This window comes from Achromobacter sp. NPDC058515 (assembly GCF_042721735.1).
Taxonomy (GTDB): domain Bacteria; phylum Pseudomonadota; class Gammaproteobacteria; order Burkholderiales; family Burkholderiaceae_B; genus Achromobacter.
The window spans coordinates 56,389-111,513 of sequence record NZ_JBHXNI010000014.1 but is presented as its reverse complement, the minus strand read 5'-3'; the positions used below and the strand labels follow the sequence as shown (position 1 = coordinate 111,513).

Sequence of the window (55,125 nt, the reverse complement as noted above, 5' to 3'; positions counted from 1 at the left end):
CCCAGGCTGCGCAGCGTCACGCCTATCCTGCCGTCGATCTCGACCAGTTCGCCCGTGCCCAGCAGCGCCCCGTTGGCGCGCACGATGACCGGGCCGTCCGCCAGCGGGCGTTCCAGGTCGAAGGTCTCGCCGGGCTGCAGCCGACGCAGCTCGCCCAGGGTGAGGTGGCGCTCGCCCAGCTCGAACGTCAGGCGCACGGGAATGGCGTCGATGTCGAACGGCGTCTGGGCGCCGGCTTCGGCGTCGGCCGGCGGTTGAGGCGTCTCGGTCATAAGGGAAGTCCAGCCTTGGGTAACGAGGTATGAGGATTGTTCAAGCCGCACGCGCAGGCCCTGCGCGCCGGCGGCCAGCCAGAGCTCGCCGTCCGGCGAGACCAGGTAGTGGTCCAGGAAGACCGTGTCGCGGACTTGCAGGCTGCGCAGCTCGGCGGCCGGCATGTCCGTCCAGCCCAGGCGCGCGCCGACGCGCACCGGCACCGCGTCCAGGGCCATGCCGTTGTCGGCGGGCTCGGCGCCGCCGACCAGCCCGGCCAGCAGCATCAGGCCCAGGCCGTCCGCTTCCAGGCTGGCATAGACCGTATCGCCGCTGGCGGGATTGCGGGCGGCCAGCGTCCAGGCGTGCGGCAGCGGCGCGGCCGCGCCGCCCAGTTCGACGACGCGCGCCGGGCCGCCGGGCGAGGACGCGCTCAAGGCCGCCATGGCTTCAGCCAGCAGGGTCTCGACGGCGGTCGCGAGCAGCGCCGCGGGCACCGCCCCGGCGTCCAGCCCCGGCAGCCGGGCGCCAAGCCAGGCGTGGGCGGCCGATGGCGGCAGCCCCACGCGCAGCCGGGCGCCGGCCCATTCCAGGTCGGCGGACAAGGTGGCGGACTGGCGTATCGCATCCGGCACGCCGGGCGTGAAGCCCAGGCGCCAGGCGGCGGGTTCGGCGTCCAGGCCGTCCAGCGGCGCCAGCACGACGCGCAGGTCGGCGCCGTGATGCGCGATCAGCGAGCGCGCGCGCGCTTCGTTGCCGCTCAGGCGCGGCAACGGATAAGAAGGCAAGGGGATATGCGTACTGGCGGTCATGGGGATTCAAAGGGAGTCAGCGGGACGGCGCCGGGGCGTCGGTCTCCGCCAGACAGGGATCTTCCGGGTCGTCGGTGCTGACGCGCACGCGCGTCGGCTTGTCCAGGCTCTGGGCAAGCTGCGCCGCCAGCTCGGGCGCCATGGCGCAAAGGCGCTCTCGCGAGCGCTCGCTGGCGCAGGTGAAATCGGCCACCGTGCGGCCTTCGTCTTCGTAGACCGACACGCTGACGCCGGGCAGCACATCGTCCTTCAATTCCACGCGCACCTGGCGGCGCCCCTGGCTGCCGTCGGCGACCAGCAACTGCTCGGCGCTCTCGCTCAAGGCCTGGGCCAGGGCCTCGGCCTGCCCGTCGCCGCCCGGGGCGGCCGCGCGGGCGCCGGCGCCGAACAGCGAGAACGGCGTGGATGCCGCGGGCGGCGCGGGCGCGGCGTCGGCATCGCCTTGCGACATGGCCTGCTCGAACGCCTGGCGGTCGGCGTCGCTGGCCTGCCGCCCGGCGGTTTGCCCGTCCGAGTTCGCCAGCGTCCTCGCGCCTTGGGAGATGGCCGTTTCCAGGCCGATGCGTCGGTCGATGCTCATGCCGGCTCGAACTCCTCGTGCTGCTCCCAGTCCTCGCGGTCGCGCGAGATGGACGCGGCCTCTTCCATTTCCAGGTCTTCCTTTTGTTCCAGCGACTTCAGGTGCTCGTCCAGATGGATGCGCGCCAGCTCCACGAACTTGCCCGTCAGCCGCACCGCGTGCTGATGCTGCTGGCGGCTGGCGGCCAGCGCCTGGCTTTCCTGCTCCAACTGCTCGACAGCGGCGTCCAGCGCCTGCTCGCGCTGGCGTTCGCCTTCGCGCAGCCCGGCCACGCCCTGCAGGACGCTTTCGATCTCGCGCACGCGCACCACGCGGCTGCACAGGTCGCTGTACATGGCCTGTTCGCGCCGCTCGGCCTCGTCGCGATACGACGCCAGCGCGGCTTCGGTGCCGCGCCTGGCGGCGTCCGCTTCCGCGTGGCGCAGGCGCTGCCGCGACACGGCGATTTCCGCCTGTCCCTCGCGGAACCGCTTGATGGCCAGCAGCTCGTCGAAAACGCTCATCCCGCCCCCACGATTCCGGTCATGCGGGACAAGGCCTCGGCCAGGGTCGCGCGCTCGTCGGTGCGCTGCTTTAGGAAGGTGTTGATCGCGCCGATCTTGTCGATGGCCTCGTCCGTGACGGCATCGCCGCCGCGCTTGTATTCGCCGATCTTCACCAGCAGCTCCACTTCCTGGTACTTCGCCATCAGCTCGCGCAGCCGCCCCGCCGCCCGCTTGTGCTCGGGCGTGATGACGGCGTTCATCACGCGGCTGGCGGAGGCCAGCACGTCGATGGCCGGATAGTGGTTGGACGCGCCCAGCTTGCGCGACAGCACGATGTGGCCGTCCAGGATGGAGCGGGTCTCGTCGGCGATGGGCTCGGTCATGTCGTCGCCTTCGACCAGCACCGTGTAGAGCGCCGTGATGGAGCCGTGCTCGTTCATGCCGGCGCGCTCCATCAGCTTGGGCAGCGTGGCGAACACCGAGGGCGGATAGCCGCGGCGCGTCGGCGGCTCGCCCGCCGCCAGGCCGATCTCGCGCTGGGCGCGCGCAAATCGGGTCACGGAATCCATCAGGAACAGCACGCGCTTGCCCTGGTCGCGGAAGTATTCGGCGATGGCGGTGGCGACGTAGGCCGCCTTGGCCCGCTCCATCGACGACTTGTCGCTGGTGGCGCAGACGATCACGCTCTTGCGGCGGCCTTCGCGGCCCAGCTCGTGCTCCAGGAACTCGCGCACCTCGCGGCCGCGTTCGCCGATCAGCGCCACCACGGTCACGTCCACGTCGGCGCCCTTGACCAGCATGCCCATCAGGGTGGACTTGCCGCCGCCGGCCGCCGCGAAGATCCCCATGCGCTGGCCTTCGCCGCAGGTCAGCACGCCGTCCAGCGCGCGCACGCCCAGCTCCAGGGGTTCGGAGATGATGCGGCGCTTCAAGGGATCGGGCGCCTCGGCGAACACGGGATAGAACTTGCTGGCCTCCAGCGGCCCGAGCTCGGCTTCGTCCAGCGGACGGCCCAGGCCGTCCAGCACCCGGCCCAAGAGGCCCGGTCCCACCGGCACCATGTGGGCGCGGCCCGTGGGGATGACCTCCGTCGCGGTGGAGATGCCGTACATGTCGCCGATGGGCGTGAGCAGGGCCGCGTCGCGCGCAAAGCCCACTACTTCGCCTTTCATCTCGAAATTCTCGCCGGGGTTGCGCAGAATGCAGACTTCTCCCACCTTCACGGTCGGAACCACGGCCTTGATGATGGTGCCGATCACCTGCGTGACCCGGCCCTTGATGCGCAGGGTCGGCGTGTCTTGCAGGGCAAGCGCCATCATCTCGGCGATGTAATCGAACTGGCGCATGGCTAGACCCGGCTGCCCAGCGTGCGCTGGAAGGCCTGGCGCAAGGCCTGGATCTGGCCTTCCAGGCTGGCCTCGACCATGCCGATCTCGCTTTCCAGGATGCAGGCGCCGCGGGCCAGACGGCCATCGGCCAGGATGTCCAGGTAGCCCACGCCGGGATAGGCGGCCAGCAGGTCGTTGATCTGTTCGCGCACGATGTCGACTTCGGCGGGATTCAGCCGCAGCGTCATCTGCTTCTGGTTGCGCACGACGGCCAGCGCGTTGCGCACCACCACCATGACCTTCTCGCGGTCGTCGAAGCCGTCCACGACCTTGCGGACCGCGGCCATCACCAGTTCCACCATTTCGTTCTCGACGCCGGCGAAGTACTCCACCGTGCGGCCGACCGTCTCGATCATCTTCTCGGCCTGGTCCAGCAGCGCCGACTCGCGGCCTTCGTCGTAGCCGCGCCGGCTCTCGGCCTCGAACGCCGCCTGCGCGCCGCCCACGATCGCGTCCGCCTGCTCGCGCGCCTGCGCCAGCAGCGCGCCGGCGTCGGCCCAGGCGGCCTGGTCCGCGGCGCGCAGCACGCGCGCGCCGGGGTCGATCCGTCCGGCCAGGACCCGGGGCGTCAGCGGATCGCGGGAAATGAGGAATGCCATAAGGGATCCGTGTTCTTCAGTATCGACAGCCCAAGCGACAGCGCTTGGGCGGCAGGCAGGGGGAACGCCTGGGCGGGCCGCTCAGGCAGCTTCAGTTCGGCGCGCAGCAGCAGCTCGGGGCCCGCGCCGCTCAGCGCGGCCCGCAGGGCGCCATGGCCCAGCGTATCGACGGCGGCGGCGGCCTGCTCCGCCGACCAGGCGGCGCTTTCCGGAATGCCGGCGTGCAGCGTCGCGGCGGTGCGGCGCGTGAAGTCCATCAGCTCGGCGCCCAGGCTGCCGATCAAAAGGCGCACCTCATCGCCCGCGATGGCGCGGCGCAGGCGCGGGCCGCACAGCGCCGCGCCCAGGCGCCGCGCGCACTGCGCCAGCGCGTCGGGCGCCAGCAGCGCCAAGGCCAGTTCCGGCCTGCCGGCGTCCGTCACCGGACGTCCCTGCAGCCCCAGCGCGCGCAGGATGTCCTGCGACCAATGACGGTGCCAGGCGGAGGCCAGCGCGGGCGCCGCGGCCAGCGCGTCCAGGACCGCAGGCGCCGCGTACGCCGCGTGGCGGCTGGGATGCAGGGTGCGGCTGGGCAGCTGGTTGAATGCCACCAGCCGGCGGTCCAGCGCGCTTGCCGCCAGCGTCATGATCCACGCGCCTCGCTTGCCGGTTCGCGCCGCACGGGCGTGCCGCGGACGGGCCTGCCGTAGCGCCACAGCAGCAGCCCGATCGCCCCGGCCAGCGCCAGCACCAGCAACACCAGCGCCACGAGCCACACGGTCAGCGCGCTGGCCGAGCTTTCCGATACTTCCAGGCCCATCACCTGGCGCGTGGCGTTGCCGGCCGCGGCGGACGCCGCCGGCTGCGCCGACACCAGCGCGATGGACACGCGGTCTTCGGTCAGGCCGGGAATCGCATGGGTGACCAGCTTGCGGATCTGCGGCTGCAGGGCGTCCAGGTTGTAGCCCGTCTGGTGCTTGATGAAGACCGCCGCGGTCGAGGGCGTGGTGTTCTCGCCCACGCCGCCGCGCTCGGGCAGCACCACATGCACCCGGGCGGCCAGCACGCCGTCCATCTGCGACAGCGTGTTGGTCAGCTCCTGCGACAGCGCATAGATGTAGCGGGCGCGTTCTTCCAGCGGCGAGGACACCAGGCCTTCCTTGCGGAAGATCTGCCCCATGCCGTCAAACCGCTCGCGCGGCAGCCCGCGAGCGCGCAGGATGTCGAGCGCGCGCGCCACCTGCTGGCCCTCCACCGACACCGCCACCCCCGTCTTGGTGGTGGCCTTCTGCGCCGAAATGCCTGCGTCCAGCAGCACCGACAGCACTTCGTTGGCCTCGCTTTCATTGGCGGCCGAGAACAGCTCCACCCGCGAGCCGCAGGCGGCCAGCACGAGCAACAGTCCCAGCAGCAGATAGCGCAAGCGGCCAAACAGCGCGGAACCCGGCGCGCGCGGCGCCGCGCCGGCGGACAAGCATGAAACGTATGGCATTACGACATCCTGACTAGCGAATCGATGTTCTGCGTCGTGCGCGACACAGCCTTGCTGACCATTTCGTAGTTCACCGACACGTGCAGCAGATCCGCCTGCAGCCGCATCATGTCGGCCACCGAGGGCTGCGCCGCCATGGCATCCAGCCGGCCCGAGATGCCCTGCCATTTCTCGGAGTATTCAGTGGTGGTGCTGCGCAGGCTGGCCAGTATCTGGTTGCCCAGCGTCTGCGGCGCCGCGTCCACGGGCGGGGCGAAGGCCGTTTGCAGCGCCGATTGCAGCCCGGTCAGCGTGGGCGCGCCGGCTTCCGGCGCGTTCATGACGGCGTTGAAACGTTCGGTGGCCAGCTGCGCCGGGGGGGTGGCCTGCGTGGTCAGCGCGGGCATGAGGGCAGCCGAAAGGGCGGCAATTTCCATGGTCAATAACTCCGTTCAGATTCGTTGCCGGCGCCGCCGGCCGCCGGATGCGCCGGCGCGTCCTGGCCCAGCAGGCCGCGCGCCAGCCGGGCGCCCGCCCCCTCGCCGTGCGCGGCCGCGTTCAGCACGCTGCGGCTCTGCCCCGCCCGGCCGTCCAGCTGCAGGGCCAGCCCCTGCCAGGCGCGCAGCAGGCCCTGGTCCTCGGCGTTGTCGCAGCGCGCCTGCTCCAGCAGCAGGGCGGCCTCGCCGGCGCGGCCGGCATTCATGCGGACCACGGCCAGGCCAATCAGCGGAAACCCCTTGCCGGGGCGCAGGCGCTTGAGCGCGCCGAAGATGATGTCGGCCCGCGCCACATCGCCGGCCGCGGCGGCCAGAAAGCCCACCTCGGTCAGCAGATGCGCGTCGTCCGCCTCAAGCACAAAAGCCGCCTCTGTCGAGACGGCTGCGGAATCGGCATCCCGGCGGGTTTCGGGCCGGTCGCTATTCATGCTGTGTCATGCCGTGCTTTCCTGTGAAACCAGGTCGCGCAGCGCGCGCGCCCTGCCTCCCACGTCGCCGGCTCCGCCCGCCTCGGCGTAGCGCACCAGCATGTCCAGGGTGGCCTTCGCCTCGTCGCCCCGGCCCGCGGCGAGCTGGCACTCGGCGATGCGCAGCGTGGACTGGACCGAATCGGGGAACAGCGTGGCGCACAGCGCGTTGATGTTGATGGCCTCGTCATGGCGCCCGGTCATCTGCAGGCACAGCGCCAGGCCGGAAAGATAGTGCCGGCGCGTGGGTCCGTATTGCGAGAGAAAGGCGAATACCGGCAGGGCCTGCGCATACTGGCCCTGCGCCACATGCGCATAGGCCAGCGCGTAGATCACTTCCAATTGCTCGGCGGTGAAGCGCCTGGAGGAAGGCAGCGCGTCCAGCCCATCGCAAAGGCGCTGGCCCAGTTCGGTACGAGCGGGTGTGGTCATTTTTGAGTTTCCTTGTGGCCGCGCGGTCAAACCGAGACGCGCTTGCCGAGGTTGGAGGTAATCTGCGCCATGCTGTCGGCGGCGCCGTTGATCATCTGGCTGACCGCCTGCACGCCGTCCTCCATCTGTTGCAGGACCTTCTTGATTTCCTCGCGGCCGTCTTCCATCTGCTGCTGCAGCTTTGCCAGCATGGCATCCAGCTCTTTCTTGGACGCCAGGATGTCTTCGGCCGCCTTCTGGTCCTTGGCCACGGCGATCTTCACCGCGCCCGAGCCCACGGCGGTCAGGCCCTGCACCACCTGCGCGGTGCCGGTGACCACGCCATTGGCGATCTTCACCGCCGACGACACGGCCGTGCCGCCGCCGGAGGCCACCGCGGTGACGATGCCGACGGTGACTGCCGCGGCCATGCCCACCACCATGCCGACAATGGCCGTGGCCTTGGGGTCGGCGCCGGCCAGCTCGCAGATGCCTGTCGCCATCGTGCCTAGCATCTGGGGTTCGATGAGCAGCGTCACCGGCATCGCCAGCGCGGCCACGCCGGCCATCACTTTGCCGATCTTCTCCGCCGTTTCCTTGTCCACGCCGCAAGCCTCCAGGAACTTCGAGGCGATCGTGCCCAGCAGGTTGCCGATACTGATCTGCGGACCGCCGCATTCCTGCGAGATCTGGTCCGCCAGCGAGATCGTCGAGCCCACCAGCGCCAGCGTCGCCAGCGCCAGCATCGGCGCGGCCGCGCCCGCCGACGCCACCGTGGCCGCGGCGGCCACCGCCACGGCGATCGCCGACGCGATCACCGCGAAGATCTTGCCGATCCAGCCGAAGATCTTGCCCAGGATGCCCTTGCTATCGGCCTCCTTGCATTTGTCGACCCATTCCTTGATCTTTTCGGCCTGCTGCTCGTTGTTCTTCTGCGCGTTGATGCGCGCCGTCTGCAGGGACTCCTTTGCGCCAGCCAGCTGCGCGTCCTGCGATTTGCTGCGGATCGAGCGCAGCAGGTCGATCATGTCGCCCGCCGACATCGGCGCGGCGGGCGACTGCAGCGCAGGGGCTCCGCGGGCGTTCGCGACGCCGTCGCCGCCAGGCGCGCGCTTGCCTTCGGTCAGGGTGGCGGCCATGTCCGCCAGTTCCTTTAGCAGGTCGGGATTGGCCGCGGCTGGCAGCGGCGCGGCCGATGCGGCGCCGGCATCCGGCTGCGGGAGCGGCACGCCGGCACCCGGCATGGCGGAATTGGAGCTGATCGCACTCATGATGGATTCCTTGATCGGTCGGCTGGGCGAGGCGCGTCAGATATTGCGGGCGATGCCGCGATTCGTTTCCACCCGCGACTGCTCAATGGAGCCGAGCTTGTCGCGGACGTCGCGGATCACATCCATCATCTGCTGCATCAGGTCATTGGCCTGCTGCACGGCCGACTCGTGGACCCTTGCGGACGCCTCAAGCTCCGCCTTGGACGCATCGTGTTCGGCTGCCTTGCTTTCCTGCGTGGCGTTGACGATCCCGCCAATGCCATTGGCGATGCCGCCGGCGCCCTGGCCGATGCCGGTAGCGAGCTGACCCTGCGCGGCGCTCCTTTGCGCGATGCCGTCCAGCGCCTTCGCCTGGTTCGCCAGCAGGGACTGCTGCGCGCTGTCCTTGGGCGCAAGCGCCGCGAGCTGCCCTTTCTCGCCGCTCTGGATCGTGGCGTTGGCGCCCTTCATGCTGCTGGCAAAGCCGATGGCGCCGGCCCCGATCTGCATCGCGCCGCCGGCGATCTGCATCGCGCCGGCCGCGATCGCGCCGATCATGCGGTCCTGCGCGGCATTGCGGATTTCCTGCGCGGCGCCCATCAGGTCGCTGACCTGCGCCTGCATTTCGGCGCCGCGCACTTCGCGCGCGGCGTTGCGCTGCTCCTGCGCGATCTTCTGGAACAACGCCATCACCGCATAGATGTCGCCGGCCACGTCGTCCGGGTTGAGCCTTGCCAGCATCTGGCTGACCTCCGCCGGCGGCGTCCCGCCGCTTTGCAGGCCGGGCGCCGGCAGCGATGTCACGGCTTCGCCGGGCAAGCCGCGGCCCGCTTGGGCCGCCGCATCCAGCATCTGGAACGCCGCGGCGGCGGGCGGAGCGGCCGGCGCCGCGGAGCCGGCGTCGGGCGTGGCCATCGGCAAAATGCCGCTGTTCGGAATTGCGCCTGAAATCGTCATGTCTCGGTCCCTTTCATTGCATTCTTGTCAGCAGCGCATGCCGCAGCGCCTGGGCGCGCGCCCGGACGGGTTCATGCGCTTCGGCCACACACAGGCTCAGCGCCAGCTCCAGCGATTCCGCAGCTTCCGGCAGCCGCTCCATGGCGACGAGGCATTCCGCGCTGTGGAACATCGGCAGCGGATCGTCCAGCGAAATCATGGCCGCCGCGCCGTACTGCACCAGGGCGTCGCTGTAGCGGTCCAGCATCTGCGATGCCCCGCCCAGCGCCATCAGGTAGCGCGGTTCAAGATGGTCGTAGATGACCAGCATCGAAAACGCCTTGAACGCGTCGCTGTAGCGGCCTTGCTCATACAGGCCATGGCCCAGCTGGTACAGGGCCTCGCACTCGGGCCGCGTCACGCCCTGGCCCGAGCCCAGCGTGCCGCCCTGCCTGAGCAGCGCGGACAGGTCCGATGCGGCCTCTTCAAAATCCCGGGCGTTGAAGTCCGGCGCTTCCCGCTGGCTCATGGTCTGCCTCTCCGTTATCCGGCTTCAGCGCTCAAACCATGAAGCGCGGCTTCTTGACGCCGCCCGTGCGCAGCGGCGCGGCAAAGCTCGCGCGCGCGGCCTCTTCGGCCACCTCGCGCTCCACCGCCTCCATGTCTTCCTCGAACTGGGCGCGGGCCTGGGCCGCGCCTTTGTCGTCCAGCTTCTCGGCCAGCACGGCTCGCACCTTTTCAGGGTCCAGGCCCTGGCTGCGGTAGAACTCGTCCGAAGCCTCAAGGGCCTGTTGCGCCGCGGCCGCCAGCTCGCCGGCCTCTTGGATCAGCTGCTGCGCGTCTCTTGCATTCGACATGGTGTGTATCCGTCTTGGAATCTGGAGGTATGGGGCCGCGCTTAGCGCATGTTGCCGATGATGGAGGAACGGCTGTCCTGCATCTTCTTCACGAAGTTCGTCATCACGTCGAAGGCTTCGTTGCGCTTGTTGGACAGGCTTTGCAGGCGCAGCATGTCCATCTGCTGGCTGTTGCCCATGGCGTCGATCATGCCCTTGACCTTATTGATGGCCGTGTCGATCTCGCCCTTGGTGGTCGAGCCCTGCATGATGTTCGTGCCGGTGGCCAGCATCGTGGCGGAAGGGTTGTCCGGATTGGTCAACTGCCCCTGGCGCGACGTAAAGCCCAGATCGGTAATGCCGGCCGCGCGGATGGCGTCGTTCAGCGGCACCTCGATCGACTTGACCTTGTCGCTGTTCCAGTCGGGAATCTTGTCCGTGCCCGAAGCGCCGCTCTTGAACTGCGCCAGCGCCTGGTTCAGGCTGGTCATGACCTCGTTCAGCTTCGCGATGCTCTCGTTGCGGTTCTGGACTTCCTGGATCTGGGTCTGCAGCTGGGCGTCCAGCAGCTTGGTGCGCTCTCCTTGCACCATCATCAACGCCGTTTCCAGATCCATGCCCTGCAGGTTCGTCAGCGACACGCCGCCGACCGCTCCCGCGCCGCCATTAAAGTTGACCGACATGTTGCTTTCTCCTGTAGACCGGATCCCGCCGCGAAGGCGGATAGTGATTGTTTTCCTGCTCACCGGGTAAGTGACATGCGGGCCCGGCTAGTTCCATCCCCGACGCAAAAAAAGGACCTGCACGAGTGCTGCGTGACGCCGCATATCTAGGGAAAACCCTTGAACTACCTGCCGGCGCTTGCCGCGCGCCGCCCGTCAGCGCATGTTGCCGATGATCGAGGAACGGCTCTCCTGCATCTTCTTCATGAAATTGGTCATCACGTCGTAGGCCTCGTTGTTCTTGCCCGTCAAGCTTTGCAGGCGGAGCATTTCCATCTGCTGCGTGTTGCCCAGCGAGTCCAGCGCGGTCTTGGTGTCGGCGATGGCCAGCTTGTTGGCGTCGATCGTCTTGCCGTTCTCGGCCGTCTTGGCCTCCAGCGCCGAGATCTTGGCCGCCAGCTGGTCGACAAAGCCCTGCACGACGCGGCCCTTGGCGTCCATCGTGCCGTTGCCGTCCACATCGCGCGGCGCATCGGCCCCGGTGGGCACGGCCAGGCCGGCATCCTTGATCTGCGCAAGCGTCGCGTGGGACAGAGCCTTGTCGTCGCCCTGCCCCCACGACAGACCGTACCAACCCTCGGAATCGGGGCACTTGCTGGCCGAGAGGCGCCCCTGCAGGTCCTTCAACTGGCTGATCTGGCCTTGCATGTCCACGTTGGCCGACTCCAGCTGCGTGTTCTGCGCCGCCATGGCGTTCATCGATTCATTCATGCCGGCCATCTCGGCATTGCGCGCGTTGACGGAATCCAGCTGCTGGCGCAGGGAGCTCTCAAGCAGCTGCGAACGTTGCTGCTGAACCGCCATCAGCGCGGTCTCCAGGTCCATGCTGGACAAATCCATGCCCGAGACGCCGCCCATCGCCACACCGGATACCGAGGACATCGCTTTCTCCTTGAATTGGTTGCGCACCAGCAGGCCGGTTGCCGCAAAAATACGGGTTAACCCTTGCCTCGCTAGCCCTGCGGGCGCCGGCGCCATCGCCGCTTGCCGCCACCCGTGTTCGTAACGGTTGCCCCCGGCTTGGTTCCACGCAGCGGGGATGGAACTTTTCCCGCCGTCCCGTTACTACCACTGACTACGCGCGGCCTGTGCCGGCCGCCTCACGCCCCTTATGAACCGTATCGACGCTGGACTGCCCTCTTCCGCCTTTTCCTCGACGACCTCGCATGCCGACGTTCAGCACGGCCAGCAGCAGGTCGGCACGATGCTGGGCCAGGCCGCGGTGACCGTGCAAGGCGAGTTCTCGCTGGCCGACTCCGCCGAAGAGCTCAGCCTGCACATGGCCGAGAAAACCGAGGACAAGCACCACGCGCAGCGCAAGATGCGCGGCGACGCGCCGCTGCAGCTGCTCAGCGCCGAAGCCATCCTGGCCTACCTGGCCGGCGCCCATGACGCCGATGCCCAGGAAAAACTGACCGAACTGGCGCGCTCCCTGCTCGGCGGCAAGGGCGATCCCCGCCAGGCCGCCGGCCGCGCGTTCGGCGACGTGTCGCAGCAGTACCTGGGCCTGCAATACGCGCTGCGGCAGGGCGAACGCGAGGGCGCGCCCGAGGACGTGCTGGAAAACCTGCGCGAGGCGCTCGCCGAGCTGGAACTGGAAAGCGGCCCGCAGATCCGCGCGGGCCTCAATACCGTGGACGCCGCCTCCGCCTTTGCAGAGCACAGCCGCGGCGTGGCCGATTTCCAGCGCACCTACCGCGACGTGGTGCTGGGCGAATCCTCCCTGGCCAAGACCCTGGCCCTGGCGCTGGAGCGTTTTGGCGGCAAGGACGTCGGCCGCGGCCTGCAGCAGCTGATCCAGGCGCTGGGCCAGGACCTGGCCGCCGCGCGCCCCTCCACCAGCCCCGACCGCCTGCAATCCCTGATGCAGGACCTCTATCAACTGGGCACCGCCGTCACCGTGCTGGACGGGTGCGCGGAGCTCTCCGCAAAGCTGGAACGCGAGCACGGCGCGACGGTCGCCTCCGAACGCCTGATGCAGGATCTCGTCAATGTCAGCAACGAGAAATGGATATCCGAAGCCCGCTTCTCCGGCTTGGCGGGATCGCACGGGGTCGCCTCGGTGGAGGGCCGAATCGCCTTCCTGGGCGGCGTGCGCGCCGTGCTCAAGGACCTGCCCGTTCAGGTCTACGCCGATGCGGACACCCGGCAATCCGTCCTGAATGCCGCGCAACAGGCCCTGGACGCGGCCATCGACGAGGAATACGAATGAACAGCCTGGACCGCGCGCTGGGCGCCTTCGGCGAAGACATCGGCATGCCCGGACTGGCGCTGGGCGCCGGCGGCAACCTGGCCCTGCAACTGGAGTCGGGCCGCCGCGTCGCCATCGAGCCCGCAGGCGAGGAAGTGCTGGTCTATGTCTCGGAGCCCGTCCCGTACGACGCGGCCGACCGCCTGCAGAAGGCCTGGCGCCGCGCCCATTTCTCGCGGCTGGACGACTGGCCGGTGCAGGCCGCGCTGCGCGAGCAGGACGGCCTGACGCGGCTGCTGGCCGTGACGCGGCTGGCGGCCGCGGACGCCAGCGCGCACAAGCTCAGGCAGGCCGTCGAGTATCTGTCGCGCTGGCTCGATGCCGCGCGCGACGACTGAACACGGGACACGGAGAACCATCATGTCCGATATGCGCATCAACGGCCTGGCGTTCGACCGGGGCATCGACAGCATTTCCTACGCGGGCCGCGAGGCCGGCGGCCAGCAGCTTCCCGAGCGCCATGAGCTCACGCCGCCCGCCGACGGCGTGCGCGCGCAGCTTGCGCAGTTGCTCGACAAGCCCAACACCGCTCGCTACCTGGACGACATCCTGCGCCCCGCGCTGGCAAACCGCGACCTGCTGATGCCCGGAAAATTCCAGCACGCCCTGCAAGCCGCGCTGGACGGCCTTGCCGCCGCCGCGGAACAGACGCAGCACCAGAGCCCGGACGACGCGCGCGCGCTCAACCGCGCGCTGCGCCTGCTGAAGGACGAAGCCGGCCTGCGCGACCTGGTCACGATGTACCGCAGCGCGCTGTACCAAGGATGAACGCCCGATGCCGCTGACGCACGAGGCCCGCGAGCTGCTCAGCCTGCTGGCCTATATCTATCTTGAAAACAACCGGCCCGAGAAGACGGCCGTGCTGCTCAACGCCCTGCGCGCGATGGGCCTGGCCGACACCCGCCAGCTCGCCACGCTGGCGCTGGCGCAGCTGCGCGCCGGCAAGCCCGAGGCCGCGCTGTCCACGCTGGACGGCCTGGCCCTGCAGGGCGGCGTCGACGCCCCCTTCCACCTGATCCGCGCCCAGACCCTGCAGGCCCTGGAGCGCCGGGACGAGGCCGCCGCGGCCATGCGCGCCTACGTCGCCCTGCGCCCCGCCGCCACCGCCTTGCCCACCAAGATCGAGTCCACTTGAGCCGCACCATGCAAGCCCTTAACCGCGTCGTCGCCGCCGCCACCAGCCGCAACGATATCGTCCTGGCGATATTGATCGTCTCGATCATCTTCATGATGATCCTGCCGCTGCCGACCACGCTGGTCGACGTGCTGATCGGCGCCAACATGACGCTGTCGGCCATCCTGCTGATGGTCGCCATGTACCTGCCGTCGCCGCTCGCGTTCTCGTCGTTTCCATCCGTGCTGCTGGTCACCACGCTGTTCCGCCTGGGCATCTCCATCGCCACCACCCGCCTGATCCTGCTGCAGGGCGACGCGGGCCACATCATCGAGACCTTCGGCAATTTCGTGGTCGGCGGCAACCTTATCGTGGGCCTGGTGGTCTTCCTGATCCTGACCATCGTGCAGTTCGTGGTGATCACCAAGGGCGCGGAACGGGTGGCCGAAGTGGCGGCGCGCTTCTCGCTGGACGCCATGCCGGGCAAGCAGATGTCCATCGACGCCGACCTGCGCGCCGGCACCATCGACATGGACGAGGCCCGCAAGCGCCGCTCCATCGTGGAAAAGGAAAGCCAGCTCTACGGGGCCATGGACGGCGCCATGAAGTTCGTCAAGGGCGACGCCATCGCCGGGCTGATCATCGTCGCGGTCAACCTGCTGGGCGGCATCCTCATCGGCACCATGCAGCGCGGGCTTACCGCGGGCGAGGCGGTGCAGGTCTATTCCATCCTGACCATCGGCGACGGCCTGATCGCGCAGATTCCGGCGCTGTTCATCGCCATCTGCGCCGGCATCATCGTGACGCGCGTGCAGACGGGCGACGGGCCCTCCAACGTGGGCAAGGACATCGGCGCGCAAGTGCTGGCGCAGCCGCGCGCCCTGCTGATCGCGGCGGCCATCGCGGTCGGCATGGGCCTGATCCCCGGCATGCCCACCCTGACCTTCCTGGCGCTGGCCGCCGTCGTCGGCACCATCGGCTTCGTGCTGCTGCGCGGCACGCGCAAGGTGGTCGACGAGAAGACGGGCGAGATCACCGAAATCCCCGCGCTGGCGGCGGACGGCCAGAAGCCGGCGGCCAAGCCCCGCAGCGACGGCAGCGCGGAGTTCGCGCCCACGCTGCCGCTGATGATCGACGTGGCCGCGCACCTGCAGCGCAGCTTCGACGCCGACGAACTGAACGGCGAACTGCTCAAGATCCGCCGCGCGCTGTACTTCGACCTGGGCGTGCCGTTCCCCGGCATCCAGCTGCGTTTCAATGACGCGCTGCCCCAGGACACCTACAACATCCTGCTGTCCGAGGTGCCGGTGTCCCAGGGCAAGCTGCGCCCCGGCGCGGTGCTGGTGCGCGACACCGAGCAGAACCTGCAGGCGCTGCAGGTGCCGTACGAAACGGACAAGCGCTTCCTGCCCAACATTCCCACCATCTGGGCCAGCGCGGACCTGGCGCCCACGCTGTCGGCGGCCGGCATTCCCTTCCTGGATCCGCACCAGGTGCTGACCTGGCACCTGGCCTTCGTGCTGAAGAAATACTCGTCGGACTTCATCGGCATCCAGGAAACCCGCTTCCTGCTTACCGCCATGGAAGACCGCTTCCCCGACCTGGTGAAGGAGGCGCTGCGCGTGATGCCCGTGCAGAAGATCGCCGAGATCATGCAGCGGCTGGTGTCCGAGGACATCTCCGTGCGCAATCTGCGGGCGGTGCTGGAAGCGCTGATCGAATGGGGCCAGAAAGAGAAGGACTCGGTGCTGCTCACGGAGTACGTGCGAGTCTCGCTCAAGCGACACATCAGCTACAAATATTCCACCGGCCAGAACATCCTGCCCGCCTACCTGCTGGCCCCGAACGTGGAAGAGACCGTGCGCGGCGCCATCCGCCAGACCTCGGCGGGCAGCTATCTGGCGCTGGACCCCAACGCGTCCAAGAAGCTTGTCGACAACATCAAGCGCGCCACCGGCGACCTGAACGCCACGGCGCAAAAGCCGGTGCTGCTGACCTCCATGGATATCCGCCGCTACCTGCGCAAGATGATCGAGCAGGACCTGTACGAGCTGCCGGTGTTGTCCTACCAGGAGCTCACGCAGGAAATCAACGTGCAGCCGCTGGCCAGGGTGGACCTGTGAGCGCACGCCATAACGGAGCCCCCGCATGAGCGAAGCGCTGGAACTGCGCGTGCTGAGCGGCCTGCACCGCGATGCGCGCTGCCTGGTGGAGGACGGCTCGGTGCTGGGCGCCGACCCTGCCTGCGACATCGTGCTGGCCGACGACGGCATGGGCCCGCGCGCCGCGCGCGTGCGCATCGGCGCGGACGGCTGGGACCTGGCCCTGGACGACGGCCAGCCCGACGCCCCGCCCGCCACGCCGTTCAACCGGCCGGCGCCGCTGGGGCCGGTATGGATCACGGTGGCGCGCCGCGGCGATCCCTGGCCCCAGGCTCCCGCCGCCGCCCACGATGCGCCGGCCGGCGTTCCCGCCGCCGCCACGCCCGCCCCCGAGACCCCGGCCGCGGCCGCGATGCCGGCCGCCGCCGCGCCCCCCATCGACGAAGACAGCCAGCTCGAACGCCGCCTGCCGCTGCCGCCGGCGCAGGGCCGGCGCCGCAAGCGCGACTCGTGGCCGATGGCGCTGGGCCTGGGCGCGGTGCTGCTCACCATCGTCGTGGCCATCGCGCTGGCGCTCATCCCGCCCTCGACGGCCAAGCGGGCGCCCACGCCCGACCCGCGGCTGGCCGCCGCGGAAAAGTCCATGGGGCAGATATCCGCCGTCTTCGAGCGCATGGGCCTCGCGTCGCGCCTGCATGTGTCCTTGTCGCGCGACGGCACGGTCACCGTGTCGGGCTGGGTGCGCAACGCAGCCGAACAGGATGCCGTCGCGGCCTCGCTGTCGCAGATCTGGCCGATGCCGGCCATGCGCATCAGCAACGAGGACGAAGCGGTTCGCACCGCGCGCGCCGCGCTGCGCGCCTTCAGCGTCAAGTACGAGCCCCAATACCAGGGCGACGGCCGGCTCAACATCGCCGGCATCGCCAGCAGCGCGCGCGAACGCGCATCCGCCATGGACGCGCTGCGCGCGCAGCTTCCGGGCATGACGGTGCTGGGCAACGACATCGTGCTGACCCAGCAATTGAGCGACACGTTCTCCAGCCAGCTGGTGGACGCCGGGCTGTCCGGCATCACCCTCGCCTGGAAGGCCGACCACCTGGACATCGCCCCCGGCGCGCTGGATGACGACCAGCTGCAGCGCCTGCGGGACGTCGTGGACGACTTCAACAAACAGTACCTGGGCGTGGCCAGGATCGCCGCCGCCAGCGCCGCCACGCCGTCCGACAGCGTGCCGTTCACGATCCGCAGCGTCGTCGGCGGTCCGCAGCCATTCATCGTGCTGGAGGACGGCAGCAAGCTGCTGGTGGGCGGCGTCTACCGCAAGTACCGGCTCGTCGCCGTGGAGAACACCCGCATCATCTTCGAGGGGCCCCGCAGCGCCATCGTGACGCGCTGAGCGCCGCGCCCCATCGTTGCCAACCTGACGCCAACCGCCCATGAACATGCCCACCGCCCTGACCGAACTCGAACAGCGCCTGTCCGCGCCCGGCGGCGCCGAACTGAGCGCATCGCTGGCCCAGCGCCTGGCCACGCTGGAAGCCGCCGCGCGCGCGCGCCTGGATGCGGGCCTGGCGCCCGCCGCTTTCCAGGATTGCCGCGCCGTGGCCGATGCCGCCCGCGCCGCCCAGGATGTCCTGGCGCAACGGACGGCCCAACCCCTTACGGACGCCGGCGCCGCGATGCCGCCGTCCGCCTTCACTTCCCTGTCCCGCTAAGGAGACTCAGCATGGCAATCAACGGTCTTACCGGCTCGTCCGGCCTGAACTTCAACACCGTCAACAGCACGATCTACGACAGCATCCGCACGCAGGAAAGCAATCTGCAGTCGACGCTGGCCAATATGGGCACCAATGCCGACGGCAGCGTATCGCAGGCCCAGATGCTGCAAATGCAGCAGCAGATCCAGCAGTGGACGATGATGATCGACATTCAAAGCACCATCACCAAGCAGATCGCGGATTCGCTCAAGGGCGTGATCCAGAAGTCGAGCTGAGGGGTTCGCGCGGCGAGGCCGGCGCTTAGCCGCCGGCCTACACCGACTGCATCAGGAAGGCGGGATTGCGCCGCAGCGCATCGACGTCGGGTTCGGCGCGCGCGCTACGCTTCTCCCAGGCCTCGACCTGGCTGAGCAAGGCATCGATGGCGGCCATCAGGGTGTCGGCGCGGCAGTCCGCGCGCGCCACGCCCAGTTGCAGGTGCATGCGCCCGTCGGGCGCCGCGCAGGCGACTACGCCGCCGCCCGCCTGCATGAAATTGCTCTGCGCCGCCAGCAGGGCCAGGGCGCCGTCCATCTTTCCGCCGACCGCGCACGACAGCAATATCTGGGCGCGCGCGCCGTGCTCCATGATCTGCACCAGATGCCGGCCGTCGAATGCCAGCTGGCACAGGCCGCCTTCGGCAGGCGCCAGGGCGGGTATGCCCAAGGTCTGGCCGAGTTCGGAGAGTATCCGGGCGAATAGGGGATCTGACACGGTACGGGCTATGCGAGGCGCCGCGAAACACCGGCGGCCGGTATGCAAGAGGGCGGTAGGAAAGAGGCGCCCATCTTACCCGCGTTCATGGCATCGGCCAATCGGGGAAAACGGCGCGCTCCCGGGTCAGAGCGGCACCGCCGCGCGGGCCCGGCACACCTCGCGCAGCCGGTGGGGATCGCCCTCGAGGCCGCGCCACAAACGCAGCAGCCGGTCCGCGCCGGTGTCGCGGGAGTCGACCACGTACCGGGCGTAGTCCAGCCAGTGCCGCTCATCGGCGGCCAGCCCGCCCTCGGCCACCGCCAGCGCATCGCGCGCCAGCGCCCACACGGCGTCGTCGTCCAGCGCATGCCGCATCGCGTCGGCCCGCATATCGCGCAAACGCAGCCATCCCCACTCGCGCAGCAGGTCTTCCGCCTGTTCCAGGTTGCGCATGAGGCCCAGCTGCATGGCCGACGGCGCCATCACCGTGGTGGCGGCCACCGTCCTGCCGGCATCCCGCAGCAGTTGCGCATCGGCAAAGCCCGCCCCGGGCGCGCGCCCTTCGATATAGCCGACTGCGCCCAGCCCGGCATACAGGTCCTCGATGCCGCCGGGCCGCCTCCAGGCCTCGCGCAGCGCCTCCAGCGGCGGATGCGAGACCAGGCGGTAGCGCCAGCGGGCATCCAGGAAATGCGCAAACTGCGAATACTCGAAATGCCCGCCTTGCGGCGCGAGCGTCACCGATTCCCCCGTGTCCGTGCGCAGGCCCGGCCAGCCATCGGACGCCATGAAGCGCGACAGCGACGGACTGCCCTGCAGGTACACGCCGACCGCCGACTTGTAGCCGTCTTCCACCGCCAGGGGCAGGCAGCGGCTCGCGGTGCCTGGGCCGAACATCCAGCGGAAGTAATCCCCCAGATCGGCAAAGGGACGCTCGGGCAGCCGCTGCAGGTAATGATCGCCCGCAAACCGCGAATGGCGGAACATGCGGTCCCACACCGTCAGCCGGTTCTCCTTGAAGCCCGTCTCGCGGCCACTCTCCAGCGGACTGTTGGCGAATATCGCCACGCTGGCCGGCGCCAGTCCCAGCACCACGTTCAGGGCGCGCGCCGCCTCGCGCACGTCGACCGATGTGCATGGACTGTTCTGCGCCTTGGCGTCGATGCCCACGCGGTGCAGCCATTCGCGGTGCCCGACGAGTTCGCGGTAGATGGGCCGCGGCACCTGCACGGCCGCATACCAGGCCGGGTCCAGCGTGCATGCCGGGTGCTCCGACACGTTCAGGACCGTTGCGTCTTCGGCATCCAGCGCGCGCAGCGCGTCCTCAAGCTCGCGCCGCGCGCGCCGGCCCAGTTCCGCCAGCCCGCCCTGGGCGGCGGACACCGGCGCGAATGCGGTCTCCAGCAGGTTGAAGCCATTGTCCAGCCCGCTCTCGCCCGCGGCGACGGACACGCCTACGTCCCGGCCCTCGATGCGCGACATGCCCGGCGCTTCATCGCGCGCGGCCTTGATGGACGCCAGCCGTTGGAAATATCCGCCCACCGCATGGCTGGCGCCCGTGTCGCGGCGCGCCACGGCCATCTCCATCTCCAGGCCCAGGGTCTGGCCGGGGGCTGTCATCGCGTCCCGCCGAGGCGATGGCTGGCGCGACGGGTTCGGACTGGAGCGCGGACGGCGGGCATGGCAAGGCTTCCATAGGCAAGAAAGAGACATGCAGTCTTAGTAACGAGAACGGCGTTGCCGTTCCCACCGCGACGCGGACGGCGGAACGTGCGATCGTCACTCCTGTGTAATGAGGGGCCTCTAATCTCGCCGCCGAAAGGCTGACAAATAACTGAGCGACTCGTTCGCAATTCTATGAGGTTGGAATGTCCTACTTGACTGATAAACTGCGCGCCCCCTATCGCGATGCCCAGGGGGAAGTTACGGTTCCCGGCCAGATGCTCGACGAAATCGTCGCTGCGAATCCCGAGCGCCGCACCTTGCTGAAGAACAGCTTCGGCCTTTCGATGCTGTCCGTGTTCGGCGCCTCGACGCTGTTGACGGCCTGTGGCAGCGACGACGATGACGATGACGCCCCCGACACCGGCGGCGAGCAGCCTCCCCCGACCGAGACCCCGCCTCCGGAGCCCGCCGGCCCCGACTACTCCGTCACGTTCACGCCCCTGGGCGACAAGATCGTCGCCGATACCGTTACCGTGCCCACGGGCTATGTGGCCGAAGTGCTGTACTCGGCCGGCGACAAGTGCGCGATCGGCTCGGTCGGCTATGCAGGCATCCCGCAGTCCTACCCCGCCACCGAGAACCAGTCGGGCGGCCAGCACGACGGCATGCATTTCTACCCGTTGCAAGGCGTGGACCCCAACCAGGGCGGCCTGCTGGTGCTGAACCACGAAGCCCTCGACAACGCGACCCTGGACCAGGGCGTCGAAGGCCTTCGGACCCGCCTGTCGAACGTCGGGGTTTCCGTGGTCGAGGTCGCGCGCGGCGCCGACGGCGCGTGGGCGGTCAAGGCCGATTCTCGCTACAACAAGCGCTACACCGGCAACACGGTCTACAACGTCAGCGGCCCCGCCAAGTCGGTGGTCGGCGCAACGGTTGTCGGCACCTTGAACAACTGCGCCAGCGGCGATACGCCGTGGGGCACCTACCTGACCTGCGAAGAAACGCTCAACAACTACCACTACCAGGCGGGCGACATCGGCAAACCGGCCGACGAAGGGTATGGCTGGGTGGTCGAGATCGATCCGCAGAATCCGGACTCCACCGCCGTCAAGCGCACCGCGATGGGCCGTTTCAGCCATGAAAACACGGCCTATATGCTGGACGCGAACAATCGCGTCGCGTTCTACATGGGCGACGACACCACGCCCGGCTGCATCTACAAGTTCGTGCCGAGCAAGGCCTACGACCCGGTCAACCGCGCCAACAACATGGGCCTGCTGGACGAGGGCACGCTGTACGCCGCGCGCTTTAACGACGACGGCAGCGGCAACTGGGTGGAACTGACCGTGGGCAAGAACGGCCTCACGACCGGCGCGACCGATCCGGGCAACTTCACGCAACTGCCCGTCGGCACCATCATCACCGGCCAGCTCGTCGACTTCAATACCCAGGCCGACGTGCTCATCAAGACTCAGGCCGCCGCCCGCGTCGCCGGCGCCACGCTGATGGACCGCCCCGAGTGGATCACGGTGGGCGTGGACAAGACCGTGTACTGCACGCTGACCAACAACGGCAGCCGCAAGCGCACCAGCGCGCCCAACCCGCGCGTGGACAACTCGCACGGTCAGATCGTCCGCTGGCACGAGCGCGGCGACTCCCCGCTCGCGACGACGTTCGAATGGGACCTGCTGCTGCTGGCAGGCCGCGACCCCGCCGACGGCGCAGCCACCAACCTGACCGGCAACGTCAACGGCGATACGTTCTCCAGCCCCGACGGCATCCGCGTCGACCCCAAGGGCCGCCTCTGGGTCCAGACCGACGCCGGCACCGGCACCTCGACCACTAACTTCTTCGGCAACAACTCGATGTACTACATCGACCAGAAGACCGGCGAATCCAAGCGTTTCCTGGTCGGGCCGCTGGGCTGCGAGATCACCGGCATCGCCTACACGCCGGACCTGACGACGTTCTTCATCAACATCCAGCATCCCGGCACTGCCTGGAACACCCTGCGCGCGGGCGGCGGCGACGCCCGTTCCGCAACCGTGGTGGTCCGTCGCACCGACGGCAAGCCCGTCGGCGCGTAAGCGCCCGGGAAGAGGCGCTGCCGGGCTTCAGGCGAAGCCCGGCAGCGCCTCGAATCTTTTTGCCAGGATGTCCACGAACGCCTCGGTCACGACCGACGGGGCAGTCTGCGCGGGATAGGCCATGCACACCCGGACCGGCAGGCGGGGCGTGAACGGCCGTATCGCCAACTGGTCGGCGAACACCGCGGCAATGTAGGGATTGACGATGCCCAGGCCGCTCCCGGCGGCCGCCAGCGCGCAGATCGTCGAAGAATAGGTCGTCTCGATTTCGGATACGGGCTGCACGCGATGCTGCTGCATCGCACCGCGCAGCTGCAGGTAGACGTCGTCGTCCGCGTTCAGCACCAGCAGCCTGCGCCCGTTGAGGTCCCGGATGCCGATGGACGGCAGCTCAGCCAGCGGATGATCCGGCCGCATCACGCAGACCGCCGCGCTCTCGTGCAGTCCGTGCAGCGCCAGGTGCGCGCCGTCCAGCGGCACCGTGGTCACCACCACGTCATACGTGCCATGCAGCAGCCCCTCCCGCAGATACTGGCTGCCCACCGTCTGCATATTGATGTGGACGTCGGGGTAGCGCTGCGCGAATTCCTCCACGGCGCCGGGCAGCACGCCCAGGCCCAGCGCCGGCGTGCACGCCAGCCGCAACACCCCGCTGCCGCTGCGCCGCATTGCCGCCACGCGGTCCTCGATGCGCTCCAGCCCCACGAAATGGCGCTTGACGGTATCGAACAGGTCCTTGGCCTCGCGCGTGGGCCGCAATCGCCCGCGCTCCATATCGAACAGCTTCAGGCCGCTGGCCTGCTGCGCCTGCGCCAGCAACCGGCTGATGGAAGGCTGGGTCGTGCGCAGCATCTGCGCGGCGCCGGTCGTGGTACCGGCCAGCATTACCGCGTGGAAGGCTTCGATCTGACGGAAATTCAGCGGTCGGCTCATGGGATCACAGGGTATAGCAAAGTTGCATAGACTATGCTGAAAAAAGAATTTTTTCAAATACTGTGCGACTCCTACACTGGCTTTTCCAAGGGTGCCGCCAGATGCGCCCGCCACGATCCAACCGTTTTGGGGAAATACCATGAGTCCACGCCGTCCCTGGCGCCGTATCCTGGAAGCGCTGTGCCTGACCCTGGCCGGCGCCGCGCTGCCGCTGGCCGCGCATTCGCAGGCCAACTATCCCGACCGTCCGCTGCGCATCGTCGTCCCCTTCACGGCCGGGGGCAGCTCGGACATCCAGGGCCGCCTCCTCGCCGAACACCTGGGCAAGCTGTACGGCCAGTCCGTCGTCGTGGAAAACCGGCCCGGCGCGGGCGGACACATCGGCGGCAAATTCGTCGCGGACTCCGGCCCGGACGGCTACACGCTGCTGCTCGGCTCCATCGGCCTGCACGCCACTTACGGCGTCTACAAGACCCTCAACTACAAGCCCGCGGAAGACCTGAAGCTGATCACCATCGTGGCTGAAATGCCGCACGTCGTGGTGGCCAATCCGGGACTGGAAGCCAACACCCTGGCCGAACTGACCGCCCTGGCAAAGGCCAAGCCGGAAACGCTGCATTTCGGCTCGGCCGGCGTGGGCTCTTCGGTGCACATGGTGGGCGAACTCTACAAGATGGCCGCGCAGGCTCCCATCGTGCATATCCCTTACCGGGGCAGTTCGGCCGCCACCAACGACCTGCTGGGCGGCCAGATCCAGCTTCTGTTCGAAAACGTGCCCACCACCATCGGCTACATCCAGGGCAACAAGCTCAAGGCGCTGGCCATCACCGGCGCGACCCGCTCGCCCGCCCTGCCCGACGTGCCCACCGCCGCCGAAGCCGGCCTGCCGGGCCTGACCGTCACGTCGTGGACCACGCTGGCCGCCGGCAAGGACGTGCCGGACGCCCTGATCGAAAAGATCAGCGCCGACCTGAAACGCATCTACGCCGAGCCGGCCTTCCGGGCCGGGCTGGAGCGCCTGGGCATGACGCCCGTGGGCAACAGCCCCAGCGAGGCGCGCGACTTCGTCGAGCGCGAACGCGCCCGCTGGAACAAGGTCATCGAAGCCGAGCACATCACCGCGGGCTGACCGCCCGCCACGGCGGCGCGCAGCCTCTCGCGCCGCCATCCCCGCCTCTCTGCCACACCCTTTATTTGTGAACCGCATGCTTGCCACCCCCATCGCCTGCCGCCGCCTGAACGATACTCCGCACCACCATTTTTTCGGCTACTACAACAAGACCGTCTGGCACCGCGACGGCCGTTATCTGCTGGCCAACCGCACGCCCTTCAAGGACGCTGTGCTGACGCCTGAACTGCGCGCCGAGGTGGGCTATTTCGACCTGCGCGACGGCGACCGTTTCCATGCCGTGGGCGAAACCACGGCATGGAACTGGCAGATGGGCTGCCAGCTCCAGTGGCTGGACGGCCTGGCCGACCCGCAAATGATCTACAACTGCCGCAGCGAGGACGCCAGCGGGTTCTATCCCGGCTTCCGTTCGGCCATCCACAACATCGCCACCGGCAAGACCCGCATCCTGCCGCTGCCCATCTATGTGGCCGCGCCCAGCAGCCGCTACGCGCTCTGCGTGGACTACCGCCGGCTCTACATCACGCACCAGACCATCGGCTACAGCGAGCACGCGCCCGGCCCTGTCGCCAACGCCCCCGCCGACGACGGCATCCACACGCTGGACCTCGAAAGCGGCCAGCATCGCCTGCTGGTCAGCTACGCGGACTTGCGCAACTTCCATCCGCGCGACTCGATGGAACGCGCCATCCACTGGGTCAGCCACATCGAGGTCAATCCCTCGTCCACCCGCATCCTGTTCCTGCACCGCTGGACCGAACGCGTGGAAGACGAGACCTGCTTCCTGCACCGCCTGATCACCATGAACGCCGACGGCAGCGACATGCGCCTGCTGGAATGCTCCGACCACCCGCTGCCGCAACTGGCGGACGACTTCGATCCCGATGCGGTCGGCACCTTCGACTACGAAAAGTCCGAATACCAGATCTCGCACCCGCTCTGGCGCGACGACCGCTCGATCATCGTCTGGGGCCCTCATGGCGGCAGCATCCACTACCACCTGTATGAAGACGCGCCCGGCGGCGCCGTGCAGGTCGTGGGCGACGGCGTGCTGACCGAGAACGGCCACATGACGTTCTCTCCGGTAAATACGCGCTGGCTGCTGAGCGACACCTATCCGGACGCCGCCACGCACGAACGCATCCTGTTCCTCTACGACATGCGGACCGGCCAGCAGCATGCGCTGGGCAGCTTCTACGCCGATCCCGCCCTGTCCAAGGAAAACCGCTGCGACCTGCACCCCCGCTGGAGCCGCGACGGCGCCCAGGTCTGCATCGACTCCGTGCATGAAGGAGAGCGGCAGATGTATGTGCTGGACGTGTCGCCGATCGTCGGGACCGGCGCCTAGGCCCTCTCGCCGTTCCCGTTCGCGGCCCAAGCCCTCCGTCAGTCCAGCTTCACCTTCGCGCCCTCGATCACGGGCTTCCATTTCAGGTAGTCCTGCTTGATGGTCGACGCGAACTGATCCGGCGTCGTGGGCATGGCCTGCGCGCCTTGCGCGGCCAACGCCTCCTGCATGGCGGGCAAGGCAAGCACCTTGTTCAGCTCGGTGTTCAGCGTCTGGATAATGGCCTTCGGCGTTTTGGCCGGCGCCAGCAAGCCATACCAGACGCGCACATCAAAGCCGGCATAGCCCAGCTCAGCCACCGTGGGCACGTCGGGCAGGATCGGACTGCGCTTGGGAGAAGTGACGGCCAGCGCGACGGCGCTGCCCGCCTTGATCTGCGGCGCCGCCGAAGGAATCGACGTGAAGATCACCGGCACCTGCCCGCCGAGCAGGTCGGCCATGGCGGGCCCCGAGCCCTTATAGGGCACATGGACCAACTTGATCTCTGCGCGCTGCTGCAGCAGTTCGGCGGCCAGATGCGTGATCGTGCCTGCCCCGGGCGAGCCATAGTTGACGGCGCCGGGCGTCTTCCTGGCCGCGGCAATCAGCGCGCCCAGGCTCTGGTATGGGCTGTTTTTCCCTGCCACGATGACCAGGGGCGCCTCGCCCACGATGCCGATCGGCTCGAAGTCCTTGACCGGGTCGTACGAGAGCTTGCTGTAGATGGAGGGTGCGACGGCCAGATTGTCGACCTGGCCCATCACGATCTCGTAGCCGTCGGGCTTGGCGCGGGCCGCCGCCCCGATGCCGATCGTTCCCCCTGCGCCGGGCCGGTTCTCGGCCACCACGTTCCACTTCGTGGTCTCGCCCAGCTTGGCGCTTACCGTGCGCGACAGGAAATCCGTGCCGCCGCCGGGCGTGAAAGGAACAATGATGCGTATAGGCTGGTTCGGATACAAATCCTGGGCCTGTGCGCTTGCAGCGAGGCCTAGTACAGAGGCTGATAGCAGCAGGGTGCGTAGCATGTCGTGTGTCTCCGTCGTTATCGGTATGGGCTGCCGTTTCGCAGCCTTGTGGTCTGACCGCGGCGCCGTCAAATGACGCCGCGTTCCTGCAAGCCGTGGATATCCTGCTTGGCGAACCCGAATTGCCGCAACACGCGCTCGGTATCGGCGCCCAGCGCCGGCGCCGCCGCCACGGCTTGGACCGGCGCCTCTGAAAACTTGATCGGAAAGCCCAGCATCCGGACCGTGGCGTGCTCGCCATGGGGCACGTCTATCGCCATCTGCTGATCCTGGACCTGCGGGTCTTCGAACACCTCCTGCAGGTTCAGAACCTGCCCGCAGGGCACGCCGAACTGATTCAGCCGTTCGATCCAATGCGCGCTCGTGTGCTGCCGGGTGCGCGCCTGGATTTCCGCGGCAATGGACGCGCGGTTCCGCATGCGGTCGGCGTTGGTCTGGTAGCGCGGGTCGGCGCGCAGGGCGGGAAGCTCAAGCGCGTCCAGCAGTTTGGAATAGATGACATCGTTGCTGGGCGCGATGGCCACCTGGCCGTCCGCCGTCTCAAACAAGCCGTAGGGCGACGCGATGCCGTGATCGTTGCCGGTGCGCGCCGGCAGCTTGCCGTCGGCAAAGTAGTTCGACGCCTGAAAGCTCAACAGCCCGATCATGCTGCCCAGCAGGCTCACGCTGACGCTGTCGCCCTGCCCCGTGCGTTCGCGGCGCAAGAGCGCCGCCACGATGCCCAGGGCGCCGTTCATCCCGGCGATCAGGTCGCTGATGGGCGGCCCGGCGCGCATGGGAGGCTCGTGTTCGGCGCCGTTCAGGCTCATGAATCCGCTCATCGCCTGCGCAATGAAATCAAAGGCCGGCCTGTCCCGATAGGGCCCGGTCGTGCCGAAGCCGTTGATGCTGCAATGAATGATGTCGGGCCGCAGCGCCTTGAGCTGTTCGTCGCCCAGTCCCATTTTCTCCATGACGCCCGGCCGGTAGTTTTCCACCACCACATCGCACTGCGCGATCAACTGCCGGAGAACCGCTTTGCCTTCGTCGCTGTACAAGTCCAGAGTGACCGACTTCTTGTTGCGGTTGTAGTTGGCGAAGTACCAGCTTATGCCATCGCGGATGACGCCTTGCCGGCGCACCGGGTCGCCCTCCCCGGGCGCCTCTATCTTGATGACGTCGGCGCCCATGTCGGCCAACAGCGAGGTGCAGAAGGGGCCTGAAATGATGCGTGTCAGGTCCAGGATGCGGAATCCGGATAAGGGCATGGGTTTCCTCAGCCTACGGCAGCCGCGGCGCCGGCGTAGTCGTGCAGCGCCAGGCGCGGTCCGGCCTTCATCACCTGGCCGGGCAAGCTGCGTGTCATCACACGCTCCAAGCGGCGGGCGACCTGAATCAAGGCAGGCAGGTCAATGCCCGTCTCGATGTCCATTTCGTGCAGCAGATTGACCAGGTCTTCGGTGCAGACGTTGCCGGTGGCGCCCGGCGCGAACGGGCAGCCGCCCAGGCCGGCCAGCGATGATTCAAAGCTGGTGATGCCGGCGCGCAGCCCTTCCACCACGTTGACCAGGCCCAGCCCGCGCGTATTGTGAAAATGCAGGGAGAGCTTCATGCCGGGAAAATCGGCTCGCAATGCGTCTACCGTCCGGCGCACCAGCTTGGGCGTCGCCATGCCGGTGGTATCGCCCAGGGTCACGGCATCGAAACCCAGGCCGGAGAACTGGCCCACGATGGTTTTCAGCGCCCCGATATCCACGTCGCCCTCGAACGGACAGCCAAAAGCTACGGCAATGGCGCCCTTGCGCCCGATCGCATGGCCCTGCAACAGCGCAGCCACGTCTTCGATATCGCGCAGCGATTGCTCCACGGGCCGGTTGAGATTCTTCTGGTTATGGCTTTCGCTGGCCGACAGAAACACCACCACCTCGTCCGCGCGCGAAGACAGGGCGCGCTCCACGCCCCGACGATTGGGCGCCAGGGCGCCCAGCACCACGCCTGCGCGCTTGTCCACCTGCTCCAGCAGCGCCGCGGCATCGCTCAACTGCGGCACGGCGCGGGGCGACACGAAGGAAGTGGCCTCGATATGGCGCACGCCTGCCGCGATCAGGTCATTCAGGATTGCGGCTTTAGTCTCGGTAGGCACGAATTCGGGCTCGCTTTGCAGGCCGTCGCGCAACCCCACCTCGACAATCTCAACTCGACCGGGAAGGCTCACGTCTTTCTCCTGACGCCCGGGCCTGGCCCGGGTCTATGGGTTCGTGAACTATCTTGCGAGATCAGGCCTGCCGGCACAAATCGTGAATCTTCAATGGGGCATCGCAAAACGCGACGGCTGGCCCGCCGGGACGCCGCGGCCTCACGAAATACTGCATTGCAGCGCCCCAGGCGGAGTCCTCTAGAATTCCTTCCGCCGCTCAAGCGCTGCCCGTAGCCTGGACCTCTTGGAGCAGATGGTCCAACAGCAGGCGGGCGGCGCCGGACAAGGGCTCATTGCTGCGCACGCACAATTTGAGCTGGCGCTGCGCCCAGGCGTCGGTCAGAGGGATAATCCGGAGGTCTACGCAGGCGAACAGGGACAGCGCCTTGGTCGGCACGATGCCGATGCCCAGATCGCCGCGCACCATCGACACCAGCGCGTCGTAGGAGGTCACCTGGAACCGCAGCCGCACCGTCCGGTTGATGGCCGCCGCCTCGCGGGTGAACAGATAGTCGGCCGCGCTGCCGCGATGCATGCCCACATGGTCGTAATCCAGCGTGTCGGCAAACGCGATGCTGCGGCGGGCCGCCAGCGGGTGGCCGTGGTTGACCACCAGCGTCATCACATCGCGCTGGTACGGAAAAACATGCAGTCCGCTCTCGTCGTCCGTCTGGGTATAGATGCCGATGTCGGACACATTTTCCTGAACCGCCCGGGTCACGGCGGAACTGACATTTTCTTCCAGGTCTATCCGCACATCGGGGTGCCGGTCAAGAAAGCGGCGCAGCTCCTCGGGCAGGAATTGCGTGATGGACGACAGATTGGCGGCAACGCGCACACGCCCGCGCACCCCCGACGAAAACTCGCGGATTTCATCCGCCAGGCCACACGCCTGGTGCAGCAGCGCCCGCGCATGCCGCGCCAGCGCAAGCCCCGCGCTGGTGGGCTCCACGCCGCGCGCGTGCCGGTTGAACAGGACGACATCCAAGGTCCGCTCAAGCTCGGACAACCGTTTGCTGAGCGCCGATGGCGCGATGTGTTCACGCGAGGCCGCCGCCGCAATACTGCCTTCCTCAAGGACGGCCACAAAAACCTGCAGGGTATACAGGTCCAGGCGGGGCGCGGGTGTACGGGTGAGCGTATCAGGTGTCGTCATCGGAAAAGCCCAGGCGTAAACGTTAAATGTAATTCTTGTTGACTGTCACATGAATGGCATCCGGGAAACCTAGCATGGACTCGAAACTGTCATCGTCGGATTCGGCAGATCCGCGCCTAACACCTTGAGAGAGTTGGGGTCATGAATCGAGTCATCGTCGCCGAGACCGCTTTAGGAGCGGTACTGAAGTTCAAAAGCATGCATGGACGGGAAGCCCTGTCCGAACTGTATGAGTTTGAGGTGGAGCTCGAAGCGGAAACGACCGCGATCAGCGCCCCCTCTGTCCTGGGCAAGCCGCTGACCCTGGAGATTGAAACCCAGCATGGCGCCAAGCGCTATTTGAACGGCGATGTCGCCCGGTTCGCTTATGTAGGCCAGGAGTCAGGAGGATTGCGACTGGCCCGCTATCGCGCAACCGTGCGGCCCTGGCTGTGGTACTTGACGCGCAACCGCGATTGCAGGATCTATCAGAACAAGAGCGTTGTCGAGATATTGGAAGAAGTGCTGGGCTCGTATTCTGGCTATGCCTACGAAAAAAAACTGCAGGGCGCCTATCGAACCCGCGAGTATTGCGTCCAGTACGAAGAAAGCGATTTCGATTTCATCAGCCGGCTGATGGAACACGAAGGAATCTATTACTACTTCAAGCACGAGAAAAACCTGCACACGCTGGTGCTGATCGACGACATGGGCGAGCACGAGCCCCTGCCGGACTATTCCGCACTGGACTACTTCCCCCAGGAAAACAATGTGCTGGCCCGGGAGCAGACCATACACGCGTGGAGCAGCGAGGAAGAACTGCGGGGGGTCGAGTACGTTATCAACGACTACGATTTCAGGAAATCAAGCCTCAATCTGCAAAGCCGCCTCAAGCATACCCACCCGGTCGCGCAGGCCAATCATGAAATCTATGAGTGGCAAGGGGGATACGTCGATATCCAGCATGGCGAGCATTACGTCAAAGTGCGGCTTGAGGAAACCCGCTCCGCCAGCGAGCGCAGCAGCGGCGGCGCCAATGTGCGCGGGCTGGCCCCCGGCTACACGTTTCGGCTGCGCCGCAGTCCGCGCAAGGCGGATATCAGGGAATATCTGATCCTCTCGGTCGATTACTTTCTGGCCGAGGCGGGCTACCAGTCGCGAGACGGCGTCGGGGAGTACCGCTACGAGTTCACGGTTCAGCCTACCAGCCTGCCCTACCGCGCGCCCATGGCAACGCCCGTTCCCAAAACGACCGGCCCCCAGACGGCCGTGGTCACGGGACCCGCGGGCGCGGAGGTCTATACCGACGAGTACCAGCGCGTGAAACTTCTTTTCCGCTGGGACCGCTACAGCCAGCCCGACGAGAACAGTTCCGGCTGGGTGCGCGTATCGAATGATTCGGCGGGTAGCGGCTATGGCGCCGTGAGCACGCCGCGCGTAGGGCAGGAAGTGGTGGTGGACTTCATCGGCGGCAACCCCGACCGCCCCTTGGTGACCGGCCGTGTCTACAACGATCACCAGATGCCGGCGGGGGGATTCAGCCCCTCGCCCACGGTTGTGGGATTCAGCAGCCGCTCCCACTATGGCAGTCCGGCCAACGAAAGCCACCTGTACATTGAAAACAAGCTGGGCAGCGAATACGTGGAGCTGCATTCGGAAAAGGACCTGCATGTGGTGGTGGAAGGGCTGGAGACGCGCGGCGTGGGCGCATCCCGGACGACCACGATCGGCACATTCGAGGACAACACCATCACCGACCACCAGAAGAACCTGGTGGGCTCCTATCGGGACACAACGGTCGAGGGGTCCGATACGCTCAAGGTGACCGGAGGCGACCGGGTAGAGACGTTCTCGCACAAGTATGCGAACACCACCAAGTCAGACATTGACATGACGTCCACCGACGGCCATGTCCACATCAAGGCAGATACCGGCTACGGCAAATTCGAGGCGAAGGACATCGTGCTCGTCAAATCGACGGGCGATAACAATGTCAACATCCAGAAAGGCGGCGACGACCATCAATTGGGTCTCGAAGGGGACAATGCGACCCTTAAGGCGCCCACGGACGTCTATATCCAGGCAACCGGCGGCCTGGGCGAGTTCACCACGTCCACCAGCATGAAGCTGCGCGCCGATGCGGGGCCGCTGGATATTCAAAAAGGCGGCGATGCGCATTCCATAAAAATGGAAGGCGATGCAATGACAGTGAAAGCGCCGGCCAGCATCACCTTCGAATCGCCCGAACTGATCTGGAACGGCGCGGCGGTCAAGGAAACCCACAAAACCCACTTCACAAATGGCTGGTGGAAAGGCGAGGCCTTTCTAGAGGTGTTCCAAGTCCGCGGATTTCATCAGTCCGTGACGGGCCTTCGGCACCAGGCCAGCGCCACGCAGAACACCTACTATGTGAAGAAGTCGGACATCGGGGCCATCAAGGTGGATTGCGGGGGCATTTCCTACAAAGGCTTTGTGGAGGAGGCGGAGTTTGGTGAACTCAAGGCAGTGTTCAAGGCGCTCTTCTTGATCGTATGAGCCTTGTGAAAACACCTGCCGATCAATGAAAGTTCTCAAGCCAAACCGACTCTCCTGCCTTGCCCGGCCGTACAGGCATCTGAACAGCAATTATCTGGCCACCACCGTCTATGCGATGGTGGACTTTTCCTCCGGGTTCCACCTGGAGACCGAGCAGCGGCTATGGGGCCTGTTCAACGAAGAGTCCGTTCTGAATTTTGGCGCGGAAGCGCTGGACTTCGGCATTCCCAAGCGCACCCCCGAGATCATTCTGAACGCCTATGCGTTTGGAAAATATGCCGTCAATGGCAGAACCGCCGTTTCGGTCTCGGTCAACAACGTCAGGAAGGACCTGTGGGTCAGCGGGGATCGCTACTGGACGGACGGCAAGCCAGGCCCGGCGCTTCCTTTCGACACGATGCCCATCAATTGGCGCAACGCCTATGGCGGCGAGGGGTTCGAGGAGAACCCGCTGGGCAAAGGCCATCGGGCAACAGAAATCAATGGCCTGCACGTCCGATTTCTGCCGAATATCGAAGACCCCGCGCATCCCGTTATTCGCGAGGGGCAGCGCTACGCGCCCGCCGGATACTCCGCCATTCCCATCGAGTCTCCCGGCAGGAACCGGATGCTGGGCACGTATGACGAACATTGGCGGACTCACGAGTTTCCCGGGTTTGCCAGGGACATCGATTGGGAATATTTCAATCAGAGTCCGGCGCGGCAGCGGCTCAACCGTCTTCAAGCGGGAGACAAGATCGTCTTTACACATCTGCATCCGGGCAAGGAAAAACTGGCCACGACCATTCCACCGCTTGTCGCCAGGGCCTTCATCCGGAGGGCAGAGACCATTGCGCGGCGCGCTGGCTTCCTGGAGGAGGTCCCGCTAGGGCTCACCACCTACTGGGCTTACCCGCACCTGGAAAAGGCGATTCTGCTGTACCAAGGCGCCGTGCCGGTCAGCGAGGACGATGCCAGCGACGTGAGCCATGTGTTGTACGCGGCGGAGCATGACGGTTCGGCGAAATCGCCTGCCTATTACGAAGATGTCTTTCACCATCGAGTCGATCCGGAAACCGGCGCGCTTCACGCGCTGCTTGAGAAGCAGCTTGTCGATACCCGTTTTATTCGCAGCACATCCCTTGATGAGATTTCGCTATCCCCCTTGCTGCAGAACAAGCGCAGAAAGCTGGAAAGGGAACTGGCGCAGAACGCGTCGCGCAAAGACGGCTATTGCGCCAAACCCGAGGATGCCGCCCGGGTCGAGGCGGAGCTGGCGTGGCTGAAGAAAAGCCAGAACGGCAAAATAGCGCGGGATGACGTCGTTCTGGACATGCTCCAGCGGCAGCAGCAGGAGATCAGCCTGAAGGCGGTCAAGCAGCAATTCAGGGAGCGCCGGCAAGCATCCACGCAGGGACCTCACGAGCGGTCGCAAGCCGTCGAGCATGACCAGCAGCGCTTTCTGGAAGAGCGCCGGAAAGCCCTGCTGGCTCGCATGAAAGAAGACGCCGAGAAAGATATCGAATCCGGCAGAGGGCCGCAGGCCATGGCCGGCCAAGCCGCGCAAGACCAGTTGCGGCGGCTTCGGCTCCAGCAGTTTGAACAGTTTGCGGACATCGTCTCCAGCGCGCCCGGCGCCAAGCCGGCAAAGCGAGACTGGTCCGGCAACCCGAAGAGGCTACATCGGATTTTCGGCCTGAATCAGCTGATCACCGAACCCTTGCCCGCCGGCTTCGATGGCTACGAGCTGCACGGTTTTGTTGCCGCGGCCGCCTCTTACGCGGGCTGGAACTTGCGCGGCCTGACGATAAGGGAAAGCCGCATTTCCGGCTGTGATTTCTCGAAGTCGCAGATGGCATGCTGCGATTTCGACCAGGTCGTTTTCAATGGCTGCGATTTCTCATCGGCCGACTGGAGCCAAGCGCATTTCAGGCAATGCCAGTTCATCGCTTGCCGGCTGCCCAACGTGCAGTCGGACAAGGCGAAGTTTGAAGACTGCCGCTTTGTGCAGTCGGACCTGACTGCGTGGATGCACCTCAAGATCACCTTGAAAGGCTGCGTGTTCGAGCATTGCCGCTTTGTCAATTTCTCCTGCATGCGCGGCAGGCTGGAGCGGGTTGAATTTGAAAATTGCCATTTCCTGAGGCATGCCTTTATCAAAGGAAGGGTAATGGGGCTGCGCATGGAGGCTTGCCGGATCGACTCCCTGTCATTCGTCGGCATAGCGGCAATACAAGGGCTGCGCATTTCCCGATGCGACGCGTCGAAGCTGTATGTGGCCCCGGAGACCTCCATCCCGGACATCGGCATCTCCCATTCGACCATCTCTGCATCCAGCTTCAGAACCGTCGACTTCAACCATGGAAACGTCGTGGCCAGCGACCTGAGCACTTGCGATTTCTCCGAAGCAAAGATGCAGGACGTGAACCTTGTGGACAGTTTCTTCAAGCGATGCCTGTTCATACGAACCGACCTGTCCCAGGCTCGCATCGCCAACTCGGATTTCAGCGAGGCCCAAATGAAGTCGGCGGACCTGAGCGGCGCCGACTTGCGGCATGTGTCATTTTTTAGTGCGGAGCTGTCCATGATCAGGGCTGATGCCGGCACGATTCAGCGGGATATGTTGATGGACCGATCCAACGCCTATCCGCTGCGCAAGAAGCCATGACGCCGGACCCGGTACAGCAGCAGTTCCTGTCTCGCGTGAACGACGGGGAGTCGATCACAGGCTTTCTATGGAAAGACCTGGCTTGGCACGGGGTTGCATGGCATGGCGCGGAGATCCGCCAGTGCATTATTGAGCGCAACACGTTCACCGGAATGGACTGGCAGTCATGCCATATCGACGGCGCGGTGTTCGTCGGGGCGCGATGGTCGGACGCGATACTGAGGGACTGCGTGTTCACAAGCTGCCGCTTTGTGGATTGCGTGTTTGAAAGCACCACGTTCCACACGCATCAGTTCCTGGAATGCGCCTTCGAAGGGTGCGTGTTCCGCGCGTGCCAGTACGCGGAGGGCGCGCTGATCAACGCGCCGATTCTTGATCTGGCCATAGAGGCGTCACGGGTGGAAAAGCTGGTCCTGTCCGGCAATCGGCAGGTACGGCTGCGGTTCAAGGACTCCGCCTTCCTGCATCTGGTGCTGGCCGATTTCAATTTCAGCAATCTGACGCTGGAAAACGCTCGCTTCACGAATCTGATCGCGATGGAGTGCACGGCGAAGGACTATGTTTTTCAAGGCGTGCCGCTGTTTCAAAGCCAGTTTACCGACAGCGACATGGCCGGCAGCGACTTCTCGCATGCGGATTTATCCCAGGTTTGCTTCAAGGGCTGCGGGTTGCAGGCGTGCCGGTTCGACCGGGCCAATATGCGGCAGGCCTTGGTAATGCAAGCCAACGCAGCCAACGCGGTCTTTGCCGGCGCAAACCTTGAGTGCGCCAATTTTTCCGACACCAACTGCGAGCGCGCCAATTTTCGTGGCGCCGACATGAACATGACGATCTTGAACCGCAGCAATCTGCGGCATGCCGACTTTTCAGGCTGCGACATGGCGTTTACGGATTTCTCTTACTCCGACATCAGCCAGGCCGATTTCAGCGGAGGGCGCTTCATGCGCAGCAAGCATCATGCGGTCATCGACCACGATACGCGCTATGGATCCAGGCTTGGCATTCTGCCTGCGGACCATGATCTGCTTCGCGCGGAACAATGGGTGAAATTGCCATGAATCACCGTCGGCAGGATAGCGACATGCCGGCCGGAGCCGATGGCGAGCCGGCCGGCGCGGACCGTTCTGATCCGCTGCATCCGCTGCTGCTTCAAAAAGCGGCGACATCATTCAGCGGGGATACGCAGGTTCATAGCGCGTTTCTTGTCGACGCCCATGACCATGCCTTTTTTACGGTCAGCAATCGCGTGCACGGGCGCCAATATCAGGTCAAGCGCGCGGCGAGCTGCCTGCTGCTGCCCGAGCCGGGCGACAGGGTCTTGGTGTCCGGCGACGCGGCGGGCGGCCTCTACATTATTGCGGTGCTGGAACAGGGCGCCGGCGGGCGCGCCACCTTGCACGTCGATGGCGAGCTTGCCCTGTCCGCGGACGCGCTTACCCTGAAAGCAAACAGCCGCCTTGCAATGGAGGCCGACGCCTTCAGCCTCAAGGCCGGCTCGGGCGACGTCGACACAGTGGATTGGGCAATCAAGAGCCATCGCTATACGCTGGCCAGTGTCGAACTCGATGTCATGGCCCTGACATCCAAGTACACCGGCGATCAACGCGAGTCGTACTACCAGTCCGTCACCGAAACGACGGGCCGGTCCGCCCGCTACGTCACGGGCACCGACACCGTCAAAGCGGTCAATCTCGACTATGCCGCGGACTTTATTGCCCGGCTTAGCGGAAACACCACGCTTATCAACGGCGAGACCTTGATAAAGGCCGACGGCAAGCAAATTCTTGTGGGCTAGGGCCTGCACACCTTTCGCGAGGAGATATCCATGTTTGCAAATGCACAGTTCGGAGGAATGGATTTGGGATTTCCGGACGTCTGCAAGACGCCCATCCCGCCCATTCCCTATCCGAACATGGCCATGGGGCCCATGACCGTCCCGGTGGCGTTCAATGTCCTGGCCGGAGGCGGGCCGTGGCATAACCTGATGAGCGCCCGTCCGCTCACGATGGGCGACACCCCGGGCGTCGGCATGGGTTTGGTCTCGCAAACCGTGATGGCCCGGCAGCAGCACGTCACCGGCGCGTTTACCGTCATTGTGAGAGGCTCGCCCAGCACGCGGATGACCAGCATCGGGCCCGCAAACCTCATCAATTGCCCGACTTCGTGCCGCGTGGTTCCCAGCCAGCTTAAAGTCCTGGTGCTGGCGCCCTGATGATGTTGCGCCGCTGATCGCGCGGATCCTGGATAGCCATGATGGAAACGCTGGTTTCGTTACTGGTCTGGGCGACGGACAAGGTGTGGCCGTTTCCCGTTCTTATTGTTGTTCTGGCGCTGGGCCTGGTGGCGATCTCCCGAATGATGGGGGTGCCTCAATCCAGCACGCCGCTTACCGTGGCGCTATGCGCCCTGCTGATCTGCATCCCATTCGGCACGCCGGCGCTGTTTTTCTTTGGCTCGCGCCTGACTGCCCCGTTGATTTACCACTATGGAACCCCGGGGCAGGCGGTAATCGTCTCCAGCAGGCAGACGGGCGACATTTTCAACGATCGTCCCGTGCGGCGTTATACCGTCATGCTGCAAAAGGCCGATGGCGAACGGCTGGAAACGCAATTCGATAGTTCCGACTTCAATGTCTACCCCGGTCGGCGCGAGGTCCGCTATCCGGCCGAAGGCCAGCCGTTCGAGGTGCGCTATCTGGCCAGGCAGCCACGGCGCTTTGTCATGCTTCTGCCTTAGCGTTTCGCGTGCGCCGGAACTGGGCCTGCCTGGTGCTCCACGGCCGGCGATGGTTGCGGAACATGGCCAGGTACACGCCGACCACCCAGGCCAGCGCCACCGCCCAGCCGCCAAGGATGTCGGACGGGTAATGCACGCCCAGGTACACCCGCGACAAGCCCACCGCCAGCGTGAAGGCAACCGAAAGCAGGATCGCCGGCCAGCGCCAGAGGGTCGGCCAAGCCAACAGAATCACCACCGCCGCCAGCGTCATCGAACCCATCGCATGGCCGCTGGGGAAGCTGAAGGTCGTTTCCGGCGCGATCGATTCCCACAGGCTGGGCCGGTCGCGCTGGAAGAGCTGCTTGGCGGAAAGATTCAGCAGCGCCGAGCCCACGAATGCCACCGCGGCGAACGTGCCCTCGCGCCAGCGCCGCGCCGCCAGCAGCGCCAGCACGATCAGCGCGTCGATGGGGATCACCCCGTACTGGTAGCCGGCCTTGGACATGAACACGAAAAAGTGGTTGAGGCCCGGGGTGGCGGATGCGTGCATGCGCCACAGCAAGGGATCGTCGAAGAACAGCGATTCGAGCTCGTGCACCTCGTCGGCCAACGCCACGAACACGCTCAAGGGAATCAGCACCCCCACGAACAGCAGGACGATCCGCCAGGCGTTGCGTCGCATGTAGGCTCGGACTCCGGCGGCATCCTCCACCGAGCCGGACAGGTCATCCCTGGTTTCGGACATGGCATCTTTCCACGTGCTGGTCGATCAGATTGGTCATGGACTGCACCGCCGCCGGCCAGGCGGCAGCGTCGGCGGGCGGCGCTGGGCGAAGAACGGCGTCACAGGCTTGCATGGCGGCCATTTTAGACCGAGCGGGCGGGATCGATGGCGCGACAGCGCACTCGCGCCCGCCGGCACGACAGCCACACCAGCATCGCCGCCGCGCCGAGCGAAATCCAGTAATCCACCGGTGCGCCGGCCCACCAATGGATATGCCACGGGATATGCTCGGGCGCGAAGCGCTCCAGCCCGTAAGCGGGATTCAGCACGAACCAGAGGAAATCCTCGGTGATCCAGAACAGCATGATGCAGGCGATCACCCGCGCCTGCGCCCGCCAGTTCCAATAGCCGCCGAACACCAGCGGAAAATGGAAGAACAACGCCACGCAGGGAAATATCCAGGCGTGATAGCCGGTCATCGCGCGGCCACCCCAGAACAGATCCAGCAGCCAATGCCGCTCGATCCGCCAGGTCGGCAGATTGGCGGCCCAGCCCGCGGCGCCCTCGATCTGGATTTCCACATTGGCGAAGAAATACGCCAGCAGCAGCGTCCAGGCTATCGTCAGCGACACCGCCAGCGGATGCCGGGACGGCCGCGAGGCGCCGGCGCTGACCGGCGGATTGGCAACATCCATTTCACCGCCCGCCATCGTTCACATCCGCCGCGTCGAGAGCATCCGCAACGATCTGCAGCACGGACTGCGCCGCTTGGGGCCGCCCCAGCGCGGCGGCGGCCGCGCGCATCCGCTGCAGACGCTGCGGCTCGGCGAGCAGCATGCCCACCCGGTATTCCAGCGCCACCGCGTCGATCGCCTTGAGCGCCGCGCCCTGCTCCAGCAAATAGTCGGCGTTGCTCTCCTCCTGCCCGGGTATCGGCGCGTTGAGCAGCATCGGCACGCCCATCGCCAGGCATTCGGACGTGGTCAGTCCGCCGGGCTTGGTGATGACCAGGTCGGAGCACGCCATCAACCGCTGCACCTCGTCGGTAAAGCCGAACGGGAACAGGCGGCCGGCATGCTCCGCCTCCATGGCGCGCAACCGGGTCAGCGCGTCCTGGTTGCGGCCGGCCAGCACGATCAGCTGGAAATCGTGCCGCGCCCCCGCTGGACCAAGCCGCAGCAGCGACGCGGCGACCTCGTCCAATCCGCCCAGCCCGCCGCCGCCGCCCATCAGCAGGATAGTGCGCCGCGCCGGGTCCAGGCCGAAATGGCGCGCGCACGCCTGGCGATCCGGCGGTTCGGCGAAGGCCGGCATCACCGGGATGCCAGTGACGTGGACGCGGTCGGCCGGGATGCCGGCGGCGCGCATGCGGAAAGCGACTTCCTCGCTGGCGGCGAAGTAACCCGTCATCCGCGGGATCACCCACATGCCATGCAGATCGAAATCGGTCACCTGCACCCATACCGGCGTCGCCAGCCGCTCGCGCCGTATTTCGTGCATCAGGATTTCGGCGGGCAGGAAATGCGTGCAGACAATGGCGTCGGGCGCGAACTCGTCGATGGCGCGCCGCAGCGCGCGGGTGCCGAGCCGTTCGGTGGCGCGCCGCAGCTTCTGCGTGGGCGAGGCCGGATCGGCCGTGGACGTGGCGTGATAGAGCATGCGCCACAGTTGCGGATGGCGATGGACCAGCTTGATGTAGAAATCGGTATAGAGCTTGCGGAACGCCGCAGGGACGTATTCCATCACGTCCAGGTGCAGCGTCTCCACTCGCGGGAACGCCGCAGCGGCGGTGGCGCGCAACGCCTCGGCGGCGCGCGCGTGGCCCGCGCCCGCGGACACGCTGAGGAACAGGATTCTTTTCGGCGACATGCGACCCGGGCTCCTTGATTCACTGCGTTCGGATGCCCTGACTTGCTGATGCCTGCCCTGGCGAATCGCGGATGTTAGAGCATTTCCGGCATCCTTTGCCCGGCTCCGCGCAGAGAGAGTGGGCGCCAGAGGCGCCTTGCGGCAGGCAAGGACGCGACGGCGCCTGCCTTGCTGGAGCCAGCCTGTGAGCAGCAAACAAAAAGCCCTCGATTTCTCAACGAAATCAAGGGCTTTCATGTGTTCTTGGCGGACAGAGGGGGATTCGAACCCCCGATACGCTTTTGACGTATACACGCTTTCCAGGCGTGCGCCTTCAACCGCTCGGCCACCTGTCCTACTGCATTTTTCGGGCTTGCTTGCTGCTGCGAAAAATGCGAATCCGCGATTCTAGCAGAATGCCGGACCTCACAGCAAGCGGGCAAAGAAAAAGGGACGCACTACACGCGTCCCTTCCCCGACCGGCGCCTTACACCGACGCCGGCGGGTCCTGCTCCCGGTAGGAGCTGATCGTGCCGTCCGGCTCGGTCTCTTCCAGCCGGACTCGGAATCCCCACAAGCGCGCCAGGTGCTTCATCACCTGCTCGGCATCCTCGCCCGCCAGCGGCCGGCCGCGGCTCTTCAGGTGGCGCAGCACCAGCGAACGGTCGGTGTCGCGGTTGAAGCGGACGACCTGGATGTCCGGCACCTGGTTGTCGCGATTGTGCTGCGCGGCCAGCAGGCGGCGGATGTCGCGGTAGCCGTCGTCGTCGTGGATGGCGGCCACTTCCAGCTTAGGATTGGCCTGGTGATCCGAGATCGCGAAGAAACGGAATTCGCGTATCAGGCGGGGCGACAGGTACTGCGAGATATAGGATTCATCCTTGAAGTTGCGCATGGCGAAGTCCAGCGTCTTCAGCCAGTCGCCTCCAGCGATGTCGGGGAACCAGCGGCGGTCCTCTGGCGTGGGCGCCTCGCAGATGCGGCGGATGTCCGACATCATCGCAAAGCCCAGCGCATACGGGTTGATGCCGCCGTAGCCGCGCTCGTCAAAGCCGCGCTGGCTGACCACGTTGGTGTGGCTTTGCAGGAACTCCATCATGAAGCCGTCGTTCACCAGTCCCTTTTCGTGCAGGCGGTTCAGGATGGTGTAGTGCCAGAACGTGGCCCAGCCTTCGTTCATGACCTTGGTCTGCGTCTGCGGATAAAAATACTGCGCGATCTTGCGGACGATGCGCACAAGCTCCTTTTGCCACGGCGCGAGCTTGGGCGAGTACTTCTCGATGAAGTACAGCAGGTTTTCTTCGGGCTCCGGCGGGAACACCGAGGCCGTGGCGCGCGTGTCCTTGTCCGCTTCCAGGCGCGGCAGCGTGCGCCACAGGTCGTTGTATTGCAGCCGGGCGTGCTCCTGGCGCTCGGCCTGGCGCGCGGCTTCTTCCTTGTAGGACACCGGCGTCGGCCGCTTGTAGCGGTCCACGCCGTGGTGCGACAGCGCATGGCAGGAATCCAGCAGCGCTTCCACCGCATCGATGCCGTAGCGGTCCTCGCAGGACATCACGTACTTGCGCGCGAACACCAGGTAATCCAGCACGCCGTCGGCGTCGGTCCACTGGCGGAACAGGTAATTGCCCTTGAAGAACGAGTTATGCCCGTAGCAGGCGTGCGCGATCACCAGCGCCTGCATCGTCATGGAGTTTTCTTCCATGAGGTACGAGATGCAGGGGTTGGAGTTGATGACGATCTCGTACGCCAGTCCCTGCATGCCGCGCCGGTAGAACTGCTCGTTGCGGATGAACTCCTTGCCGTAGGACCAATGCGGATATCCGATGGGCAAGCCGGCCGAGGCGTAGGCGTCCAGCATCTGTTCCGAGGTGATCACCTCGATCTGGTTCGGGTAGGTGTCCAGCCCGTACTCGCGCGCGACCTGGGAGATCGCGTCGTCATAGGATTGGATCAGTTCGAACGTCCATTCGGAACCCTGGGAGATCGGCCGGGCTGCGCCGGCCAACTCCGGCTCCACGAGAGCACCCACGATGGCATTCATGCGGTCTCCTTCTTGAACAGATCATGGAACACGGGGAAGATTTCGCCGCGATCGCAGATGCGCCGCATGACGAAGTGCGGCTCCAGCTTCTGTTCATATTCCGCCCACAGGCTGCTCTTGCGCGCCTCCTGCGAGTCGGGGATTTCAATATAGGCAAAGTAGCGCGTCGACGGCAGCAGGTGCTCGGCCAGGAAGCGCGCGCTCTTGCCGGCGTCGGCGCCGAAAGAATCGCCGTCGCTGGCCTGCGCCGCGTAGACGTTCCATGCCGCGGGCGGATAGCGCTTTTCAAGAATCTCGCGCATCAGCTCCAGCGCGGAAAGCACGATGGTGCCGCCGCTCTTGGGGTCGTAGAAGAACGTCTGCTCGTCCACTTCCTCGGCATTGTCGGTATGGCGGATGAAGACCAGGTCCACGTGCTCGTACTTGCGCGACAGGAACAGGTAGAGCAGCGTGAAGAAGCGCTTGGCCAAGTCTTTCTTGCCCTCGTCCATGGAACCGGACACGTCCATCAGGCAGAACATGACCGCGCGCGCCATGGGGATGGCCACCGACACGCGGTTGCGATAGCGCAGATCCAGGTCGTCCAGGAACGGCACGCGGGCCAGGCGTTCGCGGCAGTCCTCGACATCCTGTTCCAGCGTGCGGATCTCGGCGGCGGGCGCGCCCGCCGCGCGGGCCTTGGCCAGCGCTTCCTCGGCGTCTTCAAGATCGGCGCGCGCCTTCACGCTGAGCGCCACCCGCCGCGCCAGGGAAGACTTGAGCGTGCGGCTGATGCTCAGCATGCTGGGCGAACCGGTGGTGGTGTAGCCCGCGCGCTGCCATTTCTTCTGGCTGACTTCGCCCAGCTGGTTGCGCGCCAGGTGCGGCAGTTCCAGGTCCTCGAAGAACAGGTTCAGGAACTCGGCCCGCGACAGGCTGAAGGTGAACTGATCGACCGATTCGCCTTCTCCGGGTTCGGACCCGCCTTCGCCCTGCCCGCCCTGCGGCCGGTCGAAGGTGTCTCCCTTGGCGAACTCGCGATTGCCAGGGTGCACCAGTTCCCGGTCGCCGCCCGAGCCGTGCCTGAAGGTCGGCTCGGAGATGTCCCTGGCGGGCAGGTTGATCTCTCCGCCCTGATCCATGTCCTGGATCGAGCGATCACGGATCATCCCGTGGACCGCCTTGCGGATCTGGTCCTTGTAACGCCGAAGAAAGCGCTCCCGGTTAACGGCGCTTTTGTTGCGCCCGTTAAGACGGCGATCGATCAGTGAATTCATGATTCACCCCGCTCAGGAAGACTTCCTCACACGGAGATACCACTCGCACAGCAGCCTGACCTGCTTTTCCGTGTAGCCCTTTTCAACCATCCGATCCACGAAGCTCTGGTGTTTCGACTTGTCCTCGGCGGAGGCCTTGGCGTTGAACGAAATCACCGGCAGCAGATCTTCCGTGTTCGAGAACATCTTCTTCTCGATCACTTCGCGCAGCTTTTCATAGCTGGTCCAGGTGGGGTTGCGGCCGTTGTTGTTGGCGCGCGCCCGCAGCACGAAGTTCACGATCTCGTTGCGGAAGTCCTTCGGGTTTGCGATGCCCGCTGGTTTCTCGATCTTTTCCAGTTCGTCGTTCAGCGCGCTGCGATCGAAGCTCTCGCCGGTTTCAGGATCGCGGAATTCCTCGTCCTGGATCCAGCAGTCGGCGAACGTCACGTAGCGGTCGAAGATGTTCTGGCCATATTCGGAATAGGACTCCAGGTAAGCGGTCTGGATTTCCTTGCCGATGAATTCCGCGTAGCGCGGCGCCAGGAAGCCCTTGATGAACTCCAGGTAGCGCCGGCGGATTTCCTCGGGATAGTCCTCGCGGCCGATCCGCTGCTCCAGCACGTACATCAGGTGCACCGGGTTGGCGGCCACTTCCGTCTGGTCGTAGTTGAAGACGCTGGACAGGATCTTGTACGCGAAACGCGTGGACACCCCGTTCATGCCTTCGTCGGTGCCGGCGTAGTCCTTGTACTCCTGCAGGGCCTTGGCCTTGGGATCCACGTCCTTCAGGCTTTCGCCGTCGTAGACCCGCAGCTTCGAATAGATGCTGGAGTTCTCGGGTTCCTTCAGGCGGGTCAGCACCGAGAATTGCGCCATCATGTCCAGCGTTCCCGGCGCGCACGGCGCCTCGGACAGCGAGCTGTGATGCAGCAGCTTCTCGTAGATGCGGACCTCTTCCGACACCTGCAGGCAGTAAGGCACCTTGACGATGTAGATGCGGTCGAGGAACGCCTCGTTGTGCTTGTTGTTGCGGAAGGTCTGCCATTCCGACTCGTTCGAGTGGGCGAGGATCGCGCCGTTGAACGGAATCGCGGAGAAGCCCTCCGTGCCCTTGAAGTTGCCTTCCTGAGTCGCGGTCAGCAGCGGGTGCAGCATCTTGATCGGGGCCTTGAACATTTCCACGAACTCGAGCAGCCCCTGGTTGGCCAGGCACAGGCCGCCGGAATAGCTGTAGGCGTCCGGATCGTCTTGCGAGTGGCGGTCGAGCTTGCGGATGTCGACCTTGCCGACCAGCGAAGAAATGTCCTGGTTGTTCTCGTCGCCCGGCTCGGTCTTGGCGATGGCGATCTGGCGCAGCACCGACGGATTCAGGCGCACGACGCGGAACTGCGAGATGTCGCCGTCGAACTCCTTCAAGCGCTTGACCGCCCAGGGCGACATGATGCCGCTCAGGTAGCGCCGGGGGATGCCGTATTCCTTTTCAAGCATGTCGCCGAACCGTTCCGGATGGAACAGGCCGAGCGGAGACTCGTTCACCGGCGAACCCTTCAAGGCATAGATGGGATAGCTTTCCATCAACAGCTTGAGCCGTTCCGCGATGGACGACTTGCCGCCGCCCACCGGTCCCAGCAGATAGAGGATTTGCTTGCGCTCTTCCAGTCCCTGTGCGGCGTGCTTGAAGAACGCGACGATCTGTCCGATCACGTCCTCCATGCCGTAGAACTCCTGGAACGCCGGATAGCGCCGGATGGTCCGGTTGGAAAACAAACGGGAAAGACGTGGGTCGTTGCGCGTATCCACGATTTCAGGCTCGCCGATCGCGGCCAGCATGCGCTCAGCGGGGCTGGCGTACGCCATGGGATCGCGTTTGGCGAGGTTCAGATACTCTTCGAGGGAGAGCTCCGATTCCTGCTCTCTTGCATACTGCGACTTGAAGCCTTCGACGATGTTTTGCACGGAAACCTCCTACAACACGCGAAAAATCCAATACGTCCCTACATGCCCATTGTGCCTCAGCGCTTGCGCTTTACTAGACAATCTCGCCATAAGCATTGTTGGCCAGTTGTTATGTTGCTTTCGCCACACATCAACCATCGGCATGATCGGGCCCTTTCCATTTAGGCTGCACCCGTCGGAAACAAGTTCCGTCAGGGAATGCAACTTACGTGAATAAGTTCACTCGTTTTCCTTCAGCATATTGCTATAGCCGGCATGCCTGATGTGGCCGCGCATGAAATGGTCAGCAATCATTTGAAGGGATGAGCGATATCCCGGTGGATTCTTATGATCCGGGCGTAAACCCGGTGCGCCCGCTATGCGATGGCAGCGGACGGTCTGAACGGCGCTTTGCGTCTTCGTTCAGCAGCGTGCCGGTCCGGTCGTGAAAAGCGCCGATAACGCGGCACGGGAATCCGTGGTGACGTGGGCGCGTGGGCACTGTGCGGGAAGGCCGTGAGCGCGTAGCGCCAAGTCATGCACCTATGCTAAAGCCAATTGACCGTTTTGTGGCAATTCATTTGGCGCATAAACCAAAATAGTGATTACACAAGCGTCAACAAATGTATGCGCGTGCGTCGCTCGCGGATTCAACGACGCCGCCATGCGGGCTTGCGAACCCTGCAAATGCAGGCTGCGCGCGGCATGCAGCGAATTGGCAGCCACGCATGCAGAGTGCTAGTACCCCTTGCGCCATCACGGATAACCTTGCGCACGCGGCGTTCGCGCGCGGGAAAATACGCACGCCAAGCCCGCGTTCATCCGCCACTTTCCGCTGCATTCAATTGCTTCGTTTGCGGCCCGCTAGGACAGCGCGACCCGCTGCATCAGCGCTTGCCAGGTGTCGGCCACGCGCGCGCGCACGCAAAGGTCGGCCCCGACCCTTCCGGCCTCGACGAACTCGTAGCGGCGGGCGGCGTCCAGGTGCTCCAGCATCGGCAGGCGCACCATGCCGGCCGCGTCGCCCAGCAGCACGGGCGCCAGGTACAGCAGCAGCTCGTCCACGCAGCCCTCGGCGACCAGCGCGCCGCTGAGTCCGGCTCCGGCCTCGACGTGGACCTCGTTGAACTGTTCCCGGGCCATCCAGCGCATCATGGCGCGCAGGTCGACCCTGCCGGGCGTGTCGCCCGGCAGGCACACCACGCGGGCGTTCCTGGCGGCCAGGCGCTCGGCTTTCGCGTCGTCGTCGCGCGCGGTGAAGAGTATGACTTCCGCGCCGTCGAACAGGCGGGCGTCCTCGGGGATCTCGAAACGGCCGTCCACGACGGCCTTGCGCGGCTGGCGGGGCGTATCCACGCCGCGCACGTTGAGCTGGGGATCGTCCTTGAGCACGGTGCCCATGCCGGTCAGGACCACGCAACTGCGCGCTCGCCAGCGGTGCCCGTCGGCGCGGGCCTCGGGCCCCGTAATCCATTGCGACATGCCGTTGTGCAGGGCGCTGCGCCCGTCCAGCGAGGCCGCCATCTTCATCCACACCCAAGGCAGGCCGCGGCTCATGCGGGAGATGAAGCCGGCGTTCACGGCCAGCGCCTCTTCGCGGCAGACGTCCGTGGCCACCTCGATGCCGGCGTCGCGCAAGCGCGCCAGCCCCTGTCCGTTGACCAGCGGATTCGGGTCGCCCATGGCGACCACGACGCGCGCCGGCCTCGCCGCCAGCACCGCGTCCACGCAGGGCGGCGTGCGGCCGAAATGGCTGCAAGGCTCCAGGGTGACATACAGCGTGGCGCCGGCGACCGACTCGCCTCGCGCCTCGGCGTCGCGCAGCGCGCGGATTTCCGCGTGCGGGCCGCCGGGCGGCTGCGTCGCCCCTTCGCCCAGCACGCGCCCGTCGCGCACGATCACGCAACCGACCCGGGGATTGGGCGCGGTCGTGTACATGACGGTCTGCGCCAGCGCCAGGGCGCGTCGCATCCAGAAAAGGTCGTCGGTGTCGCTTGGAGTCTTCATGCCAGGAATTGTATGTCCGCCACGCGCCGGCAAGACACGCCGTTACTGCGCGGACCCGTTGCCGTCCCCGGATGTCCGTTTTGGGCCGCCAGCGGTCTCGGATCGCGCTCGCGAAGGCGGCCGATTGGGGTAAAAATAGCTCCGATCCCTTTAAATTCGCAGGCCAGGAGGCCGGACATGAAACAGGCATTGATCGTCATCGACGTACAAGAATCTTTCCGCCAGCGTCCGTTTTGGGATGAATCCGAATATCCGGCGTTCCTGGCGCAGATCCAGCCCCTGATCGATTCGGCCGCCGCCCGGGACATTCCGGTGCTGCAGGTGTTCCACACCAGCCCGTCCAGCGACCCCGCCAACCCGTTTTCGCTGGCCTCGGGGCACGTCAGAACGCTGAAGGAACTGCGGATTTCCCCCACCGCCGTGTTCCACAAGACCGTGCATTCTTCGCTGTACGCCAAGGCTGCGGACGGCTCCACCTTGCACGATTGGCTGCTTGAACACGGCATCGAAGGCATCATCGTGAGCGGCATCCGCACGGAGCAGTGCTGCGAAACCACGTCGCGCCACGCCAGCGACGCCGGCTTCAAGGTGCTCTTTCCCACCGACGCCACCCTCACCTTCGCCATGCAGAGCCCGTCCGGCAAGCACTACACGCCGGCCGAGATCCGCGACCACACCGAACTGGTCCTGCAAGGCCGCTTTGCCCGCGTCGTGCGCGCCGCCGACGCGCTGGCGGCATAGCCCGCCGCGGGAGGCGCGCATGATTCCCGTGTACTTCGTGCTGTCGCGGGGCATCGTCCTGCTGGACCTGGCGGGTCCGGCGGAAGCTTTTCGCGTCGCCAACAAGCTTTGCCCCGACGCTTTCGAACAGCACTTCTGCGGCCCTTCCCGCGACGTCGAAAGCGGCATTCCCGGCCTGCATCTGGCGCATGTCCAAGCCCTGCCCGCGGCGCTGCCGTCCCATGCGCTGGTCATCATTTCCGGCGTGGTGGGCAAGCACACCCGCCTGGACGACCCGGACGCGCGCGCCATCGTGGACTGGCTGGCCATCAGGCACCCCGCCGACGGCTTCACCCTGATGACCGTCTGCGCGGGCGCGCTGTTCGCCGCCGCCGCAGGCCTCACGCGGCACCGCGAATGCACCACGCACCACTCCTGCCTGGAACAGCTGGGCGCCATCGACCCGAGCGCCCGCGTGCAGGACAACCGCATCTTCGTTGAGGACGGCAACCTGGTCAGCAGCGCGGGCATCACGGCGGGCATCGACCTGGCGCTGCACATGGTGTCGCGCCATTGCGGCCCGCGCGTCGCCAGCGAAGTGGCGCGCGACATGGTGGTTTACCAGCGCCGCGCCGGCTCGGATTCCACGCTGTCGCCCTGGCTGGACCACCGCAGCCACATGCATCCGGGCGTGCACCGGGTCCAGGACGCGGTCGTGCGCAACCCGGCGGCGCCCTGGTCGGCCCAATCGCTGGCGGACCAGGCGCACACCAGCCCGCGCCACCTGACGCGGCTGTTCCGCGAGCATGCGGGCTGCACGCCGATGGACTATCTCTACCAGATCCGCGTGGCGCTGGCGCGCGACCTGCTGCGCGAAACCCGGCTGGACCTGGAGCGCGTGGCGGAGAAATCGGGCTTTGGATCGGCACAGCACATGCGCCGCGTGTGGCGCAAGTTCCAGCCGCTGACGCCCAGCCTCATGCGCGCGGCGCCCATGCAATAAACGGCGCCAGGGCGCCGTCATTGCAAGCCAGCCGCGGGCGGGCGGCTATTCCTTGCGCAGCTTGCCCGGCAGCAGCGGCCCCTGCATTTCGCGGATGGCCTCGACGAATTCGCCGATGTCCTCGAAGCTCTTGTAGACCGAGGCAAAGCGCACGTACGCCACCTTGTCGAGCTTGCGCAGTTCGTTCATGACGAGCTCGCCGATATGTTCGGTGGGCACTTCCCGCAGCCCGCTGGCGAGCAATTGCTCTTCGATGCGGGCAACGGCTGCGTCCACGTCCTCGGTGCTGACTGGCCGCTTGCGCAGCGCCAGGCTCAGGCTGCCGCGCAGCTTGGCGGGATCGTAGTCGCTGCGGCTGCCATTGCGCTTCACGACGGAGGGCATGGCAAGCTCCACCCGCTCATAGGTGGTGAACCGCTTGTCGCAGGACAGGCAGCGGCGGCGACGGCGTATGGCGTCGCCCTCTTCGGACACCCGGCTGTCGACGACCTGCGTTTCGGCATTGCCGCAAAATGGACACCGCATGTGTGTTCCCTAAAGGCGCTGATGGCAATAATTGAGCATATTGTAACGACGCGCCCCGCGGGTAGCGCCAATATGGACGAATTCGTCCCTAATAGTATGGGCCAGTCCGCTCGCCAACCGCGCAAAAAAGGGACGGCGCCTTGCGGAGCCGTCCCTTTGTCCGGGATCCTGAGGCGCAGACCGGCTCCGCCTCAGGGCCGATTGCTTACTTCTTGCCGTAGACCGGCAGGCGCGAGGTCAGTTCGTTGACGCGGGCGCGCACGGCGGCGATATTGGCCTCATCGCGCGGATTGTCCAGCACGTCGGCGATCAGGTTGGCGGTCAGCTCGGCATCGGCTTCGGTGAAGCCGCGCGTGGTCATGGCCGGCGTGCCCAGGCGGATGCCGCTGGTCACGAAGGGCTTTTCCGGATCGTTCGGGATGGCGTTCTTGTTGACCGTGATGTGGGCCTGGCCCAGCACCGCTTCCGCTTCCTTGCCCGTGATGCCCTTGGAACGCAGGTCCACCAGCATGACGTGGCTTTCGGTACGGCCCGAGACGATGCGCAGGCCGCGCTTGACCAGCGTGTCGGCCAGCACCTTGGCGTTCTTGACCACTTGCTGCGCGTAGTCCTTGAACTCGGGCGCCAGCGCTTCCTTGAAGGCCACGGCCTTGCCGGCGATGACGTGCATCAGCGGACCGCCCTGGATGCCGGGGAAGATCGCCGAGTTGATGATCTTCTCGTGCTCGGCCTTCATCATGATGACGCCGCCGCGCGGGCCGCGCAGCGACTTGTGCGTGGTCGACGTGACGAAGTCGGCGTGCGGAACCGGGTTGGGGTAGGCGCCGCCAGCCACCAGGCCGGCGTAGTGGGCGATGTCGACCATGAACAGCGCGCCGTTTTCACGGGCGATGCGGGCCATGCGTTCGAAATCGATGTGCAGGGCGTAGGCCGACGCACCCGCCACGATCAGCTTGGGCTTGTGCTCTTTGGCCAGTTGCTCGACTTGCGCGTAGTTCAGGACTTCGTTTTCATCCAGGCCGTACGAGATGAAGTTGTACAGTTTGCCCGAGGCGTTGACCGACGCGCCGTGCGTCAGGTGGCCGCCTTCGGCCAGGCTCATGCCCAGCACGGTGTCGCCCGGCTTCAGCACGGCCATGTACACGCCCTGGTTCGCCTGCGAACCCGAGTTGGGCTGCACGTTGGCGGCTTCGGCGCCGAAGATCTGCTTCAGGCGATCGATGGCCAGCTGTTCGACCACGTCCACGTATTCGCAACCGCCGTAGTAGCGCTTGCCCGGGTAGCCTTCGGCGTACTTGTTCGTGAGCTGCGTGCCCTGGGCTTCCATGACGGCCGGGCTGGCGTAGTTCTCCGAAGCGATCAGCTCGATGTGCTGCTCTTGGCGAACGTCTTCCTTTTGGATGGCGGCCCAAACGTCCGGGTCAGCCTTGGACAGGGTGAGGTTGCGGTCAAACATGACGGGGGGTTTCCTGAGGCGGTAAGAGAGGAGAAAACTGCATCGGGTGGGTAAACCCGGAGAATGCTGAGTAGTTTACCGCGTCGGGCGGAATCAATTGCCGCCAAAATGCCCCGAACCCGGGCAAAATGCGCCGGACGGGCGTGAAAACCACGGCATTCCCCCGCCTCCGGAAACCGCTCTCAACCCGACTTGAGAAACTTTCATGCAAAGCGCCACGCTCATAACCTACTCACTAGTAGCCGCGGCTGGCGTCATCAGTCCCGGCCCCGCCACCATGCTCGCCATCCGCAACGGCGCGGCCGGCGGATTGCGGACCGTGCTGCCTTCACGGCGCTGTTTCCCCAGTTCCTGAATGCCCACGAGCCGCTGCTGCCGCAGTTCCTCATCCTGACCGGCATTTTCATGGCCATGTCGCTGGTGTCGCTGCTGACCTACGGCGCACTTGCCCGCCGCGCCCGCGGCTTGCTGCGCCAACCCCGCATCGTCGTATGGCTCAACCGCGTGGTGGGCTCGATCTTTGTCGCATTCGGCCTGGCCCTGCTGCGCCTAAAGCGCGTGGCCGCCTGACGAAGGTTGGCTCGCCGCAAAACGGAAAGGGCCGCATACGCGGCCCTTGGTTCATCACGCAGCCGGAATCAGGCCGACGTGGCGCCGATCTGCTTGGGCGCAAGCTTCGGGTTGAGCGTGTACGTGCCCGTCAGCGATGCCTGGGCCAGCACATGCTTCTGGATGGCGCGAAGCGCGTCCTCGCCGGTGAACGACCCCTGGAGGTTCAGGCTGGGGACGTCCAGCGCGTACAGCGTGAACACATAGCGGTGCACCAGCGCGTCGTTCCAGGGCGGGCACGGGCCGTCATAGCCGAAGTACTCGCCGCTCATGTCGTGGTCGTTGGCGAACCACGAGGAATAGGAGTTGATGCCCTGGCGCGCGTCCATCGGCGCCAGGGGACCGCCCTTGCCGCGCGGCGTGATGCCGTTGGAAAACACGCCTTCGTCGATCTCGCGCAGGTCTGCCGGCAGGTCCACCAGCACCCAATGGAAGAAGTCCTCGCGCGGCAGGTCGGCCGGCACTTCGCGGCCTTCCTGGTTGACGTCGTCGGGACGCGAAGGCACGTCAGGGTCGTGGCAGAGCAAGGCAAACGACTGCGTGCCCGCCGGGACGTCGTCCCAGGAAAACTGCGGGTTGTAGTTGTCTGCCAGCGCGACGTGCGATTGCGCATCGATCCTGCCGAATGCGTAGCGCTCGGGAATCGACTCGTGATCGGAAAATGACAAACTCGAAAGTTCCATGTCGTGCTCCTTGATGTGCTGCAAAGGCGCCCTGCCCCTGTCCGTACCCTCAGCGTATCAAAAACTTCGCATTCACGGGTTCAAGTTAACACGCGCGAACTTGCGCTTGCCCACCTGAACGACGTAAGTCCCCGCCGGCAATTGCAACGATTTGTCTTCCACGCGGTCGCCGTTGACGCGCACGCCGCCTTGCTCCACGTTGCGCTGCGCTTCCGATCCGGAAGCGACCAGGCCGGCTTCGCGCAGCAGCTTCAGGATGCCGACCGGCGCGCCGCCGATGTTCACCTCGGGCATGTCTTCAGGAATGGCGCCGTCGCGGAAACGCGCCTCGAACGAGGCCAGGGCATCGTCCGCCGCCTTCGCGGAATGGAAGCGCGCGATGATTTCCTGGGCCAGCATGACCTTGGCGTCGCGCGGATTGCGGCCGCCGTCGATCTCCTGCTTGAGCGCGGCGATGTCTTCCAGCGAACGGAACGACAGCAGCTCGAAGTAGCGCCACATCAGCGTGTCGGAAATCGACATGAGCTTGCCGAACATCGAATCGGGCGACTCCGAAATGCCGATGTAGTTGCCCTTGGACTTGGACATCTTCTCTACGCCGTCCGTCCCCACCAGCAAGGGCATCGTCAGGATGCACTGGGGCTCCTGGCCGTACTCCTTTTGCAGCTCGCGCCCGACCAGCAGATTGAACTTCTGATCGGTGCCCCCCAGCTCCAGATCGGACTTCAGCGCCACCGAGTCATAGCCCTGCATCAGCGGATACAGGAATTCATGCACCGAGATGGGGATGCCGCCCTTGAAGCGCTTGGTGAAGTCCTCGCGTTCCATCATGCGGGCTACCGTGTAGCGCGACGCCAGCTGGATCATGCCGCGCGCGCCCAGGGGATCGCACCATTCGGAGTTGTAACGGATCTCGGTGCGGGACGGATCCAGCACCAGGCTGGCCTGCGCATAGTAGGTCTTGGCGTTGGCCTCGATCTGTTCGCGGGTGAGCGGCGGGCGCGTGCTGTTGCGGCCGCTGGGGTCGCCGATGGTGGAGGTGAAATCGCCGATCAGAAAGATGACGTTGTGGCCGAGGTCCTGCAGCTGGCGCATCTTGTTCAGCACCACCGTGTGGCCCAGGTGGATGTCCGGCGCGGTGGGATCCAGCCCCAGCTTGATGCGCAAGGGCACGCCGGTGGCGCGGCTCTTGGCCAGCTTGCGGGCGAATTCGGATTCGACCAACAGCTCATCGCAGCCGCGCTTGGCTATACGCAGATCAGCTTCAACTTCGGGGGTGATAGGGGCTTCGGAGGGTGACATGACAGGGGGACCAATGCGGCTTCAGCCGACAAAAAGGTGTAAAAAGTGACGAAAACTATCGAAAATTCTAGCCGAATCGGCTAGGATACCGGCCTAATCATACGCAACTGTCATATACGCAGTTGTGGTTCGGCCTACCACCCGTTGTTCACAAGATGCGCCCCGCGCCAGCCCTTGCCCCGGAAACGTGGCGCGCGAGGGCCGTTCGTGTCACGCACCCTGCGAGCTCAAGCCACCTGAGAGGGTATCTTCACGATGAATCGTGGCCTCCACGAACTGGCGAGTAGCATCAAGCGCAAAGTTGCTGCCCTGTTTGCGCCCGTTGAGCCCAAGCCCCACCGCTCGGGACTTTTCCGCCGCACTCTTCTCGTCACCGCCATTGGTCTGTTCGCAGGCGCCGCCGCTCTCGGCATGGTGCAGCAACCCGACCGCAGCGAACTCCCCCCGTCGCGCATCATCCAGAGCATTCTGCCGCTGACCTCCGAGCAAGTCGAGGTCAGCAGCCCCAGCGCCGCGCCCTATATCAGCGAAACCCGCATCCGCGCCGGCGACACGCTGGCCGCGGTGCTGCAGCGCCTGGAGCTCGACGCCCCGAATCTGCAAAGCTTCCTGACGCACGACGCCAGCGCCCGCAGCATCTACAAGCTGTACCCGGGCCGCTCCGTGCAGGCCGCCACCGACGACCAGGGCAACCTGATCTGGCTGCGTTACATCCACACCCCCGGCAACGAGGCGGATGGCCAGGTCGTGACGCGCATGCTGCACGTCGCGCCCGCCGGCGACAGCTACAAGGCCGAGGAAGTCACCGAAAGCACCGACCGCCAGACCCGCGTCGCCGTGGGCACGATCAAGTCGTCGCTGTTCGGCGCCACCGACGCCGCCGGCATCCCGGATTCGGTCACCATGCAGATGGCCGACATCCTCAGCGCCAAGATCGACTTCCTGCGCGACCTGCGCCAAGGCGACCAGTTCCGCGTGGTCTACGAAGTGCGTTCGCACGACGGCCGCTACGCCGGAGCCGGCCGCGTGCTGGCCCTGGAATTCATCAACGG

At 65.8% G+C, this 55,125-nt stretch carries 55 protein-coding genes and 1 tRNA gene (2 of these 56 cut by a window edge); 21 read left to right on the top strand and 35 right to left on the bottom strand.

What is annotated here, in order from left to right; all coding sequences use genetic code 11:
- From sctQ to ACFWP0_RS22235, 16 genes are all read right to left on the bottom strand, one after another.
- Positions 1-1,064, bottom strand: the 5' portion of a protein-coding gene (sctQ, locus tag ACFWP0_RS22310) for a type III secretion system cytoplasmic ring protein SctQ (protein WP_377845730.1). The gene continues 16 nt to the left of window position 1, outside the view; 1,064 of the gene's 1,080 nt are visible here — the first part of the coding sequence; its start codon is at positions 1,062-1,064; its stop codon lies off the left edge, out of view.
- A 16-nt stretch (positions 1,065-1,080) separates the two neighbouring features.
- Positions 1,081-1,644, bottom strand: coding sequence for a hypothetical protein (locus ACFWP0_RS22305; protein ID WP_377845728.1), 564 nt, complete (start codon positions 1,642-1,644; stop codon positions 1,081-1,083).
- On the bottom strand, positions 1,641-2,147 hold the full coding sequence (locus ACFWP0_RS22300) for a type III secretion protein (RefSeq protein WP_377845726.1): 507 nt from the start codon (positions 2,145-2,147) through the stop codon (positions 1,641-1,643). Before ACFWP0_RS22300 ends, ACFWP0_RS22305 begins: the two co-directional genes overlap by 4 nt.
- On the bottom strand, positions 2,144-3,475 hold the full coding sequence (gene sctN, locus ACFWP0_RS22295) for a type III secretion system ATPase SctN (protein WP_377845724.1): 1,332 nt from the start codon (positions 3,473-3,475) through the stop codon (positions 2,144-2,146). The genes ACFWP0_RS22300 and sctN overlap by 4 nt, the downstream gene beginning before the upstream one ends.
- A gap of 2 nt (positions 3,476-3,477) precedes the next feature.
- Positions 3,478-4,116: an HrpE/YscL family type III secretion apparatus protein gene (locus ACFWP0_RS22290; RefSeq protein WP_377845722.1), complete on the bottom strand. Its 639-nt coding sequence runs from the start codon at positions 4,114-4,116 to the stop codon at positions 3,478-3,480.
- Positions 4,086-4,742 (bottom strand): SctK family type III secretion system sorting platform protein, encoded by a 657-nt coding sequence (locus tag ACFWP0_RS22285; protein WP_377845720.1) that lies wholly within the window; start codon positions 4,740-4,742, stop codon positions 4,086-4,088. The genes ACFWP0_RS22290 and ACFWP0_RS22285 overlap by 31 nt, the downstream gene beginning before the upstream one ends.
- The gene (gene sctJ, locus ACFWP0_RS22280) at positions 4,739-5,587 is read right to left on the bottom strand and encodes a type III secretion system inner membrane ring lipoprotein SctJ (RefSeq protein ID WP_377845718.1); all 849 of its coding nucleotides are present in this window, start codon (positions 5,585-5,587) and stop codon (positions 4,739-4,741) included. Before sctJ ends, ACFWP0_RS22285 begins: the two co-directional genes overlap by 4 nt.
- Positions 5,587-6,003, bottom strand: coding sequence for a type III secretion system inner rod subunit SctI (gene sctI, locus ACFWP0_RS22275; RefSeq protein ID WP_377845716.1), 417 nt, complete (start codon positions 6,001-6,003; stop codon positions 5,587-5,589). Before sctI ends, sctJ begins: the two co-directional genes overlap by 1 nt.
- Positions 6,004-6,005: 2 nt before the next feature.
- Positions 6,006-6,491 carry a hypothetical protein gene (locus ACFWP0_RS22270; protein WP_377845715.1) on the bottom strand — a complete coding sequence of 162 codons (486 nt, stop codon included), beginning with the start codon at positions 6,489-6,491 and terminating at the stop codon, positions 6,006-6,008.
- Between the two features lie 6 nt (positions 6,492-6,497).
- Complete coding sequence (locus ACFWP0_RS22265; RefSeq protein WP_377845713.1) at positions 6,498-6,962, bottom strand: tetratricopeptide repeat protein; 465 nt, start codon at positions 6,960-6,962, stop codon at positions 6,498-6,500.
- 26 nt (positions 6,963-6,988) lie between these two features.
- Complete coding sequence (gene sctE / locus ACFWP0_RS22260) at positions 6,989-8,212, bottom strand: type III secretion system translocon subunit SctE (protein ID WP_377845711.1); 1,224 nt, start codon at positions 8,210-8,212, stop codon at positions 6,989-6,991.
- Between the two features lie 36 nt (positions 8,213-8,248).
- Positions 8,249-9,148, bottom strand: a complete 900-nt coding sequence (gene sctB, locus ACFWP0_RS22255; protein WP_377845709.1) for a type III secretion system translocon subunit SctB — start codon at positions 9,146-9,148, stop codon at positions 8,249-8,251.
- A gap of 13 nt (positions 9,149-9,161) precedes the next feature.
- Positions 9,162-9,656: a SycD/LcrH family type III secretion system chaperone gene (locus ACFWP0_RS22250; RefSeq protein WP_377845706.1), complete on the bottom strand. Its 495-nt coding sequence runs from the start codon at positions 9,654-9,656 to the stop codon at positions 9,162-9,164.
- Positions 9,657-9,687: 31 nt separating this feature from the next.
- Positions 9,688-9,984: a hypothetical protein gene (locus ACFWP0_RS22245; protein ID WP_377845704.1), complete on the bottom strand. Its 297-nt coding sequence runs from the start codon at positions 9,982-9,984 to the stop codon at positions 9,688-9,690.
- Positions 9,985-10,025: 41 nt separating this feature from the next.
- Positions 10,026-10,646, bottom strand: coding sequence for a hypothetical protein (locus ACFWP0_RS22240; protein ID WP_377845702.1), 621 nt, complete (start codon positions 10,644-10,646; stop codon positions 10,026-10,028).
- A gap of 195 nt (positions 10,647-10,841) precedes the next feature.
- A complete protein-coding gene (locus tag ACFWP0_RS22235; protein ID WP_377845700.1) occupies positions 10,842-11,567 on the bottom strand; it encodes a hypothetical protein in 726 nt (241 codons plus the stop codon).
- 229 nt (positions 11,568-11,796) lie between these two features.
- Between ACFWP0_RS22235 and sctW the strand changes: the two genes are divergently transcribed.
- The 8 genes from sctW to ACFWP0_RS22195 are packed head-to-tail and all read left to right on the top strand — an operon-like array spanning position 11,797 to position 18,145.
- Positions 11,797-12,897, top strand: a complete 1,101-nt coding sequence (gene sctW / locus ACFWP0_RS22230; RefSeq protein ID WP_377845699.1) for a type III secretion system gatekeeper subunit SctW — start codon at positions 11,797-11,799, stop codon at positions 12,895-12,897.
- The gene (locus tag ACFWP0_RS22225) at positions 12,894-13,274 is read left to right on the top strand and encodes a hypothetical protein (protein ID WP_377845697.1); all 381 of its coding nucleotides are present in this window, start codon (positions 12,894-12,896) and stop codon (positions 13,272-13,274) included. Before sctW ends, ACFWP0_RS22225 begins: the two co-directional genes overlap by 4 nt.
- A 22-nt stretch (positions 13,275-13,296) precedes the next feature.
- Positions 13,297-13,704, top strand: a complete 408-nt coding sequence (locus ACFWP0_RS22220; RefSeq protein ID WP_377845695.1) for a hypothetical protein — start codon at positions 13,297-13,299, stop codon at positions 13,702-13,704.
- A 7-nt stretch (positions 13,705-13,711) separates the two neighbouring features.
- On the top strand, positions 13,712-14,071 hold the full coding sequence (locus ACFWP0_RS22215; protein WP_377845693.1) for a tetratricopeptide repeat protein: 360 nt from the start codon (positions 13,712-13,714) through the stop codon (positions 14,069-14,071).
- A gap of 8 nt (positions 14,072-14,079) precedes the next feature.
- The gene (gene sctV, locus ACFWP0_RS22210) at positions 14,080-16,173 is read left to right on the top strand and encodes a type III secretion system export apparatus subunit SctV (protein WP_377845690.1); all 2,094 of its coding nucleotides are present in this window, start codon (positions 14,080-14,082) and stop codon (positions 16,171-16,173) included.
- Positions 16,174-16,198: 25 nt separating this feature from the next.
- Entirely contained in the window at positions 16,199-17,548 is a 1,350-nt protein-coding gene (gene sctD, locus ACFWP0_RS22205; protein WP_377845688.1) for a type III secretion system inner membrane ring subunit SctD, read from the top strand.
- A 40-nt stretch (positions 17,549-17,588) separates the two neighbouring features.
- Positions 17,589-17,867 carry a hypothetical protein gene (locus ACFWP0_RS22200; protein WP_377845687.1) on the top strand — a complete coding sequence of 93 codons (279 nt, stop codon included), beginning with the start codon at positions 17,589-17,591 and terminating at the stop codon, positions 17,865-17,867.
- Between the two features lie 11 nt (positions 17,868-17,878).
- Positions 17,879-18,145: an EscF/YscF/HrpA family type III secretion system needle major subunit gene (locus ACFWP0_RS22195; protein ID WP_377845685.1), complete on the top strand. Its 267-nt coding sequence runs from the start codon at positions 17,879-17,881 to the stop codon at positions 18,143-18,145.
- Positions 18,146-18,182: 37 nt separating this feature from the next.
- On the opposite strand, the gene ACFWP0_RS22190 is transcribed toward ACFWP0_RS22195, so the two are convergent.
- Positions 18,183-18,623: a CesT family type III secretion system chaperone gene (locus tag ACFWP0_RS22190; RefSeq protein WP_377845683.1), complete on the bottom strand. Its 441-nt coding sequence runs from the start codon at positions 18,621-18,623 to the stop codon at positions 18,183-18,185.
- Between the two features lie 126 nt (positions 18,624-18,749).
- Positions 18,750-20,225, bottom strand: coding sequence for a glutamate-cysteine ligase family protein (locus tag ACFWP0_RS22185; RefSeq protein ID WP_377845681.1), 1,476 nt, complete (start codon positions 20,223-20,225; stop codon positions 18,750-18,752).
- 248 nt (positions 20,226-20,473) lie between these two features.
- Here ACFWP0_RS22185 and ACFWP0_RS22180 point away from each other — a divergent pair, with 248 nt between their 5' ends.
- Complete coding sequence (locus tag ACFWP0_RS22180; protein ID WP_377845679.1) at positions 20,474-22,357, top strand: PhoX family protein; 1,884 nt, start codon at positions 20,474-20,476, stop codon at positions 22,355-22,357.
- Positions 22,358-22,384: 27 nt separating this feature from the next.
- Here ACFWP0_RS22180 and ACFWP0_RS22175 read toward each other — a convergent pair whose 3' ends face one another.
- Positions 22,385-23,290 (bottom strand): LysR substrate-binding domain-containing protein, encoded by a 906-nt coding sequence (locus ACFWP0_RS22175; protein ID WP_377845678.1) that lies wholly within the window; start codon positions 23,288-23,290, stop codon positions 22,385-22,387.
- A gap of 139 nt (positions 23,291-23,429) precedes the next feature.
- On the opposite strand from ACFWP0_RS22175, the gene ACFWP0_RS22170 reads away from it, so the two are divergent.
- Complete coding sequence (locus tag ACFWP0_RS22170) at positions 23,430-24,419, top strand: Bug family tripartite tricarboxylate transporter substrate binding protein (RefSeq protein WP_377845676.1); 990 nt, start codon at positions 23,430-23,432, stop codon at positions 24,417-24,419.
- A gap of 76 nt (positions 24,420-24,495) precedes the next feature.
- Positions 24,496-25,767 carry a hypothetical protein gene (locus ACFWP0_RS22165; protein WP_377845675.1) on the top strand — a complete coding sequence of 424 codons (1,272 nt, stop codon included), beginning with the start codon at positions 24,496-24,498 and terminating at the stop codon, positions 25,765-25,767.
- A gap of 38 nt (positions 25,768-25,805) precedes the next feature.
- On the opposite strand, the gene ACFWP0_RS22160 is transcribed toward ACFWP0_RS22165, so the two are convergent.
- The 4 genes from ACFWP0_RS22160 to ACFWP0_RS22145 all read right to left on the bottom strand — a co-directional run bounded on the left by ACFWP0_RS22160 (position 25,806) and on the right by ACFWP0_RS22145 (position 30,103).
- Positions 25,806-26,771: a Bug family tripartite tricarboxylate transporter substrate binding protein gene (locus tag ACFWP0_RS22160; RefSeq protein ID WP_377845672.1), complete on the bottom strand. Its 966-nt coding sequence runs from the start codon at positions 26,769-26,771 to the stop codon at positions 25,806-25,808.
- Between the two features lie 68 nt (positions 26,772-26,839).
- On the bottom strand, positions 26,840-28,018 hold the full coding sequence (locus tag ACFWP0_RS22155) for a CaiB/BaiF CoA transferase family protein (protein WP_377845670.1): 1,179 nt from the start codon (positions 28,016-28,018) through the stop codon (positions 26,840-26,842).
- Positions 28,019-28,026: 8 nt separating this feature from the next.
- The gene (locus tag ACFWP0_RS22150) at positions 28,027-28,965 is read right to left on the bottom strand and encodes a hydroxymethylglutaryl-CoA lyase (RefSeq protein ID WP_377845668.1); all 939 of its coding nucleotides are present in this window, start codon (positions 28,963-28,965) and stop codon (positions 28,027-28,029) included.
- 199 nt (positions 28,966-29,164) lie between these two features.
- On the bottom strand, positions 29,165-30,103 hold the full coding sequence (locus tag ACFWP0_RS22145) for a LysR family transcriptional regulator (protein WP_377845666.1): 939 nt from the start codon (positions 30,101-30,103) through the stop codon (positions 29,165-29,167).
- Positions 30,104-30,244: 141 nt separating this feature from the next.
- On the opposite strand from ACFWP0_RS22145, the gene ACFWP0_RS22140 reads away from it, so the two are divergent.
- From ACFWP0_RS22140 to ACFWP0_RS22115, 6 genes are read left to right on the top strand one after another with little or no spacing between them, the layout of a single operon-like run.
- Entirely contained in the window at positions 30,245-32,617 is a 2,373-nt protein-coding gene (locus ACFWP0_RS22140) for a type VI secretion system Vgr family protein (protein WP_377845664.1), read from the top strand.
- A gap of 25 nt (positions 32,618-32,642) precedes the next feature.
- On the top strand, positions 32,643-35,264 hold the full coding sequence (locus ACFWP0_RS22135; protein WP_377845662.1) for a DUF2169 domain-containing protein: 2,622 nt from the start codon (positions 32,643-32,645) through the stop codon (positions 35,262-35,264).
- Entirely contained in the window at positions 35,261-36,322 is a 1,062-nt protein-coding gene (locus ACFWP0_RS22130; protein WP_377845660.1) for a pentapeptide repeat-containing protein, read from the top strand. The genes ACFWP0_RS22135 and ACFWP0_RS22130 overlap by 4 nt, the downstream gene beginning before the upstream one ends.
- A gap of 23 nt (positions 36,323-36,345) precedes the next feature.
- Complete coding sequence (locus ACFWP0_RS22125; RefSeq protein ID WP_377845658.1) at positions 36,346-37,059, top strand: DUF3540 domain-containing protein; 714 nt, start codon at positions 36,346-36,348, stop codon at positions 37,057-37,059.
- A gap of 30 nt (positions 37,060-37,089) precedes the next feature.
- Positions 37,090-37,476 carry a DUF4150 domain-containing protein gene (locus ACFWP0_RS22120; protein ID WP_377845657.1) on the top strand — a complete coding sequence of 129 codons (387 nt, stop codon included), beginning with the start codon at positions 37,090-37,092 and terminating at the stop codon, positions 37,474-37,476.
- Positions 37,477-37,514: 38 nt separating this feature from the next.
- On the top strand, positions 37,515-38,000 hold the full coding sequence (locus tag ACFWP0_RS22115; protein ID WP_377845655.1) for a hypothetical protein: 486 nt from the start codon (positions 37,515-37,517) through the stop codon (positions 37,998-38,000).
- Here the strand turns inward: ACFWP0_RS22115 and ACFWP0_RS22110 are convergent.
- The 8 genes from ACFWP0_RS22110 to ribD all read right to left on the bottom strand — a co-directional run bounded on the left by ACFWP0_RS22110 (position 37,984) and on the right by ribD (position 47,775).
- The gene (locus tag ACFWP0_RS22110) at positions 37,984-38,727 is read right to left on the bottom strand and encodes a phosphatase PAP2 family protein (RefSeq protein WP_377845653.1); all 744 of its coding nucleotides are present in this window, start codon (positions 38,725-38,727) and stop codon (positions 37,984-37,986) included. The two genes, ACFWP0_RS22115 and ACFWP0_RS22110, sit on opposite strands and share 17 nt — an antisense overlap.
- Positions 38,728-38,849: 122 nt before the next feature.
- Positions 38,850-39,401 (bottom strand): hypothetical protein, encoded by a 552-nt coding sequence (locus ACFWP0_RS22105; RefSeq protein ID WP_377845651.1) that lies wholly within the window; start codon positions 39,399-39,401, stop codon positions 38,850-38,852.
- Position 39,402: 1 nt separating this feature from the next.
- On the bottom strand, positions 39,403-40,575 hold the full coding sequence (locus ACFWP0_RS22100; protein WP_377845650.1) for a glycosyltransferase: 1,173 nt from the start codon (positions 40,573-40,575) through the stop codon (positions 39,403-39,405).
- Positions 40,576-40,819: 244 nt separating this feature from the next.
- Positions 40,820-40,910 (bottom strand) — tRNA-Ser (locus tag ACFWP0_RS22095).
- 131 nt (positions 40,911-41,041) lie between these two features.
- Complete coding sequence (locus ACFWP0_RS22090) at positions 41,042-42,595, bottom strand: SpoVR family protein (protein WP_377845648.1); 1,554 nt, start codon at positions 42,593-42,595, stop codon at positions 41,042-41,044.
- Positions 42,592-43,851, bottom strand: coding sequence for a YeaH/YhbH family protein (locus ACFWP0_RS22085; protein ID WP_377845646.1), 1,260 nt, complete (start codon positions 43,849-43,851; stop codon positions 42,592-42,594). Before ACFWP0_RS22085 ends, ACFWP0_RS22090 begins: the two co-directional genes overlap by 4 nt.
- 12 nt (positions 43,852-43,863) lie before the next feature.
- Positions 43,864-45,780 carry a PrkA family serine protein kinase gene (locus tag ACFWP0_RS22080; protein ID WP_377845908.1) on the bottom strand — a complete coding sequence of 639 codons (1,917 nt, stop codon included), beginning with the start codon at positions 45,778-45,780 and terminating at the stop codon, positions 43,864-43,866.
- Between the two features lie 852 nt (positions 45,781-46,632).
- Entirely contained in the window at positions 46,633-47,775 is a 1,143-nt protein-coding gene (gene ribD / locus ACFWP0_RS22075; protein ID WP_377845644.1) for a bifunctional diaminohydroxyphosphoribosylaminopyrimidine deaminase/5-amino-6-(5-phosphoribosylamino)uracil reductase RibD, read from the bottom strand.
- 177 nt (positions 47,776-47,952) lie between these two features.
- Here ribD and ACFWP0_RS22070 point away from each other — a divergent pair, with 177 nt between their 5' ends.
- Positions 47,953-48,516 carry a cysteine hydrolase family protein gene (locus ACFWP0_RS22070; RefSeq protein WP_377845642.1) on the top strand — a complete coding sequence of 188 codons (564 nt, stop codon included), beginning with the start codon at positions 47,953-47,955 and terminating at the stop codon, positions 48,514-48,516.
- A 19-nt stretch (positions 48,517-48,535) separates the two neighbouring features.
- Positions 48,536-49,498 carry a GlxA family transcriptional regulator gene (locus tag ACFWP0_RS22065; protein ID WP_377845640.1) on the top strand — a complete coding sequence of 321 codons (963 nt, stop codon included), beginning with the start codon at positions 48,536-48,538 and terminating at the stop codon, positions 49,496-49,498.
- A 45-nt stretch (positions 49,499-49,543) separates the two neighbouring features.
- On the opposite strand, the gene nrdR is transcribed toward ACFWP0_RS22065, so the two are convergent.
- Together nrdR and glyA are read right to left on the bottom strand one after the other, a co-directional pair.
- Complete coding sequence (gene nrdR / locus ACFWP0_RS22060) at positions 49,544-50,023, bottom strand: transcriptional regulator NrdR (RefSeq protein WP_377845638.1); 480 nt, start codon at positions 50,021-50,023, stop codon at positions 49,544-49,546.
- 205 nt (positions 50,024-50,228) lie between these two features.
- A complete protein-coding gene (gene glyA, locus ACFWP0_RS22055; RefSeq protein ID WP_377845636.1) occupies positions 50,229-51,479 on the bottom strand; it encodes a serine hydroxymethyltransferase in 1,251 nt (416 codons plus the stop codon).
- Between the two features lie 192 nt (positions 51,480-51,671).
- Between glyA and ACFWP0_RS22050 the strand changes: the two genes are divergently transcribed.
- Positions 51,672-52,049 (top strand): LysE family translocator, encoded by a 378-nt coding sequence (locus tag ACFWP0_RS22050; RefSeq protein WP_377845634.1) that lies wholly within the window; start codon positions 51,672-51,674, stop codon positions 52,047-52,049.
- Positions 52,050-52,117: 68 nt separating this feature from the next.
- Here the strand turns inward: ACFWP0_RS22050 and ACFWP0_RS22045 are convergent, their stop codons facing one another.
- Together ACFWP0_RS22045 and tyrS are read right to left on the bottom strand one after the other, a co-directional pair.
- Positions 52,118-52,771 (bottom strand): YbhB/YbcL family Raf kinase inhibitor-like protein, encoded by a 654-nt coding sequence (locus ACFWP0_RS22045; RefSeq protein WP_377845632.1) that lies wholly within the window; start codon positions 52,769-52,771, stop codon positions 52,118-52,120.
- 72 nt (positions 52,772-52,843) lie between these two features.
- Complete coding sequence (gene tyrS, locus ACFWP0_RS22040; RefSeq protein WP_377845631.1) at positions 52,844-54,073, bottom strand: tyrosine--tRNA ligase; 1,230 nt, start codon at positions 54,071-54,073, stop codon at positions 52,844-52,846.
- Positions 54,074-54,328: 255 nt separating this feature from the next.
- On the opposite strand from tyrS, the gene ACFWP0_RS22035 reads away from it, so the two are divergent.
- Positions 54,329-55,125, top strand: the 5' portion of a protein-coding gene (locus tag ACFWP0_RS22035; RefSeq protein WP_377845629.1) for a peptidoglycan DD-metalloendopeptidase family protein. 613 nt of this gene lie beyond the right edge of the window; the window shows 797 of its 1,410 coding nt (coding positions 1-797); its start codon is at positions 54,329-54,331; its stop codon lies beyond the right edge, outside the window.

Excerpts from the sequence above, each read along its gene's own strand:
- ACFWP0_RS22305 (WP_377845728.1), bottom strand. The coding sequence starts at position 1,644 with ATGAGCATCGACCGACGCATCGGCCTGGAAACGGCCATCTCCCAAGGC.
- ACFWP0_RS22300 (WP_377845726.1), bottom strand. The coding sequence starts at position 2,147 with ATGAGCGTTTTCGACGAGCTGCTGGCCATCAAGCGGTTCCGCGAGGGA.
- sctN (WP_377845724.1), bottom strand. The coding sequence starts at position 3,475 with ATGCGCCAGTTCGATTACATCGCCGAGATGATGGCGCTTGCCCTGCAA.
- ACFWP0_RS22290 (WP_377845722.1), bottom strand. The coding sequence starts at position 4,116 with ATGGCATTCCTCATTTCCCGCGATCCGCTGACGCCCCGGGTCCTGGCC.
- ACFWP0_RS22285 (WP_377845720.1), bottom strand. The coding sequence starts at position 4,742 with ATGACGCTGGCGGCAAGCGCGCTGGACCGCCGGCTGGTGGCATTCAAC.
- sctJ (WP_377845718.1), bottom strand. The coding sequence starts at position 5,587 with ATGCCATACGTTTCATGCTTGTCCGCCGGCGCGGCGCCGCGCGCGCCG.
- sctI (WP_377845716.1), bottom strand. The coding sequence starts at position 6,003 with ATGGAAATTGCCGCCCTTTCGGCTGCCCTCATGCCCGCGCTGACCACG.
- ACFWP0_RS22270 (WP_377845715.1), bottom strand. The coding sequence starts at position 6,491 with ATGAATAGCGACCGGCCCGAAACCCGCCGGGATGCCGATTCCGCAGCC.
- ACFWP0_RS22265 (WP_377845713.1), bottom strand. The coding sequence starts at position 6,962 with ATGACCACACCCGCTCGTACCGAACTGGGCCAGCGCCTTTGCGATGGG.
- sctE (WP_377845711.1), bottom strand. The coding sequence starts at position 8,212 with ATGAGTGCGATCAGCTCCAATTCCGCCATGCCGGGTGCCGGCGTGCCG.
- sctB (WP_377845709.1), bottom strand. The coding sequence starts at position 9,148 with ATGACGATTTCAGGCGCAATTCCGAACAGCGGCATTTTGCCGATGGCC.
- ACFWP0_RS22250 (WP_377845706.1), bottom strand. The coding sequence starts at position 9,656 with ATGAGCCAGCGGGAAGCGCCGGACTTCAACGCCCGGGATTTTGAAGAG.
- ACFWP0_RS22245 (WP_377845704.1), bottom strand. The coding sequence starts at position 9,984 with ATGTCGAATGCAAGAGACGCGCAGCAGCTGATCCAAGAGGCCGGCGAG.
- ACFWP0_RS22240 (WP_377845702.1), bottom strand. The coding sequence starts at position 10,646 with ATGTCGGTCAACTTTAATGGCGGCGCGGGAGCGGTCGGCGGCGTGTCG.
- ACFWP0_RS22235 (WP_377845700.1), bottom strand. The coding sequence starts at position 11,567 with ATGTCCTCGGTATCCGGTGTGGCGATGGGCGGCGTCTCGGGCATGGAT.
- sctW (WP_377845699.1), top strand. The coding sequence starts at position 11,797 with ATGAACCGTATCGACGCTGGACTGCCCTCTTCCGCCTTTTCCTCGACG.
- ACFWP0_RS22225 (WP_377845697.1), top strand. The coding sequence starts at position 12,894 with ATGAACAGCCTGGACCGCGCGCTGGGCGCCTTCGGCGAAGACATCGGC.
- ACFWP0_RS22220 (WP_377845695.1), top strand. The coding sequence starts at position 13,297 with ATGTCCGATATGCGCATCAACGGCCTGGCGTTCGACCGGGGCATCGAC.
- ACFWP0_RS22215 (WP_377845693.1), top strand. The coding sequence starts at position 13,712 with ATGCCGCTGACGCACGAGGCCCGCGAGCTGCTCAGCCTGCTGGCCTAT.
- sctV (WP_377845690.1), top strand. The coding sequence starts at position 14,080 with ATGCAAGCCCTTAACCGCGTCGTCGCCGCCGCCACCAGCCGCAACGAT.
- sctD (WP_377845688.1), top strand. The coding sequence starts at position 16,199 with ATGAGCGAAGCGCTGGAACTGCGCGTGCTGAGCGGCCTGCACCGCGAT.
- ACFWP0_RS22200 (WP_377845687.1), top strand. The coding sequence starts at position 17,589 with ATGAACATGCCCACCGCCCTGACCGAACTCGAACAGCGCCTGTCCGCG.
- ACFWP0_RS22195 (WP_377845685.1), top strand. The coding sequence starts at position 17,879 with ATGGCAATCAACGGTCTTACCGGCTCGTCCGGCCTGAACTTCAACACC.
- ACFWP0_RS22185 (WP_377845681.1), bottom strand. The coding sequence starts at position 20,225 with ATGACAGCCCCCGGCCAGACCCTGGGCCTGGAGATGGAGATGGCCGTG.
- ACFWP0_RS22180 (WP_377845679.1), top strand. The coding sequence starts at position 20,474 with ATGTCCTACTTGACTGATAAACTGCGCGCCCCCTATCGCGATGCCCAG.
- ACFWP0_RS22175 (WP_377845678.1), bottom strand. The coding sequence starts at position 23,290 with ATGAGCCGACCGCTGAATTTCCGTCAGATCGAAGCCTTCCACGCGGTA.
- ACFWP0_RS22170 (WP_377845676.1), top strand. The coding sequence starts at position 23,430 with ATGAGTCCACGCCGTCCCTGGCGCCGTATCCTGGAAGCGCTGTGCCTG.
- ACFWP0_RS22165 (WP_377845675.1), top strand. The coding sequence starts at position 24,496 with ATGCTTGCCACCCCCATCGCCTGCCGCCGCCTGAACGATACTCCGCAC.
- ACFWP0_RS22160 (WP_377845672.1), bottom strand. The coding sequence starts at position 26,771 with ATGCTACGCACCCTGCTGCTATCAGCCTCTGTACTAGGCCTCGCTGCA.
- ACFWP0_RS22155 (WP_377845670.1), bottom strand. The coding sequence starts at position 28,018 with ATGCCCTTATCCGGATTCCGCATCCTGGACCTGACACGCATCATTTCA.
- ACFWP0_RS22145 (WP_377845666.1), bottom strand. The coding sequence starts at position 30,103 with ATGACGACACCTGATACGCTCACCCGTACACCCGCGCCCCGCCTGGAC.
- ACFWP0_RS22140 (WP_377845664.1), top strand. The coding sequence starts at position 30,245 with ATGAATCGAGTCATCGTCGCCGAGACCGCTTTAGGAGCGGTACTGAAG.
- ACFWP0_RS22135 (WP_377845662.1), top strand. The coding sequence starts at position 32,643 with ATGAAAGTTCTCAAGCCAAACCGACTCTCCTGCCTTGCCCGGCCGTAC.
- ACFWP0_RS22130 (WP_377845660.1), top strand. The coding sequence starts at position 35,261 with ATGACGCCGGACCCGGTACAGCAGCAGTTCCTGTCTCGCGTGAACGAC.
- ACFWP0_RS22125 (WP_377845658.1), top strand. The coding sequence starts at position 36,346 with ATGCCGGCCGGAGCCGATGGCGAGCCGGCCGGCGCGGACCGTTCTGAT.
- ACFWP0_RS22120 (WP_377845657.1), top strand. The coding sequence starts at position 37,090 with ATGTTTGCAAATGCACAGTTCGGAGGAATGGATTTGGGATTTCCGGAC.
- ACFWP0_RS22115 (WP_377845655.1), top strand. The coding sequence starts at position 37,515 with ATGATGGAAACGCTGGTTTCGTTACTGGTCTGGGCGACGGACAAGGTG.
- ACFWP0_RS22110 (WP_377845653.1), bottom strand. The coding sequence starts at position 38,727 with ATGTCCGAAACCAGGGATGACCTGTCCGGCTCGGTGGAGGATGCCGCC.
- ACFWP0_RS22105 (WP_377845651.1), bottom strand. The coding sequence starts at position 39,401 with ATGGATGTTGCCAATCCGCCGGTCAGCGCCGGCGCCTCGCGGCCGTCC.
- ACFWP0_RS22100 (WP_377845650.1), bottom strand. The coding sequence starts at position 40,575 with ATGTCGCCGAAAAGAATCCTGTTCCTCAGCGTGTCCGCGGGCGCGGGC.
- ACFWP0_RS22090 (WP_377845648.1), bottom strand. The coding sequence starts at position 42,595 with ATGAATGCCATCGTGGGTGCTCTCGTGGAGCCGGAGTTGGCCGGCGCA.
- ACFWP0_RS22085 (WP_377845646.1), bottom strand. The coding sequence starts at position 43,851 with ATGAATTCACTGATCGATCGCCGTCTTAACGGGCGCAACAAAAGCGCC.
- ribD (WP_377845644.1), bottom strand. The coding sequence starts at position 47,775 with ATGAAGACTCCAAGCGACACCGACGACCTTTTCTGGATGCGACGCGCC.
- ACFWP0_RS22070 (WP_377845642.1), top strand. The coding sequence starts at position 47,953 with ATGAAACAGGCATTGATCGTCATCGACGTACAAGAATCTTTCCGCCAG.
- ACFWP0_RS22065 (WP_377845640.1), top strand. The coding sequence starts at position 48,536 with ATGATTCCCGTGTACTTCGTGCTGTCGCGGGGCATCGTCCTGCTGGAC.
- nrdR (WP_377845638.1), bottom strand. The coding sequence starts at position 50,023 with ATGCGGTGTCCATTTTGCGGCAATGCCGAAACGCAGGTCGTCGACAGC.
- glyA (WP_377845636.1), bottom strand. The coding sequence starts at position 51,479 with ATGTTTGACCGCAACCTCACCCTGTCCAAGGCTGACCCGGACGTTTGG.
- ACFWP0_RS22045 (WP_377845632.1), bottom strand. The coding sequence starts at position 52,771 with ATGGAACTTTCGAGTTTGTCATTTTCCGATCACGAGTCGATTCCCGAG.
- tyrS (WP_377845631.1), bottom strand. The coding sequence starts at position 54,073 with ATGTCACCCTCCGAAGCCCCTATCACCCCCGAAGTTGAAGCTGATCTG.